Origin of the sequence: Tepidiphilus sp. J10 (assembly GCF_006980785.1) — a bacterium.
In the GTDB taxonomy this organism is placed as follows: Bacteria; Pseudomonadota; Gammaproteobacteria; order Burkholderiales; family Rhodocyclaceae; genus Tepidiphilus; species Tepidiphilus olei.
On record NZ_SBHP01000010.1, the window covers coordinates 1 to 44,922 of the forward strand.

The 44,922-nt window shown below is 61.7% G+C and carries 39 protein-coding genes, 1 tRNA gene and 1 pseudogene; 31 read left to right on the forward strand and 10 right to left on the reverse strand.

The window, feature by feature from the left end; all coding sequences use genetic code 11:
* Positions 1 to 210: 210 nt before the first annotated feature.
* Together efp and earP are read right to left on the reverse strand one after the other, a co-directional pair.
* Entirely contained in the window at positions 211 to 768 is a 558-nt protein-coding gene (efp, locus tag EPD81_RS09890; protein ID WP_142805311.1) for an elongation factor P, read from the reverse strand.
* A gap of 39 nt (positions 769 to 807) precedes the next feature.
* The gene (gene earP, locus EPD81_RS09895) at positions 808 to 1,962 is read right to left on the reverse strand and encodes an elongation factor P maturation arginine rhamnosyltransferase EarP (protein WP_142805279.1); all 1,155 of its coding nucleotides are present in this window, start codon (positions 1,960 to 1,962) and stop codon (positions 808 to 810) included.
* A gap of 106 nt (positions 1,963 to 2,068) precedes the next feature.
* On the opposite strand from earP, the gene EPD81_RS09900 reads away from it, so the two are divergent.
* The 18 genes from EPD81_RS09900 to gstA all read left to right on the forward strand — a co-directional run bounded on the left by EPD81_RS09900 (position 2,069) and on the right by gstA (position 18,747).
* Entirely contained in the window at positions 2,069 to 2,557 is a 489-nt protein-coding gene (locus EPD81_RS09900) for an MliC family protein (RefSeq protein ID WP_185955424.1), read from the forward strand.
* A 95-nt stretch (positions 2,558 to 2,652) separates the two neighbouring features.
* Entirely contained in the window at positions 2,653 to 3,078 is a 426-nt protein-coding gene (ndk, locus tag EPD81_RS09905; RefSeq protein ID WP_142805281.1) for a nucleoside-diphosphate kinase, read from the forward strand.
* Between the two features lie 41 nt (positions 3,079 to 3,119).
* Positions 3,120 to 4,253 carry a 23S rRNA (adenine(2503)-C(2))-methyltransferase RlmN gene (gene rlmN / locus EPD81_RS09910; protein WP_142805282.1) on the forward strand — a complete coding sequence of 378 codons (1,134 nt, stop codon included), beginning with the start codon at positions 3,120 to 3,122 and terminating at the stop codon, positions 4,251 to 4,253.
* 116 nt (positions 4,254 to 4,369) lie between these two features.
* The gene (locus EPD81_RS09915) at positions 4,370 to 5,068 is read left to right on the forward strand and encodes a tetratricopeptide repeat protein (protein WP_185955425.1); all 699 of its coding nucleotides are present in this window, start codon (positions 4,370 to 4,372) and stop codon (positions 5,066 to 5,068) included.
* 11 nt (positions 5,069 to 5,079) lie between these two features.
* On the forward strand, positions 5,080 to 5,964 hold the full coding sequence (locus EPD81_RS09920) for a RodZ domain-containing protein (protein ID WP_142805284.1): 885 nt from the start codon (positions 5,080 to 5,082) through the stop codon (positions 5,962 to 5,964).
* A 43-nt stretch (positions 5,965 to 6,007) separates the two neighbouring features.
* A complete protein-coding gene (gene ispG / locus EPD81_RS09925; protein ID WP_142805312.1) occupies positions 6,008 to 7,267 on the forward strand; it encodes a flavodoxin-dependent (E)-4-hydroxy-3-methylbut-2-enyl-diphosphate synthase in 1,260 nt (419 codons plus the stop codon).
* Complete coding sequence (gene hisS, locus EPD81_RS09930) at positions 7,264 to 8,559, forward strand: histidine--tRNA ligase (RefSeq protein WP_142805285.1); 1,296 nt, start codon at positions 7,264 to 7,266, stop codon at positions 8,557 to 8,559. Before ispG ends, hisS begins: the two co-directional genes overlap by 4 nt.
* Positions 8,549 to 9,175 carry a tetratricopeptide repeat protein gene (locus tag EPD81_RS09935; RefSeq protein ID WP_142805286.1) on the forward strand — a complete coding sequence of 209 codons (627 nt, stop codon included), beginning with the start codon at positions 8,549 to 8,551 and terminating at the stop codon, positions 9,173 to 9,175. The genes hisS and EPD81_RS09935 overlap by 11 nt, the downstream gene beginning before the upstream one ends.
* Positions 9,176 to 9,177: 2 nt before the next feature.
* Positions 9,178 to 10,332 (forward strand): outer membrane protein assembly factor BamB, encoded by a 1,155-nt coding sequence (gene bamB / locus EPD81_RS09940; RefSeq protein ID WP_142805287.1) that lies wholly within the window; start codon positions 9,178 to 9,180, stop codon positions 10,330 to 10,332.
* Complete coding sequence (gene der, locus EPD81_RS09945) at positions 10,332 to 11,672, forward strand: ribosome biogenesis GTPase Der (RefSeq protein ID WP_142805288.1); 1,341 nt, start codon at positions 10,332 to 10,334, stop codon at positions 11,670 to 11,672. The genes bamB and der overlap by 1 nt, the downstream gene beginning before the upstream one ends.
* Before the next feature lie 97 nt (positions 11,673 to 11,769).
* Entirely contained in the window at positions 11,770 to 12,021 is a 252-nt protein-coding gene (gene hfq, locus EPD81_RS09950) for an RNA chaperone Hfq (RefSeq protein WP_142805289.1), read from the forward strand.
* Positions 12,022 to 12,092: 71 nt separating this feature from the next.
* Positions 12,093 to 13,235 carry a GTPase HflX gene (gene hflX / locus EPD81_RS09955; protein WP_142805290.1) on the forward strand — a complete coding sequence of 381 codons (1,143 nt, stop codon included), beginning with the start codon at positions 12,093 to 12,095 and terminating at the stop codon, positions 13,233 to 13,235.
* Entirely contained in the window at positions 13,222 to 14,478 is a 1,257-nt protein-coding gene (gene hflK, locus EPD81_RS09960) for an FtsH protease activity modulator HflK (protein WP_142805291.1), read from the forward strand. The genes hflX and hflK overlap by 14 nt, the downstream gene beginning before the upstream one ends.
* Entirely contained in the window at positions 14,478 to 15,359 is an 882-nt protein-coding gene (gene hflC, locus EPD81_RS09965; RefSeq protein ID WP_142805313.1) for a protease modulator HflC, read from the forward strand. The genes hflK and hflC overlap by 1 nt, the downstream gene beginning before the upstream one ends.
* Positions 15,360 to 15,376: 17 nt before the next feature.
* Complete coding sequence (locus tag EPD81_RS09970; protein WP_142805292.1) at positions 15,377 to 15,565, forward strand: DUF2065 domain-containing protein; 189 nt, start codon at positions 15,377 to 15,379, stop codon at positions 15,563 to 15,565.
* Positions 15,566 to 15,573: 8 nt separating this feature from the next.
* Positions 15,574 to 16,728, forward strand: coding sequence for an ATP phosphoribosyltransferase regulatory subunit (locus EPD81_RS09975; protein ID WP_142805293.1), 1,155 nt, complete (start codon positions 15,574 to 15,576; stop codon positions 16,726 to 16,728).
* Positions 16,729 to 16,746: 18 nt separating this feature from the next.
* Positions 16,747 to 18,057: an adenylosuccinate synthase gene (locus EPD81_RS09980; protein WP_142805294.1), complete on the forward strand. Its 1,311-nt coding sequence runs from the start codon at positions 16,747 to 16,749 to the stop codon at positions 18,055 to 18,057.
* 84 nt (positions 18,058 to 18,141) lie between these two features.
* Positions 18,142 to 18,747 carry a glutathione transferase GstA gene (gene gstA / locus EPD81_RS09985; protein ID WP_142805295.1) on the forward strand — a complete coding sequence of 202 codons (606 nt, stop codon included), beginning with the start codon at positions 18,142 to 18,144 and terminating at the stop codon, positions 18,745 to 18,747.
* 55 nt (positions 18,748 to 18,802) lie between these two features.
* Here gstA and EPD81_RS09990 read toward each other — a convergent pair whose 3' ends face one another.
* From EPD81_RS09990 to EPD81_RS10010, 5 genes are all read right to left on the reverse strand, one after another.
* Positions 18,803 to 19,888 (reverse strand): alkene reductase, encoded by a 1,086-nt coding sequence (locus EPD81_RS09990; RefSeq protein WP_142805296.1) that lies wholly within the window; start codon positions 19,886 to 19,888, stop codon positions 18,803 to 18,805.
* Positions 19,889 to 20,219: 331 nt separating this feature from the next.
* Positions 20,220 to 20,621 carry an ectoine synthase gene (locus EPD81_RS09995; RefSeq protein WP_142805297.1) on the reverse strand — a complete coding sequence of 134 codons (402 nt, stop codon included), beginning with the start codon at positions 20,619 to 20,621 and terminating at the stop codon, positions 20,220 to 20,222.
* Positions 20,618 to 21,928: a diaminobutyrate--2-oxoglutarate transaminase gene (gene ectB / locus EPD81_RS10000; protein WP_142805298.1), complete on the reverse strand. Its 1,311-nt coding sequence runs from the start codon at positions 21,926 to 21,928 to the stop codon at positions 20,618 to 20,620. The genes EPD81_RS09995 and ectB overlap by 4 nt, the downstream gene beginning before the upstream one ends.
* The gene (ectA, locus tag EPD81_RS10005; protein ID WP_142805299.1) at positions 21,925 to 22,488 is read right to left on the reverse strand and encodes a diaminobutyrate acetyltransferase; all 564 of its coding nucleotides are present in this window, start codon (positions 22,486 to 22,488) and stop codon (positions 21,925 to 21,927) included. Before ectA ends, ectB begins: the two co-directional genes overlap by 4 nt.
* 269 nt (positions 22,489 to 22,757) lie before the next feature.
* Positions 22,758 to 24,137, reverse strand: a complete 1,380-nt coding sequence (locus EPD81_RS10010; RefSeq protein ID WP_142805300.1) for a chloride channel protein — start codon at positions 24,135 to 24,137, stop codon at positions 22,758 to 22,760.
* A 450-nt stretch (positions 24,138 to 24,587) separates the two neighbouring features.
* Here EPD81_RS10010 and EPD81_RS10020 point away from each other — a divergent pair, with 450 nt between their 5' ends.
* From EPD81_RS10020 to ehuA, 8 genes are all read left to right on the forward strand, one after another.
* Positions 24,588 to 25,382 (forward strand): enoyl-CoA hydratase/isomerase family protein, encoded by a 795-nt coding sequence (locus tag EPD81_RS10020; RefSeq protein WP_142805301.1) that lies wholly within the window; start codon positions 24,588 to 24,590, stop codon positions 25,380 to 25,382.
* A gap of 4 nt (positions 25,383 to 25,386) precedes the next feature.
* Positions 25,387 to 27,585 carry an acetate--CoA ligase family protein gene (locus EPD81_RS10025; protein WP_221929292.1) on the forward strand — a complete coding sequence of 733 codons (2,199 nt, stop codon included), beginning with the start codon at positions 25,387 to 25,389 and terminating at the stop codon, positions 27,583 to 27,585.
* A gap of 110 nt (positions 27,586 to 27,695) precedes the next feature.
* Positions 27,696 to 28,670 (forward strand): TAXI family TRAP transporter solute-binding subunit, encoded by a 975-nt coding sequence (locus EPD81_RS10030; RefSeq protein ID WP_185955426.1) that lies wholly within the window; start codon positions 27,696 to 27,698, stop codon positions 28,668 to 28,670.
* A 28-nt stretch (positions 28,671 to 28,698) separates the two neighbouring features.
* Complete coding sequence (locus tag EPD81_RS10035; protein WP_142805302.1) at positions 28,699 to 31,296, forward strand: TRAP transporter permease; 2,598 nt, start codon at positions 28,699 to 28,701, stop codon at positions 31,294 to 31,296.
* Positions 31,297 to 31,670: 374 nt separating this feature from the next.
* On the forward strand, positions 31,671 to 32,546 hold the full coding sequence (gene ehuB, locus EPD81_RS10040) for an ectoine/hydroxyectoine ABC transporter substrate-binding protein EhuB (protein ID WP_185955427.1): 876 nt from the start codon (positions 31,671 to 31,673) through the stop codon (positions 32,544 to 32,546).
* Between the two features lie 158 nt (positions 32,547 to 32,704).
* A complete protein-coding gene (ehuC, locus tag EPD81_RS10045; protein ID WP_142805303.1) occupies positions 32,705 to 33,376 on the forward strand; it encodes an ectoine/hydroxyectoine ABC transporter permease subunit EhuC in 672 nt (223 codons plus the stop codon).
* Between the two features lie 5 nt (positions 33,377 to 33,381).
* The gene (gene ehuD / locus EPD81_RS10050) at positions 33,382 to 34,074 is read left to right on the forward strand and encodes an ectoine/hydroxyectoine ABC transporter permease subunit EhuD (RefSeq protein WP_142805304.1); all 693 of its coding nucleotides are present in this window, start codon (positions 33,382 to 33,384) and stop codon (positions 34,072 to 34,074) included.
* Positions 34,071 to 34,850, forward strand: coding sequence for an ectoine/hydroxyectoine ABC transporter ATP-binding protein EhuA (ehuA, locus tag EPD81_RS10055; RefSeq protein WP_142805305.1), 780 nt, complete (start codon positions 34,071 to 34,073; stop codon positions 34,848 to 34,850). The genes ehuD and ehuA overlap by 4 nt, the downstream gene beginning before the upstream one ends.
* 277 nt (positions 34,851 to 35,127) lie before the next feature.
* Here the strand turns inward: ehuA and EPD81_RS10060 are convergent.
* Positions 35,128 to 35,212 (reverse strand) — tRNA-Leu (locus tag EPD81_RS10060).
* Positions 35,213 to 35,587: 375 nt separating this feature from the next.
* On the opposite strand from EPD81_RS10060, the gene rnr reads away from it, so the two are divergent.
* Together rnr and rlmB are read left to right on the forward strand one after the other, a co-directional pair.
* Positions 35,588 to 37,693: a ribonuclease R gene (gene rnr, locus EPD81_RS10065; protein WP_370456507.1), complete on the forward strand. Its 2,106-nt coding sequence runs from the start codon at positions 35,588 to 35,590 to the stop codon at positions 37,691 to 37,693.
* A complete protein-coding gene (gene rlmB / locus EPD81_RS10070; protein WP_142805307.1) occupies positions 37,690 to 38,460 on the forward strand; it encodes a 23S rRNA (guanosine(2251)-2'-O)-methyltransferase RlmB in 771 nt (256 codons plus the stop codon). Before rnr ends, rlmB begins: the two co-directional genes overlap by 4 nt.
* On the opposite strand, the gene EPD81_RS10075 is transcribed toward rlmB, so the two are convergent.
* Positions 38,442 to 41,687 carry a mechanosensitive ion channel domain-containing protein gene (locus tag EPD81_RS10075; RefSeq protein WP_142805308.1) on the reverse strand — a complete coding sequence of 1,082 codons (3,246 nt, stop codon included), beginning with the start codon at positions 41,685 to 41,687 and terminating at the stop codon, positions 38,442 to 38,444. The two genes, rlmB and EPD81_RS10075, sit on opposite strands and share 19 nt — an antisense overlap.
* A 318-nt stretch (positions 41,688 to 42,005) precedes the next feature.
* Between EPD81_RS10075 and EPD81_RS10080 the strand changes: the two genes are divergently transcribed.
* From EPD81_RS10080 to EPD81_RS10090, 3 genes are read left to right on the forward strand one after another with little or no spacing between them, the layout of a single operon-like run.
* Positions 42,006 to 42,449 (forward strand): hypothetical protein, encoded by a 444-nt coding sequence (locus EPD81_RS10080; protein WP_142805309.1) that lies wholly within the window; start codon positions 42,006 to 42,008, stop codon positions 42,447 to 42,449.
* Positions 42,450 to 42,788, forward strand: coding sequence for a tyrosine-type recombinase/integrase (locus EPD81_RS10085; protein ID WP_221929295.1), 339 nt, complete (start codon positions 42,450 to 42,452; stop codon positions 42,786 to 42,788). It begins immediately after the preceding gene.
* 27 nt (positions 42,789 to 42,815) lie between these two features.
* Positions 42,816 to 43,676, forward strand: coding sequence for a hypothetical protein (locus tag EPD81_RS10090; RefSeq protein ID WP_142805310.1), 861 nt, complete (start codon positions 42,816 to 42,818; stop codon positions 43,674 to 43,676).
* Positions 43,677 to 43,830: 154 nt separating this feature from the next.
* Here EPD81_RS10090 and EPD81_RS10095 read toward each other — a convergent pair.
* Positions 43,831 to 44,922: pseudogene (locus EPD81_RS10095) on the reverse strand (IS3 family transposase); the annotation flags it as partial.

A 44,922-nucleotide genomic window follows, 5' to 3' on the forward strand; every position in this document is an offset into this window, starting at 1 on the left:
ACGCCTTCCCATCCCGAACAGGACCGTGAAACGGCGCCGCGCCGATGATACTGGAGCTCCGCCTCCGGGAACGTAGGTCAGCGTCAGACATCCCCTACCCCGCACACCAAGAACCCCCTACCAAAACGGTAGGGGGTTCTTGCGTCGACCCGGCGAGCACACAAAAAAACCCGCTGCAAGCGGGTTTTTTTGTGTTGGACGATAGAAACGTCAGACGCGCCGTTTGTATTCACCGGTTGCCGTGTCGATCTCGATCTTGTCGCCAATCTCGACGAAAGCCGGAACCATGATTTCGTGGCCGGTCGGTTTGATGCGAGCCGGTTTCATGACTTTGCCGGAGGTATCGCCGCGTACGGCCGGTTCGGTATACTCGACTTCGCGCACGACGGAGGAGGGTAACTCGACGGCGATGGCTTTTCCTTGATAGAGAACGACCTCGCAGCTCATGCCATCTTCGAGGTAGGGGAGGACGTTCTCCATGTTGTCCTTTTCCACTTCGTATTGGTTGAATTCCTCGTCCATGAACACGTACATCGGGTCGGCGAAGTAGCTGTACGTGCATTCCTTGCGCTCGAGGATCACGGTGTCGAATTTTTCATCGGCCTTGTAGACCGATTCGGTAACGTTGCCGGTGAAGAGATTCTTCAGCTTCATTTTTACGACGGCAGCATTACGACCGGATTTGTTGTATTCGGCCTTCTGGACGACGAAAGGTTCATCCTTGATGAGAACGACGTTTCCGGCGCGCAGTTCTTGGGCTTGCTTCATCATGGGTGTGATTCCCGCAGTTTCGTTGAAAATAAACGATCATTTTATCGCGTTTCTGGCGATGAAGTCGAGCAGCCGGGTACAGAGATCTTCTTGTAGGGCGAGATACTGGCACCAGCGATGGCAATGGGCTTGCCAGAGATCGCGTCGTTGCCATAGACAGCGCCAATCCTCGGGGGTTTCCCTGCCGCGGTTGCTGTTGAGAAACCACTGTGTCGCCAAATCTGCAAGGGATGGGGGGGCGTCGGCGAGGTAGTGCCCGAGGAATGCCTCGAGTTTGGTTAGATGAATGTCGTCTTCCTGGCGATAGGGATGCCAGAGGAAAGGGCGGGCGCTCCATTGAGCGCGAACGAAAGAATCTTCGCCTCGTACCCAATTGAAATCGCAGCTCCACAGTAATCGATCGAAATCGTCCTGCGGTAGCATGGGCAAAGGGACGAATCGCACCTGAGGTGCATCAGGATGGGTAAGAATTTTGGTGTCGAGTTCCAGACCCGTGCGGGCGAGCGCTTGGCGCGGTTGCCCCGGGGGAACGAAGACCGCCGTCGCTTGGGGATCGTGAGCGAGCCAGGCAAGGAAGGCACTGAGTTCGGCATCGGCGTAGCAAAAAAGGGTGATTCTCCGCGCCTCTAGCATTTCGGCCTGCCCGATGCGATCCAGGAATCGAGCAATCCGTTTCGGATCGCCTTGAAAGCGGTTCCGCTGCTCGAGGAGCGTGCGTTCGCGCAAGAGTCCTCCAGTGCGGGGAGTGAAACCGGGGACGAAGAACCATGCGGTGAGTGGTAACCGAGGGTGGGGGGAAGGCAGACCATGGACCTCTTCTGCCCAAGGTTCGGGGGTGAGGTGCTCGAGGTGGATCCAGAGCGGGGGAGGACATTGTCTAGCAAGCGCTCCGAGCCAGGGTTCGCTCAGGCCGCAGCCAAAGGCTTCGATGGCAACGTCGATTTGAGCCAGTATTTCGCGATCGCTCTCGTCCGGTTGCGAGCGATCCCAGAGTCGTAGCGTGAGTTTGCCGCACTGCTGCACTTTCTCCGTGGTGCGGATTTCCGGTGCCAATGTGGCGAGGGTGTGGAGATCGTCGATCCAGAGCGTGACGTCTTGGCCGAAGTCGTCTCGCAGTTGGCGGGCGAGGCGCCAGGTGATGCCGGCGTCACCGTAATTGTCGATGATGGCGCAGAAGATGCCGAAACGCATGATGGTCCAAAAATAATGAGAGTCTAGCCCCTCTTGCGGGTTCCGTGGGAGGTGTATAATGTTTTTTCAGGGATTTTTCGGCAGCTGTCCGTTGGGGGAGGTAAGGATGCGCGGGAAAACGATGCGTTGGTTGCTCGCAACGGTGATGGGGGTGTCGTGTGCGGGTGTATGGGCCGATGAAGGGGCATTGCCCCAGCTCGATCTCGACTTGCCGAGTGGCGTCTATCGGTGCGAAGAAGGGCGAAAGCAGCTCGGGGTGGAGCGGGTGCGCTACGATAGCGATCAGGTCGTGGTGCGTTGGGAGGGCAAACGCTATACCTTGGCGCGCGATGTTTCGTTCTCGGGGCTGCCCCGTTACGAGGATCGGCAAAACGGCTTGCTATGGGTCGATCTACCTTGGAAGAGCGTCCTGCTCAACACCAAGACCGAACGGCCGATGGCAGCCGATTGCGTCTATGCCCAAGGGGTCGACCCCTCGGTGCTCGATGCGCCGGTGAAAGTGGCCGATGCCAAGCCGAAGAAAAAAGCCGTCGCGCGTTCATCCAAGCCTGAGCCGCAGAAAACGGCCAGTGCTGCGGCCGCTTCGTCCAACTGAAAGGTTCTTCATGCGCGGCGGGCGTGGCGTCGTCGTGACGTCCGCCCGCCGTCGGTTTGATAGAATGTCTTTTTTTGCTTGCCTAGGAGTGATTCATGGCCGTAGAGCGTACGCTATCCATCATCAAGCCCGATGCCGTCGCCAAGAACGTGATCGGTAAGATCTACCAGCGCTTCGAGGATGCCGGTCTCAAGATCATCGCTGCGAAGATGGTGTGGTTGTCGGAAAAAGAGGCCGGCGCTTTCTACGCGGTGCATAAGGAGCGTCCCTTCTACAAGGACCTCGTGGCCTTCATGACCTCTGGTCCGGTGATGGTGCAGGTGCTCGAAGGCGAGAATGCCATCGCCAAGAATCGCGAGCTGATGGGGGCGACCGATCCGAAGAAGGCCGCGCCGGGGACGATTCGCGCCGATTTCGCCGATTCGATCGATGCCAACGCGGTGCACGGTTCCGATGCGCCCGAAACGGCCAGGGTGGAGATCGCTTTCTTCTTCCCCGAAATGAACATTTATTCACGCTGATTGGTCCACCCCGTCGGTGCCTCCCTGCCGACGGTTCGACGATGACCCCGACCAATCTGCTCGATTTCGATCTGCCCCAGCTCACCGACTGGATCCAGTCCCTCGGTGAGCGTCCTTTCCGTGCACGTCAGATCTTTCGCTGGATTCATCGCGAGGGCTGCGAAGACTTCGCGGCGATGAGCGACGTGGCGAAGAGTCTGCGCGCCAAGCTCGCGGAGCAGGCGATCATCGCTGCGCCGCGGGTGCTGCGCGATAGCGTCTCCCGTGACGGCACGCGCAAATGGTTGCTCGACGTGGGTGGGGGCAACGCCGTGGAGACGGTGTTCATTCCCGAGCGCTCGCGTGGCACACTATGTATTTCTACTCAGGCCGGCTGCGCGCTCGAGTGCGCCTTTTGCTCCACGGGCAAGCAGGGATTCAACCGCAATCTCAGCACCGCGGAGATCCTGGGACAGTTGTGGCTCGCCAACCGATTGCTGGGCGCGGCCAAAACAGAGGGCGATTGGGATACGACCGAGGGCCCAGACAATGGCCGAGTGGTGACGAACGTCGTCCTCATGGGCATGGGCGAGCCGTTGGCCAATTTCGAGGCGGTGGTGCGTGCTCTGCGCGTGATGCTCGACGATCACGGTTATGGTCTGTCGCGACGACGGGTCACGGTATCAACTTCCGGAATCGTGCCTGCCATCGACCGACTGCGCGAGCACTGTCCCGTGGCGCTGGCGGTATCGTTGCATGCGCCCAACGATGCGCTGCGCGATCGACTCGTGCCGATCAACCGCAAGTATCCTTTGCGCGAGTTGCTGGCGGCTTGCCAGCGCTATCTCGAGCGTGCGCCGCGCGATTTCATCACCTTCGAGTATGTCTTGCTCGCGGGGGTCAATGACGAGCCGGAGCATGCGCGTGAGCTGGTGGCCTTGGTGCGCGACGTGCCCTGCAAGTTCAACTTGATCCCGTTCAATCCCTTCCCTGGGGCGCCGTTTGCGCGACCCGAAGAGGGACGGATTAGGCGCTTTGCCGCTATTCTGATGGAGGCAGGATTGGTGACGACGACGCGCAAGACGCGCGGTGACGACGTGGCTGCCGCCTGCGGTCAGCTCGCTGGCCAGGTGCGCGATCGGACCCGCCGTTCTCGGGGGGGCGAGCCGATCATTTTTCCTCAGAGGGCGTCGTGATGAAATCTTGGAGGCTTACTGTTGTTGCCTTGTTTTGTTCCCTTGCATTGGTAGGGTGCGCGAATCAGGCGGTGCGGCCGGCAACGGGGATTTTTGAAACGAGCCATGACCGGCCGATGTTGGAACGTCAGCCGGATCGACCCAATGAGGTGAGGGCGAAGGCACACATCGAGCTCGCTCTCGCCTACCTGGACATCGGACGGGTAGACGTAGCCCTGGACGAATTGCGCGCCGCAGCAGCCGAGGCGCCGGATTATCCTCCCCTTCATTATGCATGGGGCGTGACCAACCTGACGATCGGCGATCGCGCTCAGGCCGAGCGTGCTCTGACTCGAGCCTTGCAGGCCGCACCGCGAGACCCTGATTTCAACCTTGCTTATGGTTGGTTTCTTTGTACGGGTCCGCAACCTGCCAGTGGTCTGCCTTATCTTCAGCAGGTGGCGGCCAATCCCTATTACGGAAACAAGACGCGGGTCTACGCCAATCTTGCTTGGTGCCAGGAATTGGCGGGGGAGCGGGAGGCGGCTAGGGCGAGTCTGCAGGAGGCGATCCGTTTGGATCCGCGCAACACCCTGGTGCTCTACCAGGGGGCCCGTTTGGCACAACGCTGGGGTGAGTGGGATCGTGCCTCCGATTACTTGCAGCGCTTGATGAGGGAAGTCGATCCCGATCCGAGCCTGCTGTGGATGGCCATCAATGTCGAGCGCAAGCGCCGGGATACCGCGGCATTCGAGCAGTATGCGCGACGTCTCAGAGCGGAATTCCCCGATAGTCCAGAGGCGGAACTCCTGAGACAGGGGGCTTGGGATCTGTGACGGAGGGAGCATTGATCGAGCCTCGTGAAGTTGGCGTGCTGCTGGCACGAGCGAGGATGGAGCAGGGGCGCAGCGTCGCCGAAATGGCGCAGCAATTGAAGTTGCTGCCGCGCCAGATCACGGCGCTCGAAGAGGGGCGTTTCGATGAATTGCCCGGTCCGGTTTTCGTTCGTGGCTTCGTGCGCAATTATGCACGTGCGCTCGGGTTGGATCCCGAGCCTTTGCTCGCTTCGCTGGAGGTCAAACCCAGTGCCGAGCCGGTGAAGCTCACGCCAGCGTCGAACGCCGAGGGGGAGATCCGGATACGGCGCTCTCGCCCGTGGCGAATCGTTCTTCGCTATGTATTGCCCCTGTTCGTTTTGTTTCTACTCGTCGCCGTCTATTTCGACTGGTTCCGGATGCCGTCTCCGACACGGCAGGAGACAGCGGTCTTGCTCCCGCCTGCCGTTGAAGCGCAGGATACGACTACGGATGTACTGGGCAGCCATTCACGCTCGGCGGTGGCTGAGCCATTTTCCTTGCCCGCCGTTTCGGCCGCTTCAGAGGATGATTCTTTAGACGAGACGACGCAAAGCGCTCCTGCATCCGATGTCTCCGGGCCAGAGAAGACTCTCGCTGAGGCGCCGTCGGTAGTCAGCCCAGAAAATCCTCCTGAACCTGAGCCTGTGTTGCGTTTCCGGGCCGAGGGGCGATCCTGGGTCGAGGTGCGTGATGCCAGCGGAACGGTCGTGTTCTCCCGGATACTCGATGCGGGTCAGGAGGCTTCGCTGGCCGGCACGCCGCCGTTTTCCCTGGTGGTTGGGAATGCGGCGGTGGTTCGAGTGGAGTTTCGAGGCGAACCCATCGAGATCAAAGAAGTGAGCAAGAATGGGGTCGGCAGAATCAGGTTGCCATGACGAGGTTGAAATGAAGGCGAACGACGCGCTTCTGGAAGAAGTCATGGCCGAGCCCACCGTTGGTCCGCAGCAGCGCCGATCCACCCGGCAGGTGCGCGTGGGTTCATTGACGATCGGCTCGAGCGCACCCATCGTCGTGCAGTCCATGACCAATACCGCGACGAGCGAAGTCGAGTCGACGGTGCGCCAAGTGCTGGCGCTCGCCCGGGCCGGTTCCGAGCTGGTGCGGCTTACGGTCAATGACGAGGCGGCTGCGCGCGCGGTGCCCGAAATTCGCGAACGCCTGCTGCGCGCCGGCTGTCGCGTGCCGCTCGTGGGCGACTTCCACTATAACGGCCACCAGCTGCTGCGAGAGTATCCGGCCTGCGCCGAGGCGCTGGACAAATGGCGCATCAATCCGGGCAACGTTGGACAGGGAGAAAAACGAGACCAGCGTTTCGCCGAGATCGTCGAACTCGCCTGCCGTTACGGCAAGCCCGTGCGCATTGGGGTGAATTGGGGCAGCCTCGACCCGGCAGTGCTCGCGCGCCTCATGGACGAGAATGCCCGGCGCGAGCGGCCTTGGTCGGCCGGGGCGGTGATGCGCGAGGCGCTCGTGACGTCCGCCCTTGAATCGGCGGCGCTCGCCGAACGCTACGGTCTTCTTGGTGATCGCATCGTGCTCTCGGCCAAGGTCTCCAGCGTGCAGGATCTCATTGCCGTCTATCGCACACTCGCGCAGCGCTGTGATTATCCGCTGCACTTGGGCCTTACCGAGGCGGGCATGGGCAGCAAGGGCATCGTCGCCTCGACCGCGGCCTTGGCGGTGCTGCTGCAAGAGGGGATCGGCGACACCATCCGCGTCTCGCTCACGCCTGCGCCGGGGGGGGACCGTACCGAGGAAGTGGTGGTGGCGCAGCAGATCCTGCAGACCATGGGACTGCGGGCGTTCACGCCGATGGTGACGGCCTGCCCGGGATGCGGGCGCACGACGTCCTCTTTTTTTCAGGAGTTGGCCGAATCGACCCAGTCCTACGTGCGCGCGCGCATGCCCGAGTGGCGCGAGCGCTACGACGGGGTGGAGCAGCTGACGCTGGCCGTGATGGGCTGCGTCGTCAATGGCCCGGGTGAATCCAAGCATGCCCACATCGGCATCTCTCTGCCGGGCACGGGCGAGGCGCCGGCCGCCCCCGTTTTCGTCGATGGACAGAAGGTGGCCACGCTGCGCGGTCCGGACCTTGCCGCGCAGTTCCACGCCATGATCGAAGCCTACGTGGCGCGGCGTTTTCCGCCGAAGGTTCCGCAACACGACGAGGAAGCATGAGCGCAACGAAATTACAGGCGGTGCGCGGGATGAACGACATCCTGCCGCCCGAATCGGATTGGTGGGAAGAATTCGAGGAGCGGGTGCGCACCTGGGCGCGCGCCTACGGCTATCGCCCCATCCGCACGCCCATCGTCGAGCCGACGGCGCTCTTCAAGCGTGCCATCGGCGAGGTGACCGACATCGTCGAGAAGGAGATGTATTCCTTCGAGGACGTGCTGAACGGCGAACACCTGACCTTGCGTCCCGAGGGGACGGCGGGCTGCGTGCGCGCGGTGATCGAGCACAATCTCCTCTTTCAAGGGCCGCAGCGGCTCTATTACCTGGGCCCGATGTTCCGCCACGAGCGGCCGCAAAAGGGGCGTTACCGGCAGTTCCACCAGGTCGGCATCGAGGCGCTCGGTTTTTCCGGTCCCGACATCGATGCCGAACTCATCCTCATGGGCGCACGTCTGTGGGATGAGCTGGGCTTGCAGGACGTGCGGCTCGAGATCAATTCCCTGGGTTCGAGCGAGGAGCGCGCCGCACACCGCCAGTCCCTGGTCGAGTACTTCCGGGCACGCTACGACGAACTCGATGAGGACGGCAAACGTCGCCTCGAGCGCAATCCGCTGCGTATCCTGGATTCGAAAAATCCGGCGATGCAGGAACTCATCGAGGGAGCACCACGTCTGTTGGATTTCCTCGGCGAGGAATCGAAGACGCACTTCGAGCGGGTACTCGCGCTCATCGAGGCAGCCGGCGTGCCCTATCGCATCAACCCACGGCTGGTTCGAGGACTGGATTACTACAACCGTACCGTCTTCGAATGGGTGAGCCCGCGGCTCGGGGCGCAAGCGACGATCTGCGCCGGTGGCCGCTACGACGGCCTCATCGAACAGCTGGGGGGCAAGCCTGCCCCCGCGGCCGGCTTTGCCATCGGCGTGGAACGGCTGCTGATGCTATGGCAGGCGAGCGGCGGAAAAGTCGTGCCCAAGGTGCCCGACGTTTACGTGGTGCATCAAGGTGCGCGCGCCGAGGCCGTGGCGTTCCAACTCGCCGAGCGCCTGCGTGATCTGGGGCTCGACGTGGTATTGCATTGTGGCGGCGGCAGTTTCAAGAGCCAGATGAAAAAGGCGGATGCGAGTGGCGCGACGCTGGCCTTGATCCTGGGTGAGGACGAGGTCGACAGCGGCACGGTGGGGCTCAAGCCCCTGCGCCAGGAGGCGCCGCAGCAGCGGGTAGCGATCGAAGCCTGCGAAGACGCGGTGATGCAATGGCTCTACGGCCAGGAGGAAGGTAATGGCGCTTGACTTGCAGGAACAGGAGCAGATCGACGAACTCAAGACCTGGTGGCAGATGTACGGCCGCTGGGTGACGATCGCCATCCTCGTGGCGGCGATCGTTTCCTTGGGCTGGAACGGATGGCGCTGGTGGCGCCAGCACCAGGCCCAGGAGGCGGCGCGCATCGAGGCAGAGTTGGTGGTGGCCCTCGAACGAGGGGAGTTGCCCTTGGCACGGGCCGCAGCCCATCGTTTGCGGGAATCACGGACCAATGCCTTGTTGGCCGATCTCTCCGGTTTGAAACTGGGTTACGAACTGTGGCAAGCTGGTGATCACGCAGCCGCAAAAGAAGAACTCGGGCGCGTAGCCGAGCAGGGCTCCGAACCTTACCTGCGGGATGTGGCTCGCTTGCGCGAGGCGGCCGTGTTGCTCGATTCGGGTTCGGCCCAAGAAGCTTTCGAACGGCTCGCCATCGCGCCGGTGCCGGAGTTGGCCGCGCGCTATGAAGAAGCCCGTGGGGATGCGCTCGCGGCGCTCGGACGCCTCGAAGAAGCACGGGTGGCCTATCAGCGAGCCCTCGATCAGGGGACGGATCCTGCCTGGCGAGAACTCGTCGCCCTCAAGCGCGACGGGTTGGGGGGCTGAGCATGAGCGGTCGTTTCTCCCGTGTCGCTGCGCGTCTGCTGGCGCTTTTTGCCGTCGCGACGCTCGTTGCCGGCTGCTCTTCGCTCAATCCCTTTTCGCGCAAAGGACCCCAGATCGCGCCTCTGCCGCCGCTCACCAGTCCCGTGGAAGTGAGCATTGCAGCGCAGACCAAGGTAGGGGGCAGTGAAGGACTTTTCCTCACTCCGGCCATCCTCGACAACGAGGCCATCGTTGCCGGGGGTGACGGGCGCGTTTTGCGCTGGAATGGCGGTACGCGCTGGGAGGCGAAGCTCGAAGACAGGATCATCGCGGGTGTGGGTGCGGACGAGCGCCTGGCCGTGGTCGTCACGCGCAAAGGGGAGGTGGTGGCACTTGCCGTCGACGATGGGACAGTGCGCTGGCGCCATCCGCTCCAGGCCGACGTGATCACGCCACCCTTGGTGGCCGGCGGCTTCGTCGTGGTGCGTGCGGTCGATCATCGGCTCATCGCGCTCGATGCGCGCGACGGCAAGGAGCGCTGGGTTTATCAGCGCAACCTGCCGCCCTTGTCGCTGCGCCAATCGGCCCCGCTGGTGAGCGCCGGCAACGCCATCGTCGCTGGTTATCCGGGAGGGATCGTTGCCGTGGTCGAACCGCGCAGCGGCGCACCGCTCTTCGATCTGACGGTGGCCTCGCCCAAGGGGGCGACCGAAATCGAACGGCTCACCGACGTGGTCGGTCCACCGTTGGTGGCGCGTCAGGAAGTGTGCGCCGCCGCGTATCAGGGGCGTGTGGCCTGCTTCGACGGGCGTACCGCCGAGACGATCTGGACCAAGGATCTCTCTAGCCGCACGGGGATCGATCGTGACTTTCGTTATATCGTCGTCACTGCCGACAACGACGACGTGGTCGCACTCGATGCTTACTCCGGGAGGGAACAGTGGCGCACGGGTGGATTCTCCTGGCGCTTGCTCACGCGTCCGCTCATCCTCGGAGACTGGGTGCTCGTGGGCGATCGCGAAGGTTACGTCCACGTGCTCGATCGCAACGATGGCCGCATCCGTGGGCGGGTACGTGTCGGCTCCGGACCCATCCTCGTCGAGCCGAAATCCATCGGTCCCAACCGGGCAGTGGTGCAGAATACCGATGGAACGGTGGCCGTCGTGGAGGTGCATTGATGGCGGCACTGCCCACCGTCGTGCTCGTCGGGCGGCCCAACGTCGGCAAGTCCACCCTGTTCAACCGGCTCACGCAAAGCCGGGATGCACTCGTGGCCGACGTACCGGGGCTGACGCGTGACCGGCGCTACGGTCAGGGAAAGCTCGGCCCGCGGCCCTATTTGGTCGTCGATACCGCCGGCTTCGATCCGACGAGCAAGGAAGGATTGACTCGCGAGATGGCGCGCCAGGCCGAGCAGGCGATCCGCGAGGCCGACGTCGTCCTCTTTCTCGTCGACGGGCGCGCCGGCCTCACGGCGCACGACCGAGACATCGCTGATTATTTGCGCCGGCTCGGCCGCTCGGTGCGGTTGGTGGTCAACAAGACCGAAGGCATGCGTCAGACCTACGCCACCGCCGAATTCCACGCACTCGGGCTGGGCGAACCCTTGGCCATCTCGGCGGCGCATGGTGAGGGCGTGCGCCAGATGATCGCCGAAGTCTTGGCCGATTTTCCCGAAGAAGACTCCAACGAGCCGCCGCAGGAGGAAGACGCGCCGCGCGTGGCGGTGGTCGGTCGTCCCAACGTGGGCAAGTCGACCCTCATCAACGCCCTTGTGGGCGAAGAGCGGCTCATCGCCTACGACCTGCCAGGGACGACCCGCGATACGATCGAGGTGCCGTTCGTGCGGGGCTCGCGCCGCTACGTGCTCGTCGACACTGCTGGTGTGCGCCGCAAGGGGCGGGTCACCGAGGCGGTGGAGAAATTTTCGGTGATCAAGACTCTACAGGCGGTGGAGCGGGCCAACGTGGTCGTGCTCGTGCTCGACGCGACGCAGGGGATCGCCGATCAGGACGCGCACTTGGGGGGATTCATCCTCGAGACCGGCTGCGCCCTCGTGATCGCGGTAAACAAATGGGATGCCGTCGATGACTACCAGCGTAGCCTGGTGAAGACGCAGCTTGCCAGCAAGCTGGGATTTCTGTCGTTCGCGCGCACCGTTTTCCTCTCGGCCGCGCAAGGGCGAGGGCTGGAGCCGCTCCTCAAGGCCGTGGACGAAGCCCATGCCGCCGCGTTTGCCAAGCTGCCCACGCCACAGCTCACCCGGGTGCTCCAGGAGCTGGTCAAACGCCAGGCGCCGCCGCGCCACGGGCTCTTTCGTCCGAAGCCGCGCTATGCGCATCAAGGGGGCAGCAATCCGCCGGTGATCGTCATCCACGGCAACGCGCTCGAGCATTTGCCCAAATCGTACCGGCGCTATCTCGAGCATGGTTTCCTCGAAGCCTTCCGTCTGCGCGGTACGCCGCTCAAGCTCGAATGGCGCACGTCGGAAAACCCCTATGTGAAACGCAGCGATTGAACGGCTGCTGCCCAAAGCCAGCGCGACTGTGCTATCGTTGTTCGTTGTGCTGCACCATTTTTCATGAGACCAAACCCACAACACGAAAGGCCACGACATGAGCAACAAAGCCTTGCAACTGCAAGACCCCTTCCTCAACCTGCTGCGCCGCGAGCACGTCCCGGTGTCGATCTATCTGGTCAATGGTATCAAGTTACAAGGGCACATCGAGTCCTTCGACCAATACGTCGTCCTGCTCAAGAACAACGTCACGCAGATGGTCTACAAGCACGCCATCTCCACCGTCGTGCCGTCGCGCCCAGTGACGCTGCGCGAAGTCCATGAGGACGAACAGCAAGCGGAACAATGATGGATTGTGGGGAACGCCTGCGCGATTGGCGCGTCTCATGAACGTTCCTCTTTCCTCGAAGGAATCTTTCATTGTTCGAACGTCCGCAACGCGGTGAACAAGCCGTGCTCGTCCAGCTCGATATCGGCCAGGGAGCGCTCGCCGAGCGTCTCTCTGAATTGCAACTCCTGGTGGAAAGCGCCGGAGCCGACGTGGTCGGCGTGGTGCGCGGTCGTCGTCCCCGGCCCGATCCGGCTTTCTTCGTCGGTCGCGGCAAGCTCGACGAAGTGCGTAGCGCCATTACCCAAGGAGAGGGCGATTTGGTCGTCTTCGACCATACCTTGTCTCCAGCGCAGCAGCGTAACCTCGAGCGCGAATTGCAGTGCCGGGTGATCGATCGCAATGCCCTCATCCTCGACATCTTCGCGCAGCGTGCCCGCAGTCACGAAGGAAAACTCCAGGTGGAGCTCGCCCAGCTGGAATATCTTTCCACGCGCCTCGTGCGCGGCTGGACCCACCTCGAGCGCCAGCGTGGAGGGATCGGCCTGCGTGGCCCGGGCGAGACCCAGCTCGAGACCGACCGGCGGCTCCTGGGCATTCGGGTCAAGCAGCTGAAGAGCCGGCTCGAGCGGCTCGAGCGCCAGCGCATCACACGCCGGCGCGCGCGCAACCGTCGGGGGGTGCCGCAGGTCTCGCTGGTGGGCTATACCAACGCCGGCAAGTCGACCCTCTTCAACGCACTCACCAAAGCCGGCGCCTATGCCGCCGACCAGCTCTTTGCCACGCTCGACACCACATCGCGCCGCATCTGGCTGCCGCGCGTCGGTGACGTCGTGCTCTCGGATACCGTAGGATTCATCCGTGATCTGCCGCACGACTTGGTGGCGGCCTTCCACGCCACGCTCGAAGAGGTCGCCGAGGCCGACCTGCTGCTACACGTCGTCGATGGGGCGAGTGAGGATCGTGAGGCTCAGCGCGCCACGGTAGAGGCGGTGCTCGCCGAGATCGGCGCACAGGACGTGCCACGGATCGAGGTGTTCAATAAAATCGACTTGCTCGCCGAGGTTCCGGCCGAGCGGACCGACGAGTGTGGTAGCATTCGCCGGGTTTGCGTCAGCGCGCGCACCGGAGAGGGGCTCGACTCCTTACGTGCGGTGCTCACCGACCGCCTGTGCGCCCTGTCGCCGATGCGTACGGTGCAATCAAGAAACGAGGAACTCCATGTCATTGAATGATCCCCGTTGGGGCGATCGTAACGACGGACCCGACGATGAGGGGCGCCGTCGTGATCCTCGCCCGGGACGTCCGCCCCAAGGCGAAGGTCCCCCCGACCTCGAGGAAGTCTGGCGTCAATTCAACGAGCGGCTCGCGGTGCTCTTTGGTGGTGGCCGCGGAGGGCGTTCTTCTGGCCCTGGAGGAGGCCGCTCCTGGGATGGCAAGCAATTCGGTGCCGGGATCGTCTTGCTCGTCGCCATCGTACTCGTGTTGTGGCTGCTTTCCGGGTTTTATAAGGTCGATGCCAACGAACGCGCGGTGGTACTGCGGTTTGGTCGGTACGTCGAGACGACCGAACCGGGCTTGCGTTGGCGCTTGCCCTACCCGATCGAACGCCATGAGATCGTCGATCTCACCGGCGTGCGCACCGTCGAAGTCGGTTACCGCGGCACCGACCGCAACAAGGTGCTGCGTGAATCGCTCATGCTCACCGACGACGAGAACATCGTCTCGATCCAGTTTGCGGTGCAATACGTGCTCAAATCTCCCGAAGACTATCTCTTCCGCGACCGTGCGCCCGACGAGAGCGTCAAGCAGGCCGCCGAGAGCGCCATGCGTGAAATCGTCGGCAAGTCCAAAATGGATTACGTCCTCTACGAAGGACGTGAGGACATCGCCGTACGCGCTCAGGAGTTGATGCAGACCATGCTCGACCGCTACCGTACCGGGGTGCAAGTGGTGCGCGTGACCCTGCAAAATGCCCAGCCACCCGAGCAGGTGCAGGCGGCTTTCGACGACGCCGTCAAGGCCGGTCAAGATCGCGAACGCTTGCGGAACGAAGGTGAGGCCTATGCCAACGCAGTGATCCCTCGCGCTCGAGGCACGGCCGCACGTCTGTTGGAGGAGGCCAATGCCTACAAAGGTAGGATCGTGGAACAGGCCACTGGTGATGCCGCGCGGTTCACCCAGATCCAGCAGCAATACCGGCAGGCGCCGGCGATCACGCGCGAACGCCTCTATCTCGAGACGATGCAACATATCTTTACCAACACGAGCAAGGTGCTGGTCGATGCACCGGCCCACAACAACCTCATGGTTTTGCCGCTCGAGCGTTTGCTCACCCCTTCCGGGGGCACGACGGCGCCAACTTACCAAGGGCCTAGCAGCGGCGATGGCAGTGCCGAGGCTGCGGCCGAATCGACCCGTAAGGAACGGGACATGACGAGACAAGATCTGCGCAACCGTGAGCGGGGGAGCCGATGATGCAAGCTAGGATCGCCACCGTGCTCGGGGTGTTGCTGCTGATTGCCGCGATCGCCTCGATGTCGCTCTTTACCGTCGACGAGCGCCGCTATGCCATGGTCCTGCAGTTCGGGGAGGTCAAATCGGTAATTTCCGAACCGGGCTTGCATGTGAAACTTCCCTTGGTACAGAACGTTCGTCTGTTCGATCGGCGCTTTTTGACCATCGATACGCCCGAACCTGAGCGTTTCATCACTTCCGAGAAGAAGAACGTGTTGGTGGACCACTTCATCAAGTGGCGCATCGCCGACCCGCAGCAGTATTACATCACCATGGGCGGGGACGAGACGCGTGCTCGCACACGGCTACTGCAAACGGTCAACGCCACGCTGCGCGAAGAATTCGGTCAACGCAGCGTGCACGATGTCGTCTCCGGTGAGCGCGACAAGGTCATGGAAATCGTGCGCACCAAGACCGACCGCGACGCGCGCACGTTCGGTGTCGAGATCGTCGATCTGCGCCTGAAGCGCGTCGATCTGCCGGCAGAGGTGTCCGAGTCGGTCTACCGCCGCATGGAGGCCGAGCGCAAGCGCGTGGCCAACAACCTGCGCTCCGAGGGGGCGGCGATCGCCGAGCGTATCCGCGCCGACGCTGACCGGCAAAGCGAGCTGATCATCGCCGAAGCCTATCGTGAGTCGCAGCGGCTCAAAGGTGAAGGGGATGCCGAAGCCACGCGCATCTTCAACGAAGCCTATGGACGCGATCCCGAGTTCTTCAGCTACTATCGCAGCCTCGAAGCCTATCGCGAGAGCTTCTCTCGGCGTGAGGACGTGTTCGTTCTCGATCCAAGCTCCGCGTTCTTCAAACACTTCAAGACGCCACAGTCGTCGGGCAACCGCTGAGCCTTGCCGTCCAGAGCATGTCCGAAATCTTCTGGAAAGCCTTGGGTCTGATGCTCGTTTTCGAGGGCTTGATGCCTTTCCTCGCACCGCATGCCTGGCAGCAAGCCCTGAAGCGTCTGGCAGAGGTGCCTTCCGAGCGCTTACGCTGGTTCGGTGCCGCGGCCATCGTCCTGGGGTTGCTCATCGTCAATGACGTCATCCTGTGAGGCCATCCATGCGTTGGGTTTTGCCCGACTATCTCCGTGACGAGCTGCCCCCGGCGGCGGAGCACCTCGAGCGCTTACGACGCGATCTGCTCGATCTCTTCCGTCTTCATGGCTACCAGCTCGTCGCTCCTCCGCTCATCGAATTCCTCTCTTCGCTCATCGTCGGCGGAGAGGAAGACCTGAGGCTGCGTACGTTCGGGCTCACCGACCAGTTGAGCGGCCAAACCATGGGGGTGCGTGCCGACATTACGCCTCAGGTGGCACGGATCGATGCGCATCTGTTGAATCGTCGGGGCGTCACCCGTCTGTGTTACTGTGGCCCGGTGCTGCACACTCTGCCCGCCTCGCTCACCGCCACGCGCGAGCCGCTGCAGCTCGGTGCCGAGCTCTATGGTCATGGCGGTGTGGAAGCCGACATCGAGATCATTCGCCTGCTGGCGACTGCCCTCGAACGGGCACGTCTACCGGCGGTGCGTATCGACGTCGGGCACATGGGGCTCTTTCGCGCCCTCACCGAGGGCATGGATCACGAGCGAGCAGAGGCGCTCTTCGAACTGCTCCAGGCAAAAGATTCTGCGGGAATCGAAAACTTCCTCGCCACGACCGGCGCCGAGATCGATGAGGCGCGTGCTGTTTCACTGTGCGCCCTGCCTGGGCTCTACGGCGGGATCGAGGTGCTCTCTCTGGCACGGTCTCGGCTCGCGCCGCTGCCGGCAGTGGTGCGGGCACTCGAAGAGCTCGAGGCGCTCGCCGAAGCGCTCGCCGATTTGCCGCTGGGGTTCGATCTGGCGGATCTTCGTGGCTATCACTATCACACCGGCGTGATGTTCGCTGCCTATGGCGCCAATCACCCTTCGGCGCTCGCCTTGGGCGGGCGTTACGACGGACTCGGTGCGGCTTTCGGACGGGCTCGGCCGGCGACGGGATTTTCGATCGATTTGCGCGAACTCATCGCCCGTCTGCCGCTCGCCCCCTTGCCGGGCGCCATCCTCGCGCCCGCGGTGGACGATGAGGCGTTGGAGGCAGTAGTGGCCCAGTTGCGTGAGGCAGGGCAGGCAGTGGTGCGGGAATTGCCGGGGCATCCGCTCGAAGAATGGCGCGAAGCCGGCTGCGACCGGCGCCTCGTGCAGCGCGCCGGACAGTGGGTCGTGGAACCGTTGTGATCGTAAAAGGAAGGGCTGATGGCTAAGAACGTGGTCGTCGTCGGGACGCAGTGGGGCGACGAAGGTAAGGGCAAGATCGTCGACTGGCTCACCGACAACGCTCAGGGCGTGGTGCGCTTCCAGGGTGGGCACAACGCGGGGCACACCTTGGTGGTGGGGGAGCGTGAATACAAGCTCAACCTCGTGCCCTCCGGCATCGTGCGCGAAGGGGTGGCCTGCTTCATCGGCAACGGGGTGGTGCTCGACGTGCATCACCTCCTTGCTGAGATTCGGACGTTGGAGGCTGGCGGGATCGAAGTGCGCTCGCGCCTGCGCGTGAGCCCCGGTTGCCCTTTGATCCTGCCCTATCACGTCGCGCTCGACCGGGCGCGCGAGGCGGCGCGCAGCGCCGGCGACAAGATCGGTACCACGGGCAAGGGCATCGGCCCGGCTTACGAGGACAAGGTGGCCCGTCGTGCGATCCGCCTCTACGATCTCTTCCGTCCCGAGCAATTTCGCGCCAAGCTCGAGAGCAACCTCGCCTGGGTCAATTTCGTGCTCACCCAGGCTTTCCACGCCGAGCCGCTCGAGTTCGAGCCGATCTATGAACAAGCGCTCGCCGATGCGAAAGAAATGTTGCCCTTGGTGACCGACGTCTCCGCCCGACTCTACGAGATCAACAAGGCGGGCGGCAATCTTCTCTTCGAAGGGGCGCAGGGGACGCTACTCGACATCGATCACGGCACCTATCCCTTCGTCACCTCCAGCAACTGTGTCGCCGGTCAAGCCGCCGCCGGCGCCGGGCTGGGGCCGGGGCGACTGCACTACGTGCTCGGCATCACCAAGGCGTATTGCACTCGGGTGGGCGGGGGGCCTTTCCCCACGGAATTGGACATAGACACCGAGGGCACCCCGGGCTGGCAGATGTCGACCAAAGGGCGGGAGTTCGGCACCGTCACCGGTCGCAAGCGGCGCTGCGGCTGGCTGGACCTGGCCGCGCTCAAGCGTTCCATCATCATCAATGGCGTCTCGGGTCTGTGTATTACCAAGCTCGACGTGCTCGACGGCCTCGAGGATCTGAAACTGTGCATCGGTTACGAACTCGACGGTGAGCGGATCGAATTGTTGCCAATGGGAGCCGACGAGGTCGCCCGTTGCGTTCCCGTCTACGAAACGCTGCCTGGCTGGCGCGAGAGCACCTTCGGGGCGCGCCGTTGGGAGGATCTTCCCTACGAGGCCCGTGCCTACCTGCACCGCATCGAGGAATTCTGCGAGATTCCGATCGACGTGATCTCGACTGGCCCCGAGCGCGACGAGACCATCCTGCGCCGTCATCCTTTCGGCGCCTGAAACCTTTTTCCTCCGGACGTGCTACAGTAAAAAAGCCCCGTGAGGGGCTTTCAATCATACGAACCACGAAAAAGGAGGAACCCGATGAAACTGTATTTCTCGCCCGGCGCCTGTTCGCTGTCGCCCCACATCGCCCTTCGGGAAGCCGGCGTCGAGCCCGAGCTGGTGCGGGTGGATCTCGCCACGAAGAAACTCGCCGATGGGGGCGATTATCTGGCGATCAATTCCAAGGGCTACGTGCCGGCGCTGCAGCTCGACGATGGGACGATCCTCACCGAAGGCCCGGCGATTCTCATCTATATCGTGCAGAATCTGGCACGTACGCCGCTCGGCCCCAAAGAGGGGATGGGGCTGGTGCGGTTGGTGGAATGGCTCAACTTCATCTCCACCGAGATCCACAAAGGATTCTCGCCGCTCTTCAAGCCGAACTGCCCCCAGGAGTGGAAGGCGGTGGCGAAAGAGACCCTGCTCAAGCGCCTGCAGTGGGTGGATGGGCAGCTCGCGCAGCGTCCCTGGCTGCTGGGAGAGGAATTTTCGGTCGCCGATATCTACCTCTACGTGTGCGCGCGCTGGACGGCCTTCGTGCAGATCGATCTGGGGCAATTCCCAGCCTTGGCGCGCTTTGTCGAGAAGATGGCGCAGCGCCCCGCCGTGCAGGCGACGATCAAGGCCGAGGGGCTCAAGCAGTAGCTCTGCCCGTTTCGGAATGAGCGTAAAAGCCGCCTTCAGGCGGCTTTTACGCATTTCAGGGATAGAGTACGGGATAGTCGAGATAGCCTTTCTCGCCCCCCGTATAGAAGGTGGAAGGATCGGGCGTGTTGAGCGGTGCGCCGCGGCGCAAGCGCTCGACCAGGTCGGGATTGGCGATGAAGAGTTGTCCGAACGAGATCATGTCGGCTTCACCGCGTGCGATCGCCGCATTGGCCGTCTCGGAGGTATAGCCGCCGTTCGTCATATAGACGGTGGGCCACAGGGGGCGCAGCAATTTCAGGTCGAAGGCGGGGCCGGCCACCCCCGGCGCTTCCTTACCCATTTCGGTGATATGCAGATAGCCGAGCTTGAATTCTCCCAAGGCCTTGACGACGTAAGAAAACGTCGCTTCGGGGTTGGAATCGCGCATGTCGTTGAACGGTTGCAGGGGCGAGAGGCGCACCCCCACGCAGCCGCGATCCCATACGCCGAGCACGGCTTCGGTCACTTCCATGAGGAAACGGGCGCGGTTGGCGATGGAGCCGCCGTAGGCGTCGGTGCGACGGTTGCTGCCGTCGCGCAGGAACTGGTCGATGAGGTACCCGTTGGCGCCGTGGATCTCCACGCCGTCGAAACCGGCCGCCTTGGCGTTTCGCGCCGCCTGGGCGTAGCGTTCGACGGTTTCTTCGATTTCTTGCAGGCTCATGGCATGCGGCGTGACGAAGGGTTTGCTGCCGCTGGGGGTGTAAGTCTCGCCACGGGCGGCGATCGCGGAGGGGCCGATGGGCTGCAAGCCGCCGTTGACCTCGGGATGGGCCACCCGGCCGCAGTGCCACAATTGGGCGAAGATGCGCCCGCCGCGGGCGTGTACCGCCTCGGTGACGGCTTTCCATCCCCGGATCTGGGCCGGCGTGAAGATACCAGGGGTGTTGGGGTAGGCGAAGCCCTCGGGGGAGACGATCACGCCTTCGCTGATGATGAGGCCGGCGCTGGCGCGTTGGGCATAGTAGCGCGCCATCATGTCGGTGGGCACGCCTTCGGCGCTGGCACGGTTGCGCGTCATCGGCGCCATGGCGATGCGGTTGGGCAGGGTGTAAGGGCCCAGAGTGATGGAGGTGAAGAGATTGCGCTTCTCGGTCATCGATCGATCCTTTCCGTGGTTGTTGTGTGAGCCCAATCACTATAGGTCGGCCAAGGAAAAAAAACCAATGGCTTCGGTTCGCAATGGGATCAACGGCGTCGTTCGAGCAGGTCGTGGCGCCTTCCCGCTGTGATCCGGGTTCCCCGCGGTTGCCCCGATCGAGGCGATTTTCCGTTCAGAGCGCTAGCGTTTCATGGCCTCATGGCTGCGACGAGAGGGATAGAGATCTTCCATACAGCCTCCTTTCTGGATGATGTGCAAAAGCAACGATGGCACCCCTCCTCGACGAAGCGAGGGGTGCCGACGAGGGAGGGGGCGATGCAGCGGCGCGCTATTGGGATCGAGCGTATTCGTGCTCGGTCGGGTAGGCGCCGGTCTCGTCATGTACTTCCGCGCCGGTGACCGGAGGATTGAAGGCGCACACACAGACGATGTCCGTGGTCGGGCGTATGATGTGCCGATCGTGCTCATTGAGGGCGTACATGACCCCTGGGCGAAGCACGTGGATTTGACCCGTACCCAGATCTTCGATGGTGCCGGTGCCTTCGATCACCAAGACGGCTTCGAGGTGGTTGCGGTAGTGGAATTCCAGCGTCTCTCCCGAGTAGAGGCGAGTGACGTGATAGGAAAACCCCATGCCGTCTTTCTTCAGCAGCAAACGGATGCTGTCCCAGCCTTTGGATTTGACGTGACGCTCACCATCACGCAGCTCGTCGACCGAACGCACGATCATTTGGTTACCTCCAGCGATGCTTCGACGTACTCACTCATGACATTGGCTACGCATTCTTCGACGATGTCCAAGCCTTTGGCGAATATCTCGTCGTCGATGTTCAGCGGGGCGAGCACTTTGACGACTTCATCGTCGGCTCCGCTCGTCTCGATGATGAGCCCCCGGTCGAAGCAGGCAGCGGTGACCTTGGCTGCAAGTTCACCATTGGGCAGGACGATGCCGCGCATCATGCCGCGGCCGCGGGTCTCGAGTCCGTGTGCTTCGGCCATGCGTTCGAGTCGCTCGGCCAGATATTCGCCGCGCCGCGATACTTCCCCGGCGAACTCGCCATCACTCCAGAAATGGCGCAAGGCGGCGGTGGCCGTGACGAAGGCATGGTTGTTACCCCGGAAGGTTCCGTTGTGCTCGCCCGGATTCCAGATGTCGAGCTCGCGTCGGAAGAGCGTGAGCGCAAAGGGCAATCCCAGACCCGAGAGCGACTTGGCCAGGGTAACGATGTCGGGTTCGATTCCAGCTTCTTCGAAGCTGAAGAAGCCACCGGTGCGACCGCATCCGGCCTGGATGTCGTCGATGATGAGCAGGGCCCCATGACGCTTGGCCAGGGCGGCGATCTTGCGCAACCATGCGGCCGAGGCGACATTGAGCCCGCCCTCGCCTTGCACCGTTTCCACGAGGATCGCGGCCGGGGCGTCGAGACCGCTCGAGCCGTCGGTGAGGCGACGTTCGAGTAGCTCGGCCGTATCGATGCCTTGGCCATGATAGCCGTCGTAAGGCTCATGCACGACGTTGTCGAGCGGCACTCCGGCGCCCTGACGTTTGGCCGCGTTGCCGGTACAGGCAAGCGAGCCCAAAGTCATGCCGTGGAATCCGTTGGTGAAAGCGATCACGAGGTTGCGCCCGGTCACCTTGCGGGCGAGCTTCAGGGCGGCTTCCACGGCATTGGTGCCCGTGGGGCCGGGGAACATTGCCACATAATCGAGTCCGCGAGGCTCGAGGATGAGTTCATCGAACGTGTGCAGGAATTCTGCCTTGGCCTGGGTGTGCAGATCGAGACCATGGGCGATGCCATCGTTTTGGATGTGCTCGATGAGCGCTTGTTTGAGTACGGGATGGTTGTGACCGTAGTTGAGCGTCGAGCATCCACTCAAGAAGTCGAGATAGCGCCCTCCCTGATCGTCGTACATCCAAGGTCCCCTGGCTTTGACGAACTGTCGGGGCATGGTGCGGCAGTAGCTTCGCACCTTGGATTCGCGGCGCAGGTAAATCGAACGATCGGGTAGTGTATGGGAAGGTTCGGGTCTGCTCATGGCGTATTTCCTCCGGAAGGAGTGGAATGGACGGCAGACAGGGGACCGATCGTCAGTTCCCATTCGGTCTCGTGTCGGCCGGCGAAATGGCGTTCTTTCTCGAATAGCGGCCGCTCGACGATCGAATGGCCATGGCGGGCGGCGAATCCGCGAAAGAATGCCCAGGAAGCATCATTGTCGGGAGTGATGGTGGTGACGATGAAGCGCACGTCGTCGAGCCCGGGCCGGGCGAGCAAGCGTTCGAGCAGGCTGCTGGCGAGCCCCTGGCCCCGGGCCGTTTCGGCCACCGCGACTTGCCAGACGAAGAGTTTGTCCGGCGCATTCGGAATACGGTACCCGGAGATCCAGCCCAGCAATTCATCCTCGTTCGGATGCTCGGCCAGGATGCAGGTATCGGCGAAGTGCGTACATTGCAACAGATTGCAATAGGCCGAGTTGGGGTCGAGCGGCGGGCACCGGGCAATGAGGCGCGTGACGCGCGGCCCGTCTTCCGGCCGGGGCTCACGGAATGTGATCGTATCGAGGGACGGGTTTTTGTCTAAAAAATATAAATCATTCATGATAATGAAAATGTAATTATATGACAATGTACTTCATGGAAATGTCCATGAAATTCAAGGAGTAGAGTGACGAATAAATTCTATTGTGTTTTTTGTATTTTTACCCTATCACGCGACGAGGGAGAGGTCAACCATTTTTTTATGAGGGTTTTGGTGGGGTTCCCATCCTTCGACGGCGCATTCTTTGTAATCGATATGGGTATCTTCTTCGGTTTCGGGCGATTCTTGCCTCGGGCCGCTGTGCCCGTACGATGAAAACGATGCGCCCTTCAGTTGCCGAGTGTGTCTTGGTGGACGAGCTTTTGCTGCTTGAGGCGCTCGCTTGCCGAGCGTAGGGTGTCACGCGCCAAGGCGTGATAGAGGGGAGTGCGGATGAGGGTGCGGGAGAGGGCGAAGGCGATCAGCGACGTCGCCATCAGAGGCAGGAGCATTTCATGGTTTGCCGTCATTTCCATCACGATCACGAAGGCCGTGATGGGGGTTTGCGTCATGGCGGAAAGAAAACCCACCATGCCGAGCACGAGGAAGACGTTGGGCGCCGACCCCGGGAATCCCGTGGCGACGAGCGAGCCCAGGCCGGCGCCCACGGCCAGTGCGGGTGCGAATACGCCTCCCGGTATGCGGCTCACGAATGCCAGAGTGATGGCAAGCATCTTGGCGATGAAAAAATACCATGGAAGCATGCCTTCGCCTTCCAGGGCCGACTTGACTTGCTGATAACCTGTGCCGTAGATGTCTCCGCCGGTGACCCAACCCAACAAGGCAGTGCCCAGGCCGCAGGCTGCAGCCAGGTAGATCGGGTGTCGTTTGGCCCATTGGCCGGCGCGTCCGGGCAGGCCGTGGTGCGATAAAGCGATCAGCGCGCGCGCATAGAGGCTGCCCAGAAGGCCGCAGGTGATGCCCATCGCGAGCACCACTTTCCAGCCGTCGGCCATGCCCATGGCCAAATCGGTGCGCCCGAAATAGGTATAGTTGCCGAGCAGAAGCAGGGAGACGATCCCGGAGAAGATGACGGCCGTCAACAGGGTTCCGTTTGCTTGGAAAGCACGGCGATGGGACATCTCTTCGATGGCAAAGAGGATGCCTCCAAGGGGAGTGTTGAAGGCGGCGGCCACGCCGGCGCCTCCGCCGGCGACGATCAACGCTTGACTGGACGCAAGCCGCCGCCGCTTGCGTTTTCCCGCCAGGGCGTACATCACCGACGAGGCGACTTGTACCGTTGGCCCTTCGCGTCCGATCGAGGCGCCACACAGTAGGCCCAGGGTGGTCAGGAGAATCTTGCCCAGGGCGATCGGAATCGACAGGAGCGAGCGCTTCAGCCTGCCGTCGGTGCTCAGGCTGGCGGCGATCGCCTGCGGGATGCCGCTGCCGGTGGCCGAGGGAAGGAAGCGCAGGGTGATCCAGGCGATGGCGGCGAAACCCAGGGGCGAGAGGAGGAGCCCTATCCAGGGACGGCCATTGAGCAAGGCGGCATGGAATTCGATGGCCCATTCCGCGGCTTTGGCAAAACCCACGGAGAGCAGCCCCACCAGGCAGGCGGCAAACACCATGGGGAGCTCTTCTTCCCAGCGCCTCAAAGAGACCGTCAGCCGTTGCAGCCGCTGCGAACGACGGGTCGATGTGGACGAGGACTTGTCGTTTTCAGGCATAAAGGAATTTTAGTGCAAAATGAGTCCGAGCTTGCGAAGGACGTGCCTTTAGCTCTATCATGAACCTCGCCGAGGGAGGCGGGATCACGGCGTGTTCCGTCCTATGGGCGTGCGAAAAACTTCCGCGAGCGATTGCAGGTCAGGGGGACGTTGAAGAAATGAGCGAGCGGGATGAAGCGCAAGGCGCACGGAGCGCAGCGACCGAGACATATCGAGTAGATAGGCGAGGGAGCGAGCACCGCACAACGCAGCGATTCGCCCGCGCAGCCAATTATTCAGCGTTTCCCAAGGCGCCTAGGAGGCGACATGCCCCCCCTCGATGTGCGGGCATCCATGCGCCGGAGCGAGCCGCGATGCAGCCGTGCAGTCGCTCATTCGTGGTGCCGCACAGGAAAACCGTTTGAATCGTCGAGGGAGATAGCGATGGTAGAGGCGAGTGAGGCGCCGTCCATGAGCGATGAAGAAGGAGAGCCGCTGCGGTATGCGGTGCATGAGGGTTTGGCTGAAATCGCGTTCAATCGCCCGCATCGGCTCAACGCGGTCAATGAAGCCGTCTATGCTGCCATGCACAAAGCATTGCTCCGGGCCGAAGAGGACGAAACGGTCAGGGTGGTGCTGCTACGTGGCGAGGGCCGGGCTTTCTGCGTGGGAGCCGACCTCAAAGCGCACGGCAGTGGTCAGCGAACGCCTTACCAGCGTCGCCGTTACCTCGAGGGAGAACAGGAGGTATGCCGGCGCATCCTGCACCTGTCGAAACCGGTGGTGGCGGCAGTGCATGGCTATGCGCTCGGAGCAGGAGCCGAAATGGCACTGGCAGCCGATTTCCTGCTGATGAGCAAAAGTGCCAAACTGGGTTTCCCGGAGTTGTCGATCGGCAACTTCCTCGGCGGGGGGGTCACGTGGTTGTTGCCGCGGCTGGTCGGATTGGCGCGAGCGCGTGAATTGCTGTTTTTTGGCGAACGCCTCGATGGTGAGCAAGCCGAACGCATCGGATTGGCCAACCGTGCGTTCGACGACGAGGGCTTTCTCGAATCCGCCCGGCTCTATGCACGCGCCCTGGCCGAGAAGGCGCCCATTTCCATGGAACTCGCCAAGCGCACCCTGTTGCTCGCCGCGGGAAATTCGCTGGAAGCAGCCCTTGCCGCCGAGTTGGAAGGAATGACGTTCGTGGCGACCACCGAAGATTGGCGTGAAGGCGTGGTGGCATTTGCCGAGAAGCGCCCACCCAGGTTCCGCGGGAGATGAGCCGATGAATCAGCCTGAGATGCCGTCCGTCGTGTGCAGCGACACTTCTTCCGACCCGCTCGATCCTCTGTTCTTCCCTCGGGCGGTGGCCGTGGTGGGGGCGTCCGCCGTCGCAGGGAAACGGGGCTACAAAGCCGTGCAGGGGTTGATCGAGGCAGGCTATCGTGGCGCCATCTATCCCATTCATCCGCGCGAGGAGATGATCCTTGGACGGCGCTGTTACCGCAATGTCGAAGAACTTCCCGGTGAGGTCGATCTGGCGGTGATTTGCACCCCGGCCGCCACCGTTCCCGGCTTGGTGGAAGAATGCGGCCGCAAGGGCATCAAAGGGGTGGTGGTCATCGCCGGAGGCTTTCGTGAAAGCGGTCCGGATGGTGAGCGTCTCGAAGAGGCTTTGCTGGCGGCAGCGCAGAAGCATGGTGTGCGCGTGATCGGTCCCAATACCTCCGGCATGTTCAACCTGACCATCGGACTCGACTTGCTGGGTTTGCGGGGGGTGCGTCCAGGACATGTCGCTTTCATCTCGCAGTCGGGCAACATGCTGCTCTCGCTCGTGCTCGAGGCCCAATACCACGGGGAATTGGGATTTTCCATCTACGTCGGCCCAGGAAACCAGACCGATCTGGGTTTCAACGATTACTTGCGTTTTCTGGGTCGCGAATCCCACACGCGGGTCGTGACGATGTACGTCGAGGGGTTCCGCTCAGGGCAGCGCTTTCTCGAGATCGCGCGCGCCGTGTCGCGCCACAAACCGGTCGTGGTCTATAAGTCTGGCGCAACCGAAGCCGGCAAGGTAGCGGCGCGCTCGCATACGGGGGCGCTGGCGGGAAGCTATTCGATGACGGTCGATCTATTGCGTCAAGCCGGTGTGTGCCTGGTGCAGCAATCGGACGAGATGCTGCCGGTGGCCGAGGGGTTGGCGGCCTGGAATGCAGCGCCTGGGTCGCGCGTGGCGGTGCTCTCCGACGGTGGGGGGCAGGCCACGATCGCCGTCGACCGTCTGGTCGAAGCCGGTCTGTCGCTGGCCCCGCTCGAAGAAGGGACGGTAAGGCGGCTTGCGTCCATTCTTCCCCCCCAGGCTTCTCTGCGCAATCCGATCGACGTGGCGGGTGCCTCCGACGACAATCCTGCCATTCTTGCGGAGTGTCTCTCCATCCTCGCCCAGGATGACAACGTCGATGCACTCCTGCTGGTCGGCATGTTCGGGGGCTATGCCATTAGATTCGGCGAGCAGCTCATGGGTAATGAGATGCGCTGTGCCGAAACCTTCGCTGAATGGCGGAATAAACACGACAAACCCTTGGTGGTGCATAGCCTCTATGCGCCCATCAAACCCCCGGCGGTGCGGCGCCTACGCGAGGCGGGGTTGCCGGTATATGCCTCGATCGAGCATTCCGTTCGGGTGTTGCAGGCCCTGGCCGAGCGTGGCCATCATTTGCGCCGTTGCTCCGAACCGGATGCGCGACACGTGTCACCCCAGCCCTGTGTGAGAGAAGTCTTCTTGCGCGCGGCCCAGGAGGGGCGCAATCCTTATGAGCACGAAGCCAAAGTGGCTCTGGCCGCGCATGGCATCGCCGCCGGAGAGTCGGTGCTCATGCGCGCGCCCGAGCACGTCGAGCAGGTACTCGAACGTTTCGGGGACCGCCCGCTCGCCCTCAAGATCGTCTCTCGCGACATCCTGCACAAAAGCGATGCCGGTGGCGTTCGGCTCGACGTGCGGGGGCGGGAGGCCATCGTCGAATCGTACGAGAGCATCCTCGCGTCGTGCCGGGCGTACGCGCCCAAGGCGGACCTCCATGGGGTTCTCGCCATGCCCATGGCGCCCAAAGGGGTGGAGGTGATCATCGGGATGGTGCGCGATCCCGTCTTTGGTCCCGTGATGATGTTCGGCTTGGGTGGGATCTTCGTCGAGGTGCTCAATGACGTAGCCTTCCGTGCCGTTCCCATGACGCGTGACGACGCCGAATCCATGCTGCGGCAGCTGCGCGGGAACAAATTGCTGCACGGCGTCCGGGGACTGCCGCGTGTCGATGAGGCGCGCGTGGTCGATTTGCTGCTCCAGGTGGCCGATTTCGTGCGGGCGTACCCCGAAATCTCGGAGCTCGACCTCAACCCCGTGATCGTGCATGAGCAAGGCTATGCGATCGCAGATGCTCGCTTCTTGCTCAACCCGAACGTACTGCCGCTCGAAGGAGAAGAGTAGGGGGATAGGCAGTCGAAATACGCTCCGGTGCGGGTTTTCCCGAACTGGCGCCATGCGCTTCTACGCACTAGACTCGAAAAAACGCAAATTCATCACAGGAGGAGTACGCCATGAAAGGTATCAAAACGATGGGCGCCATCCTGGCGCTGGGGTTGGCAAGCTTGAGTGCGCCTCCGGTCGTGGCGCAGCAAAAATTCGTCACCATCGGTACCGGTGGGGTCACGGGGGTGTACTATGCCGCCGGCGGGGCTATTTGCCGCTTGATGAACAAGGACCGGGCTCAGCATGGATACCGTTGCTCGGTCGAAAGCACGGGGGGATCGGTCTATAACGTCAACACCATCCGGACGGGTGAGCTCGATTTCGGGGTAGTACAGTCCGATTGGCAGTATCACGCTTATCATGGCAGCAGCTCGTTCAAGGACGCCGGACCTTTCCAGGACTTGAGGGCAGTGTTCTCTCTGCACCCCGAGCCGCTCACGCTGGTGGTTCGTCCCGAAATCGATGCAAAGAAAGGGTTGGAAGCCATCAAGGGTAAACGCGTCAATATCGGTAACCCGGGGTCGGGGCAGCGCGCCACGGTCGACGTGTTGCTCCAGGCATTGGGATGGAAGTATTCCGATTTTTCCCTCGTCTCGGAGCTCAAACCCGATGAGCATGGTCCGGCGTTGTGTGACAACAAGATCGATGCCTTCTTCTTCGTCGTTGGGCATCCGAGCGCCAACATCCAGGATCCCCTCGCCACGTGTAATGCCAAACTCGCGAATGTCACGGGCCCGGCGGTCGACAAGCTGCTGGCCGAGGCGCCCTATTATGCGAAGGTCGAAATTCCCGCTGGTCTGTATCCCAATCACCCTGAACCCGTGCCCACGTACGGCGTGCTTGCCACGCTCGTGACTTCGGCCAAAGTGCCCGATGAAGTGGTCTATACGCTGGTGAAGACGGTATTCGAGAACTTCGAGGAGTTCAAGAAACTCCATCCGGCTTTCGGCCATCTGGAGCCGGGGCACATGGTCAAGGACGGCCTGTCGGCGCCGCTTCATCCTGGTGCATTGAAGTACTACCGCGAAAAAGGCTGGCTCTGATCCCGGGGCATCGACGATGCGATCGGGGATGAAAGAGGGGCGACGGCAGCCTCTGGATGAGCCGGGTCTGCCCGACGAGGCGCTGCGCGAGCTCGTCGCCGAGGCCGATACGGGGCGGCGGCAGCCGGCGGGTTGGCAGGGGGGGGTGCTCACGCTGCTGGCGCTCGCCTGGTCGCTGTTTCAGTTGTGGTACGCCTCCCCTTTGCCGTTTTTACTCGACGTCGGCATCTTCAATGACACCGAGGCCCGGTCCATCCATCTCGCCTTTGCCATCGCGCTGGCTTTTCTGGCCTATCCGGCCTTGAAGCGATCACCCCGCGATCACGTTCCACTCTTCGACTGGGGATTGGCGCTGGCCGGTATGGCCTGTGCCGGCTACATCGCGTTCTTTTATCGTGAATTATCTACCCGCCCGGGTTTGCCCTCGCCGATGGACATGACGGCTGCCGTGGTCGGGCTGGCCTTGCTGCTCGAAGCGGCACGTCGCTCACTGGGTTGGCCCTTGACGCTGCTTGCGCTCGTTTTCCTCGGCTACGTCTTCCTCGGTCCCTATATGCCCGATGCAATCGCGCATCGGGGGGCTTCGCTCGCCAAGGGCATGAGTCACTTCTGGCTCACCACCGAAGGGGTGTTCGGTGTGGCCTTGGGGGTGTCGACCAGTTTCATTTTTCTGTTCGTTCTCTTCGGCGCCATGCTGGAGACTGCGGGGGCTGGTGGGTATTTCATCGCTTCGGCCATTTCGTTGCTTGGCCGTTTCCGCGGGGGGCCGGCCAAGGCGGCGGTGGTGGCTTCGGCTTCCACCGGCATCATTTCCGGTTCGTCCATCGCCAACGTCGTCACCACCGGAACCTTTACCATCCCACTGATGAAACGCGTAGGCTACCCGCCCAAGAAGGCTGCGGCCGTGGAGGTGGCTGCCTCGGTGGATGGGCAGATCATGCCCCCCGTGATGGGTGCGGCGGCCTTTCTGATGACCGAGTATGTGGGCATACCGTACATCGAAGTGCTCAAGCACGCTTTCTTGCCGGCGGTATTGTCCTACCTCGGCTTGTTTTATCTGGTGCATCTGGAGGCTGTTCGCCACGGTATCGAGGGATTGCCGGCGCGCACCTTGACGCCTTGGCAGCAACGGCTGCTGCGTGCCGTCATGACTTTCGCTGGAATCGTGGTCTTGGCAGGCGTGGTCGTGTGGGGGCTGGGGTGGATCAAGGCGCTGTGGCCCCAGGGCTCATTTTTCCTCATCTCGGTATTGATGTTTTTCCTCTATCTCGCGCTGGTTCGTCTGGCTGCACGTATGCCGCCGCTTCCGTTCGACGATCCCAAGGCGGAAATCACCGAGTTGCCCGAAGCGCGAAAGACGATTCCGGCCGGCTTGCATTACCTCTTGCCGGTGGCGGTGCTGATCTGGAATCTCATGGTGGAGCGCCTTTCTCCGGGGTTGGCCGCTTTCTGGGCGCTCACTTACCTCATCTTCATCCTTCTGACACAGCGTCCGCTCTATGCCTTCTTCCGTGCGGAAGGAGGCTATGGTGCGTCCCTCGCCGAAGGGGTGCGCGATTTGTGGGCGGCCATGGTGGGCGGGGCGCGCAACATGGTGCCGATCGCCATCGCTACGGCATCGGCCGGGATCATCGTGGGGACGGTCACCCTCACCGGCATTGGTCTGGTGCTCACCGAGGTGATCGAGATGCTCGCCGGCGGCAATTTGTTGCTGCTGCTGTTGTTGGTGGCTCTCATCTGTATGATTTTGGGCATGGGCCTGCCCACCACGGCCAATTACATCGTGGTCTCGACGCTCATGGCGCCGGTGGTGGTGGAGGTGGGGGGGCAGAATGGCCTCGTGGTGCCGCTCATCGCCGTACATATGTTCGTCTTCTATTTCGGATTGATGGCCGACGTGACTCCGCCCGTGGGTCTGGCTTCTTACGCCGCGGCTGGGATCGCTCGCACCGATCCGATCGCCGTCGGGGTGCAGGCGTTCGTCTATTCCATCCGCACGGCCATTTTGCCGTTCATGTTTCTCTTCAACACCCAGCTCCTTTTGATTGGCGTGGAGAGTTGGACCGCGTTGGTGCTGACGGTGGCCGCAGGGGTGACGGCGATGATGGCATTCGTCGCGGCCATGCAAGGGTGGTTTTTTGCGCGCAATCGATGGTGGGAAGCGGGTTTGCTCTTGTTGGTGGCTTTTACCCTGTTGCGCCCAGGGTTCTGGATGGATCGCCTCGTGCCGCCCTATACCGAAGTGCCCGCCGTCGAGCTCGAACGGGTGGTGACCTCTCTTCCCGAAGGCGCCTCGCTGCGACTGTTCGTGGAGGGAGTGAATCTGGAAGGAGTCGAAGTGCGCCGAGGGGTGATCCTTCCCTTGGGAGCGCCAAGCGAGAATGCCCACGAGCGCTTGCGCTCGGTCGGCATTCGGGTGATGTCTCTGGGGGATCAATGGCAGATCGTCGGCGTGACGTTCGGCTCCGTGGCAGCGAAATTCGGTTTGGAGCCGGGCTTGTCCATTTCCCACGTGGAATTGCCCAATCCTGATCGTCCGGCCAAGGAATGGCTCTACTTGCCGGCGTGGGCCGTGATGCTCGCCCTGATAGGGTGGCAAAGGCGGCGCTCAAGGCCGAGTCGGTGAGGCAGGGCTAGCCGGGTATTGTTCAACGCTTCGATCGTCCTGCTACGCGGTTTGATGAAGGCTGGGGGCCGGCTATGGTCCTCACCCATCCATGGGGCAACCTCGCCGAATAAGCGAATGCGCGCACGCACGGCGCCGATGTGCAGGGGGTGCTCGCCCATTTCCCTGTCACGTCTGCCATTATGCCTTCCATGTACCTCGCCTTCCCTTTGACCTCGAAGTGGTTTTTTTGTCATCCGATGAATCTCCATTGAAAATATCATGTTCAATATATATCAAATATTGATCTGACATAAAAATGTATTTTGTCCATTGATTTTCAATGGGATATGAATTACAATGATAAAACATTCCCTTTGAAGTCGGGTGGGTTGATGATTGAATTGAATTCAAAAGGCATTTTTCGCGTTCTGCTCGTCTTCTGTTTTTCCCTGTTGTCATTGTTCATGTACGATGCCCACGCGGCTTCGCTCGAAGAGATCAAGGCGCGTGGGGTAATCCGCATCGCCGTGGCCAATGAAATTCCTTATGGATACATCGACATCGATGGCCAGGCCAAAGGGGCCGGTCCCGACGTGGCCAAAGTGTTGGTGGAACAACTGGGGATCGAGCAGATCGAGTGGGTGGGTACGGCGTTCAGTTCGCTCATTCCCGGGCTCAAAGCAGGTCGCTTCGATATGGTCGCCGCTGAGATGGCGATCCTGCCGCAACGCTGTCAGGAGGTGCTCTTCTCCAACCCGAATAGTTCTTATGGAGAAGGGTTGTTGGTAAAGAAAGGCAATCCGAAAAAATTGTACTCCTATGAAGACATCGTGGCCAGGCGAGGAGTCAAGGTGGCCATCATGGCCGGAGCAGATCAGCTCGAAATGTTCCAAAAGCTCGGTCTGCCCGAGAATCGTATCGTCACCATCGCCAGCAATGCGGATGCCATTTCCACGGTGGTTACCGGGCGTGCCGACGCCTACGCTGCTACCAGCTTGACCGTGGCCAATTTGGCTGACAAGAGCAAGGCCGTGGAGCGCGTGAAAGCGTTCAAAGATCCGGTCATCGACGGAAAACCGGTGCGTAGCTGGGGTGGGTTCGTGTTCGCCAAGGGTAACGAGGAACTGCGCGACGCCATCAATGAGCAACTGGCGCAGTTCAAGCAGACGGAAGCGTGGCGTGAGATCCTGCTCGGCTATGGGTTCGGCGAGAATGATCTTGATCATTCGTTCGATCACACGGCCGAGGAGCTGTGCGCCGCGCCCTGATCGCTTTCCGAGGAGACGTGGAAGCGAGCGTGCTCCTCGAGCCATGGGCGCTGGATTGGGGTGCAATCCTGGCGGCTGAGCAGGCTGGCGAGCGAAGCGATCGGTACGGACCATGAGATCTTGGGGCGCACTGGTGCACTGATTCGGGGAGAATCGACGTGGAATGGACGCGCTACATCGACCCTCTGCTTCAGGGATGCTGGGTGACGATTGAGCTCACCGTGTATTCCACCATCTTGGGTACCTTGCTGGCTTTTGGCGCCGGTATGGGAAAGTTGTCGCACAATCCGTTGATCAAGGCTTTGAGCGTCACTTATATCGAAGTCTTCCGCGGTACGTCGCTGCTGGTACAGCTCTTCTGGCTGTATTTTGCCCTGCCGCTACTCGGTGAGCTCATTGGCCTCGATCTTCGTTTCCATCCGGTCACCGTCGGGGTGCTGGCCCTGGGGCTGAACATTGGGGCCTATGGAGCGGAGGTCGTCCGGGGAGCGGTGCAAGCGGTGCCACGTACGCAGTACGAGGCGGCAAAAGCGCTCAACTTCACGCGCACTCAGACCTTATGGCGTATCGCCCTGCCGCAGGCGTTACCGGAGATGATGCCGCCTTTCGGTAATTTGGCGGTGCAGAATCTCAAGGATACAGCGCTCGTGTCACTCATCAGTCTGGGAGATTTGGCTTTTCGTGCCGAACAGTTGCGTAATCTTACCCAGGACAGCACCACCATCTATACCATGGTGCTTTTCATGTACTTTGGGATGGCCTTGGTGCTGGCTGCTTTGATGGGATTGCTCGAACGCCACGTTGGTCGCTGGCGGCATCGGAGGAGATGAGCGCCATGCTTTTCGGAATAGAATGGGATACGAGCACTTCTTGGGCGTTTGCCTGGTCCATCCTGCCAATTTTGCTGCGCGGAATGGTCGTGACGATCCAAGCCTCGTTGCTGGGATTTTTCGTGGCTTTGGGGCTGGGCTTGCTGTTGGCGTCCCTCAAAGGGGTGCCTCTGAAAATCATTGCTTGGCCGGCTGCGTTCATCACCGAATTCTTGCGTGATACGCCGCTGCTCATCCAGCTCTTCTTTCTTTACTACGTCTTGCCTGATTATGGCATCGTGTTGCCCGCGTTTCTCACGGGGGCGTTGGCCTTGGGAGTGCAATATAGCGCCTATACGGCGGAAGTGTATCGAGCGGGTATTCAGGCCGTGCCGCGAGGGCAGAAAGAGGCGGCCCGGGCACTCAACCTTTCCGAAAGGCTCACCTTCATCCATGTGATTCTGCCGCAAGCGGTCGTGCGTATCGTGCCGGCAATGGGGAATTATCTCGTCTCGATCATGAAAGACGTGCCGGTGCTGTCCGTGGTCACCGTGCTCGAAATGCTCAACGTCGCCAAGATCATCGGTGATCGCACCTTCAATTACCTCATTCCGCTCACCATGGTGGGGGCGCTCTATCTCCTCTTGACGCTCGTTGCTGCTTGGGGGGTGCGTGTGCTCGATACCCGTCTGCCAAAAAGAGGGATTCCGTTGAAATGAACGAGCCTATCATCCGCTTCGAAGGGGTCGTCAAACGCTTTGGCGAGCTCACCGTGCTCGATCACCTCGATTTCACAGTCGATCCCGGCGAGAAAGTGACCATCATCGGCCCTTCCGGCTCGGGCAAGTCGACCGTGCTGCGCGTTCTCATGACGCTGGAGCGGATCAACGAAGGGGTGGTCTATGTCGATGGGGAGCCATTGTGGCACGAGCAGGGAGCGAAAGGGCTCGAGCCGGCCAGCGAGGCCCATCTGCGAAAGATGCGTCAGAAGATGGGGATGGTTTTCCAGCATTTCAATCTGTTCCCGCACATGACGGTGCTGCGCAACCTCACCGAAGCGCCCCGCTATGTGCTTGGTCTGTCGCCACGGGAGGCGCGCCAGCGCGCCGAGGAATTGCTCGAACTTGTGGGCCTGAGCGACAAGGCCGAGGCTTTTCCCTCGCAGCTCTCGGGCGGACAGCAGCAGCGCGTGGCAATCGCGCGTGCCTTGGCCATGCGCCCCAAGATCATGTTGTTCGATGAGCCAACCTCGGCACTCGATCCGGAATTGGTGGGTGAGGTGTTACGAGTCATTCGTAGCTTGGCCGAGGAGCATGAGCTTACGATGCTGCTGGTGACGCACGAGATGGATTTTGCGCGCCGCATTTCCGATCGCGTTTGTTTTTTCGATCAGGGACGCATTCTTGAACAGGGACCTCCCGAGGAGATTTTCAGTTCGCCCAAGGAACAGCGGACGCGCGAATTTCTGCATGCGGTATTGCATCCGGAAGAATGACGGCTCACTCGCACGTGATCCGGATGATGCGGGAGGCCCCGGTCACCGCTGCACGGCGATACGTTGTCCTGGCGATTGACATAAAGAGGTGCCCAGGATGGGCAATGGAGCTCTGTCGGAAGAGGAGGAAGCGAGTGAATCGAGGGTGTCTTGGGGTGGTACGTACCGCTAAAAGGTACGGATGATAACCGGTTTCAAATGATCGTCATGGACTGGGATCAAGGCGAAATTTCCTTGCGTCCGTGTTTCGTCCAGCGACAGCCGAGAAAAAATGCGGTGGTGCCCAGAAGAGGACTCGAACCTCCACGCCTTGCGGCACTGGTACCTGAAACCAGCGCGTCTACCAATTCCGCCATCTGGGCGACGAGATGCGTTATTATAAGCGTGCGGCGCGTGTTGTCAACGCCATGTCGGCGTGAGCGCCTGCCGCGTACGCATGCAAGGACTTCCGATTCTCGATGAGCAAAACGTCAAAGAACAAACCACGGCAACTTCCCGCTGATTCACCTTCTTCTTCCCGTCGGCGGCGATCACCCGCCGCTTTGCTGTCTGCGCCAACGGCTGTGGAGCCGGCGTCACCCTCTTCTGCGATCATCGAGTCGACGGCCGTGCCCGCGCCCGAGGTGAGCGAGCGTCGTCGGCGTGATCCCTATTTCGCCCGTGAGGCGGCCAAATATGGGCATCCTTTGCCCAGCCGGGAATACATTCTTCAGGTGCTTACCGAGGCAGGCCGCCCCATGCGCTGGAGCGAGCTCGTGGAGGAGCTCGATATCGCACCTCACGAGTATGAGCTCTTCGAGCGGCGCCTGAAGGCGATGGAGCGCGACGGGCAGATCCTGCGCAATCGCCGCGGGGCTTATCTCCTGCCGGAAAAGGCCGACCTCATTCGCGGTCGCGTCCAGGGGCATCCCGACGGATTCGGTTTCCTGATCCGCGACGACGGGGGCGAAGACATCTTTCTCGGTCCCAAGGAGATGCGGCAGGTACTGCACGGCGATCGGGTGATCGTGCGCATCGCCGGTATCGACCGGCGTGGACGGCCCGAAGGGAAAATCGTCGAAGTGCTCGAGCGGGCTAACCAAAAAGTGGTGGGGCGCGTGCTCGTCGAGCATGGGGTCACTTTGGTGGTGCCCGAGGACAAGCGTATCGCCCAGGACATCCTCGTCGCGCCGGGGGGTAAAAAGGCCAAACCGGGGCAGGTGGTGGTGGTCGAGCTCATCGAGCAGCCGACGAAATACGCCCAACCGATCGGGCGGATCGTCGAGATATTGGGCGATTACGACGATCCCGGTATGGAGATCGAAATCGCGTTGCGTAAGTTCGACTTGCCGTTCGAATGGCCGCGCGAGGTGCGCGAGGAGGCGAGGCGCTTGCCCGATGTGGTGCGCCCCAAGGACTTCGCCGGGCGGGTGGACTTGCGTGAATTGCCGCTCGTGACCATCGATGGCGAGGACGCCAAGGATTTCGACGATGCGGTTTATTGCGAACCTCAGGGCAAAGGGTTTCGGTTGATCGTGGCGATCGCCGATGTCTCGCACTACGTGCGGCACGGCTCGGCACTCGATGGCGAAGCGTTCAATCGCGGCAACTCGGTCTATTTTCCGCGCCGGGTCATTCCCATGCTGCCGGAGAAACTGAGTAACGGTTTGTGTTCCCTCGTGCCGCGCGAAGATCGACTGTGCATGGCCTGCGACATGATCGTGAGCGCGTCGGGAAAGGTGCAGCGCTATCGTTTCTATCCGGCCGTAATGCATTCCCACGCCCGCCTCACGTACACCGAAGTCGCCGCTGCGCTCTATGAAGGCACGGAAGAGGTGCGTATCAAGCTCGGCGAGCTTCTGCCGCATCTACAGCACCTGGATGCCGTCTTCCGTGCGCTTTTGAAAGCACGGCGCCAGCGCGGGGCGATCGACTTCGAGACGATGGAGACGCGCATCGAGTTCGACGAGAACGGCAAGATCGCGCGCATCGTGCCGCTCGTGCGCAACGACGCGCACCGCTTGATCGAGGAGTGCATGCTCGCGGCCAACGTCTGTGCGTCCGATTTCCTCGCTGAACACGACCATCCCACGCTCTACCGTGTGCATGAGCCGCCGGCACCGGAGAAAGTGGCGGCGTTGCGTGATTTCCTCGCCGGGTTCGGGATCGAGTTGCCCGGGGGCGACGAGCCCACACCCAAGGACTATGCCAAAGTGCTGGAAAGGATCCAGCAGCGGCCGGATGCTCCTTTGTTGCAGATGGTGATGCTGCGCTCGCTCAAACAGGCCGTGTATACGCCGGAAAATCGCGGTCACTTCGGGCTTGCGTACGAGGCCTATGCGCACTTTACTTCGCCCATTCGACGCTATCCCGACTTGCTGGTGCACCGCTGCATCAAGGCGGTGCTCGCCGGGGCGCGCTACGAACCCGGCGACTGGAAGGTGATCGGCGAGCACTGTTCGATGACGGAGCGTCGCGCCGACGAGGCCACGCGCGAGGTCATCGGCTGGCTCAAATGCTACTTCATGCAAGATAAAGTGGGCGAGATCTATACCGGAGTGGTCACGGCGGTGGTCCCGTTCGGCCTCTTCGTCACCCTCGACGAGCTCTTCGTCGAGGGTTTGGTACACATTTCCGATCTGGGTGAAGATTATTTCCATTTCGACGAGCGCGCGCATGCGCTGGTGGGTGAGCGCACGGGCGTGCGTCACCGCCTCGCCGACCGGGTGAAAGTACAGGTGGTTCGGGTCGATTTGGCCACGCGCAAGATCGATTTCCATTTCCTGGAGAACCTCAGCCCGGCGCCGGCCCGGCGCGAAGGCAAGACTGAGCGCACGCGCCGCGCCAAGGCCAAGCAGCGATGAAGGAAGAAACCAGACAACGCCGCGCGGTGCCGGGTTTCCACGCGGTCACGACGCTGCTGCGCCATCGTCCCGAGGACGTCGTCGAGCTCTACATCGATCGACAACGGCAGGATGCGCGGATGCGCTCGCTGCTCGAACGTGCGCAACTGGCCGGGGTGCGTGCCGTGCCCGTCGACACGGCGCGGCTCGATGCGATCGCGGGCGGAGGGCGGCACCAAGGAGTGGTCGCCTTCGTCGCCGCGCAAGCGCGGACGCGCTCACTCGAAGAGGTGCTCGACGCGCTCGATCCGACACGGCCGGCGCTCTTCCTCGTGCTCGACGGGGTGCAGGATCCGCACAATCTAGGAGCCTGCCTGCGGGTGGCCGATGGCGCCGGCGTGGATGCGGTGATCGCGCCCAAGGATCGCGCCGCCGGTTTGAGCGCCGCTGCGGTCAAGGTCGCGAGCGGCGCCGCCGACACCGTCCCCTACGTGACGGTGACGAACGTGGCACGGGCACTGCGCACGCTCAAGGAGGCCGGTGTGTGGGTGGTGGGCGCGTCGGGCGAGGCGCAGAAGTCGCTCTACGAGTGCGACCTCGCCGGGCCCGTGGCCTGGGTGCTCGGGGCTGAAGGGGAAGGTCTGCGGCGGCTCACGCGCGAGCTGTGCGACGAGCTCGTGCGCATCCCCATGCTCGGCGCCGTCGAGAGTCTGAACGTGTCGGTGGCCACCGGCGTGTGTCTCTACGAGACGGTGCGCCGGCGCCTGGCTCAAGACTCCGGAGGCTGAAGTGCGTTTTGCCCGGCAGGGAAAGGTTCCGTTCTCGGCCAGGCGATGTCCCGAATATGCAAGTCGCGTTGCGGGAAGGGGATTTCCACGCCGTTCTCCTTGAAGATCCGATCGATTTCCTCGTTGAGGCGGCTCATGATGCCAAGGCGCTGATCGACGTTGGCCACGATTGCCCGGATTTCGAAATCGAGCGAGCTTTCCCCGAAGCGGGCGAAGATCACGCTGGGGGCGGGGTCCGACAGAATGCCCGGGGTGGCCTTGATGGCTTCGAGCAGGAGCGTCTCGATCTGCTTGGGGTCGCTGCCGTAGGCCACGCCGATCGTGAGGAAGATGCGCGACAGCGAGTTGCTGAGCGTCCAGTTCGTGACCTGTTCGGTGATCAGTTTCTTGTTGGGCACCAGGATTTCGCGGCGGTCGAAATCCTCGATCACGGTGGCGCGGATGGTGAGGCGTCGCACGGTGCCGCTGTCGCTGCCGATGGTGACCAGATCGCCCACGCGCACCGGGCGCTCGAAGAGGATGATGAGGCCGGAGACGAAGTTGGCGACGATTTCCTGCAAGCCGAAACCCAGGCCCACGCTCAGGGCGGCGACGAGCCACTGCAGCTTCGACCACGGCATCCCCAACTGCCCCAGGATGAGGATCAGTCCGATGGTGAAGATGGCGTAGCGCAGTAGTGTCACCAGCGCATACTTGCTGCCCGCATCCAGCCGTGAGGTGCGTTGTAGAGCCAATTCGAGCAGGCCCGGAAGATTGCGTGCTGCCACCCACATCGCCGCAAAACCGATCAGGGCGAGGAGCAAGTCGGCCAGGGTGACTTGCATCGTGACCGCCTCGTTGCCCATCGCCTCCGTGTAGCGCCACAGCACCCATTCGTCCAGGATACGGGTGGCGGGCAGCAGCGACGACCAGAGGTCGAGCAGGACGAAGACGAGGCCGAGCACGAGGGCGAAATTGAGCAAAGTCAAGGTTTGCCGTTCGGACGCATCGATATGCTCCTTCTGCGTTTCGTCGCCATCCTCGGCGCTGCGGCTCCGTCGGCGTTCGAAACGTTGGAGAAAGAAATCGCGCGCGGCGTGCTGCAGCAGCGCGAACGCGAGCAAGATCCAGAGGGTGGACATGAACCGGACGATCAGGGTCATGGCGGCGTAGAAGTAGCCGGCGCTGGCCAACGCCGCGCTCACCAGCGGCAGACCTGGCCCAAAGAGGGCGGCGGTCACCCGTATCCAGGTGGGCAGGAGGGTATCGGTCAGCAAGCCCCGGCGAATGTGGAAGATGCGCCACAACAGCCAGGAGAGCAAGAGCATCGATAGAACGAAAGGAATGCGGCCCAGTTCGGTCAGGGGGGCATCGAGTTGGATTTGGTTGAGATAGAGTGCTAGGAATCCCAGCGGTAGCACGCCCCAGGCGAATCCTTTCAGGGTATGGTTCAGGCGTTGCAGCACGGGCATTGGCCAGTGATAACGGCTGGCGGCAAGGCCTTTCTTGGGTGAGAAAATTCGTTGCCAGAAGAGCACGTTCCAGGCGAAAGGAGCGATCTGGGTCAAAGCGAGCCCGAATGCATGGGCATTTTCGGCAGGAACACCACTATCGAGGATCATCATGCCGAGAGCGTAGGCGACGAGCGGAAAGGGAAGGGACTGAAGGGCTTCGAGTCCCAAGATGGACAAGATGTCGAGGATCCCGGCGCTGCGGGATTCTTTCCGGTCTTTGCCGAGCAGTCGGTCGAGCCGGGCGTTCAGGCGCGGACGTGCGAGCAGGAAAATGAGCCCGAGGCCGAGTAGGGTCCAGGCTTTGACCGTCGTGTGAAAAACGACGGTTTGCCAGGATGCGCGATCGATGAGGGCGGCCGCAAGCGTGAGTATCCCCGAGCCCACCGCAGTGAGTTCGGATAAGGGGGAGTGCCAAAGAGAACGCGTGGTCGGCACCCACATCAGGTGCTGCTCGATGAAGGTGGAGAATTCGTTCACGAGGCCGAGTTCGCGAAGGAGCACGGATTCGAGGTCGCCGAGGGCGGCGAGCAGTGCCGGGCGCAGCGCATCGAGCGTCTCGAGCGTCAGGGTCCTCGCCGAGAGCGCTTCGATGATGCTTTTTTCCAGAGGGGAATCCGTTGTTTCTGCCAATCCGAGGAGCTGGCGAGCCCGCTCGCGCGGATCGGCGATCAGGCGTTTGGCTTGACGTAGTTCGAGCTCCAGGAGCTGGACCTCTTCCAGCATCGCGCGTACGGCGTTGAGCTCCTGGCGCAGGGTCACGGGAGCGGGCAGGCGGCTGCGGTATTCGAGGAGTAGGTTGCCCACGGCGGGGCTCAGACCTTGCTGGGCGATGCGTTTTTTCAGGGAGTCGAGCGACTCTCTGCGCTCTTGATGTTCGCGTTGGAGCGTCGCCTGGCGTTCGCGCACGGTCTGCAAACGCTGGCGCAGGGTCTGGAGGCGTGCTTCCCATTCGCGATTGGTGGCTTCCACGCGCGCGAGCCTTGGGTCGAGCGTGCCGGCATCGACCTGGCTGGTTTCCTGGGTGACTTCGGCCGCCGTACTCTTTTCCAGCGCTTCACGTAACTGGCGCAGTCGGGAGAGCTCGACCTCCAGCCGTTCGATGCGGCGCGATAGCAACACCTGAGAATTCTCGGCCAAGCGGTTTTCTAGCAGGGTCGCGCGGCGTAGGGCTTCTTGGGCTTGGCTGGAGACCAAGGTGGCAAGCGTGAGTGCCTGTTGCACCAAGGGATCATTGCCGGGTACGGAGGGTGGTGGCGCGGGAGAGGGTGCGGTAGCGGTATCGCGACGTTCCTTGGTTTGTTCGAGATCGGCGAGCTGGGCCTTGAGGAATTCTTGCGTCTGACGCCGTGCCCGCTCTTCCTCGAGGATGCGACGCAAGCGCTCGGCTCGTTCGCTCGGCGTCAAATCGTCGGTGAGCCGCAGGTCGGCAAAGTCGGCAGGGCGGCTGGCGGTTAGTTGCTGCAGTTCGCGCTGCGTCTGCTCGATGAGCTTTTCGGCGAGCGCAGCGCGAATCTCGGCCTGCTGTTTGCGGGTTTGCGCTTCCTGGATGCGGTCGAGCAGTTGCTTGAGCGCGGCGGAGGTATCGGCTGGTAGCGTGTTGCGCTGCAGCGCATCCTGAATCAGAGCAAGTCCCGCCTGCACGGGATCATTGCCGGATTCAGCCGCAAAGGACGGAGAGAGCATGCCGACGAGACAAAAAAGAATGAGACCGCACAGTCGGCGGATGAAACGCATGGAGCCTCCCTCGGAACGGGTGCGAGCTCGGTGAGCGGAAAGAATGCCGGCAGTCCGACTCGAACGGACGACCTGCCGCTTACAAGGCAATAATTTGCCGCTATAATTAATTGATTTGACAAGGTTAATTGGGTGCGATAGACTTTTTGTCACCCTGTTGTCACCCAATTGGGGAAAGTATATCTCATGGCGACGATCCGCAAAAGGGGCCCCTACCAATGGCAAGCCATCGTCAAGCGTAAGGGATATCCCACCACGTCGCGCACGTTTGAGGCCCGTCGCGACGCCGAGCTCTGGGCGCGCGGTGTGGAGCGAGAGATGGTCCTGGGGACGTATGCGCCCCCCGCCGACGTCAAGCTGTCCGACTTGATCGATCGTTACCGCACCACGGTGCTGCCCACCCTACGGGGACACCACCACATCAGCGTCCTGCGGCGGCTGCAGGACACATTTGGCGACCACTCGCTCTCGGCCGTCACCCCGGCGATGGTGGCCGCTTACCGTGATGCACGGATGCGGGCGGGGGCGGCGGCGTCGACGGTCAAAAAAGAGATCAGCGTGCTGTCGCGGGTCATCGATCTCGCGTCGCGTGAGTGGGGATACGCCGTGCCGGTCAACCCTTGCCGGGTAATCTCCTGCCCCCCTGAGCGTAACGCGCGTGACCGGCGGCTGCGACCCGACGAGGAGCGCTATCTGATCGCCGCCTGCCCGCCACATCTCGCGCTGCTCGCACGGCTTGCGCTGGCGACGGCGGCGCTCTAAGTGCTCGATGAGGCCAAGTCGATGCGCGATGACGCGGACGATCGCGTGATGCACTGGTGGCAGCGATCGAACAGCGTCACGCACACCTGGCGGCGCGCCGTCGATCGTGCGCGTCGGGCGTATTTGGCCGATTGCGCGCGCGACGGGGTGACGCCCGATCCAGATTTTTTATCCGATTTGCATTTTCACGATTTGCGTCATGAGGCAATCAGCCGGCTCGTCGAGGCTGGATCGCTGAGCGTCCTCGAGGTGGCCGGTGTCGCGGGGCACAAAACTTTGTACATGCTTAAGAGATATACGCATCTGCGGGCGGAGGATTTGGCCCGCAAGCTCGGTTAGCAGTTATCAATCACGAGAGGAGAGGCCATGACAACACGACTTGGGATCATTGGTTTTGGCGTCATCATGCTGCTTTCGGGATGTGCTGTTACACCAACCGATGTTGCTGTTCGGGATTCAGTCGGAGGAATCGCCACAGGATCGAAAAATGGAAAACTCTATATTATCGTTGATGATAGAACTCCTGGTGGAAATGGACACGTTGAAAATGTTGATAAAGACAAAAAATTCTTTGTGTGCAACCCGTATAAGGTTGTGTGTGACGAACCGGCGTCTGATAAACTTTATTCCATAATCGAATCATATGGGTTTAACACGACCAAAGACAAGAAAGATTATGATTACATAATCAGAATTTCCGGATTCGTTTCGATCAGTCCTAAAAAAATAGGGGGTGATAGAGAATCCCCGGCAATTCTTGTAAATGCAGTTCCCGTCTTGGAGAACGACGGGGATGACTTAAGTTTGTCCCCATGGATTAATCAGGAATTGCTGAAAAGCGATGAATTCAAAAAGGAAATGATGCAAAAAGGCAGAATATATCAAGGGCTGGCGGTTAGCAACTTTACAATATATAACAGCATGTATACTCAAATGGGAAAAACAACTCAAGCATTGTCTGGCGGCTCTTCTGGCGGATTCCTCTTTGGAATGCTTGTTGGACCGATTCTCGAGGCTGCACTTAACGTGAAATATAGTAGCGAGATGAGAGAGGGGTTTGTGTCCATGCACGTCAGTGTTATCGGGGGGAGGCCTATTTTGCCTAGTGCTACACAGCTCTACGCGTACGTGGCATCCGACAATGATCACAGCGTCAGAGATATGATCAATGTAGGTTTAGATACCGTGCTTAGTAGGGTAAAAGCACAGGCCTACGCGCAAAAATAAAAAAAGCGCGCCAATCGGCGCGCTCAAACCGCCCTAGGTATGAGATCTATCGCGCCATCAGTACACCGATCAGCGCCCCGGCTGTGGCGATCCACCCGATCAAGGCCAAGACCAGCCGGAACAAGTCAAGATAGTTGTCGCCTGATTCATGCCATCACCTGCCTTCTATTTCCGCCCGGGCCGAGTCCCGAACGACGCTGTCCCGTTCGGGGTTGAGCGTGACGGCTCCGATCGGGGTCCAGTTGCGTGTCGATCCGGACCAGCGCGCCGGGTGGCGTGCCCGGGCTTGAAGATAGGTCTGATGTCATGCCGCCAGGATCGCATGATCTTCCCCGGCATGTCGTTGGGCGGGGGTGACGTAGCGCAGGCCGCTGTGGCGGTGCTCGACGTTGTACCAGTGCACGAAGTGCTGTCCCCACTGGCGGGCTTCGTCCAGGCTGGCGAATCCGCGCGCCGGAAATTCGGGGCGGTACTTCGCCGTTTTGAAGAGCGATTCGACGAAGGCGTTGTCATCGGACACCCTGGGTCGCGAGTAGGAGGGCTTGATCCCCAACCAGTGAAGCATCGCCAGCACCGTGGTGGCCTTGAGCGTGCTGCCGTTGTCGCCGTGCAGCACGGGCTTTTGCGGCAGGGCATGCACGCCTTCGGCCAGCGCGGTGCGCTTGAGCAAATCGACGGCGTGCTCGGCCTCATCGCGGGCATGGATTTCCCAGCCGACGATCTTGCGGCTGTACAGATCCATGATCAGATAGAGGTAGAACCACTGCCCCTTCACGTGCGTGGGCAAGTAGGTCATGTCCCAGCACCACACTTGTCCGGGGGCGCTGGCCACGTGCGTCGTCGGCGCTCGCGTGCGCTGCGGCGCACGGCTGCGACCCCGGTGACGGGTTTGTCCGTGGGCGCGCAGCACGCGCGCAAAGCTCGATTCGCTGGCAAGATAGCGGCCTTCGTCGGCCAGCGTGGGCACGATGCGCGCCGGGGGCTGGTCGGCGAAACGGGGCTCGTTGGCAAGTGCCAAGATCTGCGCTCGTTCTTCGTCGCTGAGCGCATGCGCCGGCTGTGCACGCTGGGCCACAGGTCTGCGATCTCCTTCGTGCAGTCCTCCTTGCGCTTTCCAGCGCTGCAGCGTGCGCAGCGTCATGCCTGCGACCTCGCAGGCCGGGCGTAGGCGCGCGCCGGCTGCGTGTGCCTCATCGATGTGTCGGACCAGTGTTTGGCGATCTTCCAGGCCGATCATGCGTCCTCG

Bases quoted from the DNA above. Each gene is read 5' to 3' on its own strand.
- rnr (WP_370456507.1), top strand. From the start codon at position 35,588: ATGCGCTGGAGCGAGCTCGTGGAGGAGCTCGATATCGCACCTCACGAG.
- EPD81_RS10090 (WP_142805310.1), top strand. From the start codon at position 42,816: ATGACAACACGACTTGGGATCATTGGTTTTGGCGTCATCATGCTGCTT.
- EPD81_RS09980 (WP_142805294.1), top strand. From the start codon at position 16,747: ATGGCTAAGAACGTGGTCGTCGTCGGGACGCAGTGGGGCGACGAAGGT.
- EPD81_RS10035 (WP_142805302.1), top strand. From the start codon at position 28,699: ATGAAAGAGGGGCGACGGCAGCCTCTGGATGAGCCGGGTCTGCCCGAC.
- hflK (WP_142805291.1), top strand. From the start codon at position 13,222: ATGTCATTGAATGATCCCCGTTGGGGCGATCGTAACGACGGACCCGAC.
- hflC (WP_142805313.1), top strand. From the start codon at position 14,478: ATGCAAGCTAGGATCGCCACCGTGCTCGGGGTGTTGCTGCTGATTGCC.
- EPD81_RS10075 (WP_142805308.1), bottom strand. From the start codon at position 41,687: ATGCGTTTCATCCGCCGACTGTGCGGTCTCATTCTTTTTTGTCTCGTC.
- efp (WP_142805311.1), bottom strand. From the start codon at position 768: ATGAAGCAAGCCCAAGAACTGCGCGCCGGAAACGTCGTTCTCATCAAG.
- rlmB (WP_142805307.1), top strand. From the start codon at position 37,690: ATGAAGGAAGAAACCAGACAACGCCGCGCGGTGCCGGGTTTCCACGCG.
- EPD81_RS09935 (WP_142805286.1), top strand. From the start codon at position 8,549: ATGGCGCTTGACTTGCAGGAACAGGAGCAGATCGACGAACTCAAGACC.
- gstA (WP_142805295.1), top strand. From the start codon at position 18,142: ATGAAACTGTATTTCTCGCCCGGCGCCTGTTCGCTGTCGCCCCACATC.
- hfq (WP_142805289.1), top strand. From the start codon at position 11,770: ATGAGCAACAAAGCCTTGCAACTGCAAGACCCCTTCCTCAACCTGCTG.
- EPD81_RS10010 (WP_142805300.1), bottom strand. From the start codon at position 24,137: ATGCCTGAAAACGACAAGTCCTCGTCCACATCGACCCGTCGTTCGCAG.
- EPD81_RS10030 (WP_185955426.1), top strand. From the start codon at position 27,696: ATGAAAGGTATCAAAACGATGGGCGCCATCCTGGCGCTGGGGTTGGCA.
- ehuA (WP_142805305.1), top strand. From the start codon at position 34,071: ATGAACGAGCCTATCATCCGCTTCGAAGGGGTCGTCAAACGCTTTGGC.
- ispG (WP_142805312.1), top strand. From the start codon at position 6,008: ATGGCCGAGCCCACCGTTGGTCCGCAGCAGCGCCGATCCACCCGGCAG.
- EPD81_RS09900 (WP_185955424.1), top strand. From the start codon at position 2,069: ATGCGCGGGAAAACGATGCGTTGGTTGCTCGCAACGGTGATGGGGGTG.
- earP (WP_142805279.1), bottom strand. From the start codon at position 1,962: ATGCGTTTCGGCATCTTCTGCGCCATCATCGACAATTACGGTGACGCC.
- ectB (WP_142805298.1), bottom strand. From the start codon at position 21,928: ATGAGCAGACCCGAACCTTCCCATACACTACCCGATCGTTCGATTTAC.
- bamB (WP_142805287.1), top strand. From the start codon at position 9,178: ATGAGCGGTCGTTTCTCCCGTGTCGCTGCGCGTCTGCTGGCGCTTTTT.
- EPD81_RS10080 (WP_142805309.1), top strand. From the start codon at position 42,006: ATGGTCCTGGGGACGTATGCGCCCCCCGCCGACGTCAAGCTGTCCGAC.
- rlmN (WP_142805282.1), top strand. From the start codon at position 3,120: ATGACCCCGACCAATCTGCTCGATTTCGATCTGCCCCAGCTCACCGAC.
- EPD81_RS09970 (WP_142805292.1), top strand. From the start codon at position 15,377: ATGTCCGAAATCTTCTGGAAAGCCTTGGGTCTGATGCTCGTTTTCGAG.
- EPD81_RS09915 (WP_185955425.1), top strand. From the start codon at position 4,370: ATGTTGGAACGTCAGCCGGATCGACCCAATGAGGTGAGGGCGAAGGCA.
- EPD81_RS10025 (WP_221929292.1), top strand. From the start codon at position 25,387: ATGAATCAGCCTGAGATGCCGTCCGTCGTGTGCAGCGACACTTCTTCC.
- der (WP_142805288.1), top strand. From the start codon at position 10,332: ATGGCGGCACTGCCCACCGTCGTGCTCGTCGGGCGGCCCAACGTCGGC.
- ectA (WP_142805299.1), bottom strand. From the start codon at position 22,488: ATGAATGATTTATATTTTTTAGACAAAAACCCGTCCCTCGATACGATC.
- EPD81_RS09990 (WP_142805296.1), bottom strand. From the start codon at position 19,888: ATGACCGAGAAGCGCAATCTCTTCACCTCCATCACTCTGGGCCCTTAC.
- EPD81_RS09995 (WP_142805297.1), bottom strand. From the start codon at position 20,621: ATGATCGTGCGTTCGGTCGACGAGCTGCGTGATGGTGAGCGTCACGTC.
- hisS (WP_142805285.1), top strand. From the start codon at position 7,264: ATGAGCGCAACGAAATTACAGGCGGTGCGCGGGATGAACGACATCCTG.
- ehuB (WP_185955427.1), top strand. From the start codon at position 31,671: ATGATTGAATTGAATTCAAAAGGCATTTTTCGCGTTCTGCTCGTCTTC.
- EPD81_RS10020 (WP_142805301.1), top strand. From the start codon at position 24,588: ATGAGCGATGAAGAAGGAGAGCCGCTGCGGTATGCGGTGCATGAGGGT.
- ehuD (WP_142805304.1), top strand. From the start codon at position 33,382: ATGCTTTTCGGAATAGAATGGGATACGAGCACTTCTTGGGCGTTTGCC.
- EPD81_RS09975 (WP_142805293.1), top strand. From the start codon at position 15,574: ATGCGTTGGGTTTTGCCCGACTATCTCCGTGACGAGCTGCCCCCGGCG.
- ndk (WP_142805281.1), top strand. From the start codon at position 2,653: ATGGCCGTAGAGCGTACGCTATCCATCATCAAGCCCGATGCCGTCGCC.